Here is a 57671-nt window from a genome sequence, read left to right on the forward strand (position 1 = left end):
GGTACGCCAGCTCGTTCCGCAACGAAGGAAAGAGCCGTCAATCCGAGAGCCGCAAAGCCGAGCAGAAACGCAACCCAAGCACTGCCAAATGCACTTCGCTTCGCCTGCACCGATATCTCCAACTCGCTAAATTCGATTGGGTTGTCATAAAATCGACTGCGCATTACAAGCAAAAAAGCGCGCCGCGGTCGGTCAAGGGAGGGTCTTGTCAGCCGCGGGGGGAGGGTAAATGCAGTCCGACGACAATACACTGAATATTCTGATCGCGGACGACCATCCGCTTTTCCGCGGTGCGTTGCGCCAGGTTCTCTCCGGCCTTCCGAACGCGTGCGAGATCCATGAAGCGGGTGATTTCGCCGGCGCCAAACGGCTCGTCGAGGAGGGGGAGGATTATGATCTGATCCTACTCGATCTCAATATGCCGGGCTCGTCGGGCCATTCTGCGATTGTCGGTCTCTCCGCCGTGCAGTCAAACATCCCGATCATCGTGGTTTCGGCATCGGAATCACCAGAGACGATCCGGCGTGCCATTGAGCTTGGAGCTTCCGGCTATATCGCAAAATCAGCGTCCATGGAGACGATACGCGAAGCCATCGAGCGTGTGCTTGAAGGGCAGGTATGGGTTCCCCCACATATCGAGCTGGGCGTGGAAACCGATCCCGAGATTTCTGAGCTTATCGAAAGGCTTGGCACGCTGACGCCCCAGCAGACCCGCGTTCTGACGATGATCGGCGAAGGTCTTCTGAACAAGCAGATCGCCTATGAGCTCGGTGTCTCGGAGGCGACCATCAAGGCTCATGTTTCCGCTGTCCTGACAAAATTGAATGTCGACAGCCGCACGCAGGCCGTCATCCTCTTGTCGAAACTGAGCGCCAATAGTCCCGCATTGTCCCTGCGCGGTTAGAGCCTCTTACTCCGCTGCCGTTCTGATCGCTTTTTTCTGGCGGCTCATGACCAGCCTGAGGCGCGCCGGCTTGACCGGCTTGTTGAGCACGGGAATGTCCCGTTCCAACGCGTCGCCCATCACCGATTTCGATCTGTCGGCCGTCACGAGAACGGCAGGAATACTGTGCCCGAAACGACTGCGTGCCGTCTGGATGGCCGTGAAGCCGGTTTCACCATTGAGATGATAATCGGCAAGGATCATTTCCGGCGCATCGTCTCCGGGAAGTGCCTCGATCGCTGCGGAGCCGGTCGCGCGTAACACGCTGCAGCCCCAACCGGTCAACAGAAGCTCCATACCGTCCAGAATGTCGGGCTCATTGTCGATAATGAGGACGGTCAGGTTCTCCATGTCCGCGGCAATGGCAGGGGTGGGCATAGCAAGCCGGGTCTCGCTTGTTGTTTTTGCGGCGCTGACCGGCAGCCGGACGCTGAAACACGTGCCTTGGCCATGCCGGGAGCGAACGGAAACGTCCAGACCGAGAACGCGGGCGATCCGGTCGACGATGGACAGTCCAAGGCCGAGCCCTTCCGCTTCAAGGGCGCCCTCTTCGAGTCGCGCAAATTCATCGAAGATCTCTGTCAGCTGATCCGCCGCCATGCCGATCCCGGTGTCGAAAACCTGGATGTCGACGAATGCTCCTCTTCGTCTCACCCCGAGCAGGATCCGGCCTTGACGGGTATACTTCACCGCATTCGACAGAAGATTCTGCACAAGACGGCGCAGCAGGTTGATGTCGGTTTCGACGACCACCGACGATGGCAGCACCCGCAGTTCGACGCCTTTCGCCTCGGCCAAGGGTGCCAGAGCGGTGCCGACCTGTCGCAGAACGCCGCCGAGCTGGAAGGTGCTGAGGCTGGGCGTCATGGCACCGGTGTCGAGGCGGGAAATGTCGAGTACGGCGGAAAGAATGTTCTCCACGGCGTCGAGAGACGCATCGATGCGTCCGACGGTCTCCGTCAAATCGCCGCTCTTTTCCGTGCCTTCCTTGCCCATCCGTTCGCCCGCCGCCGAGCAATAGAGCCGAGCCGCGTTGAGGGGCTGCAGAATGTCATGTCCCACGGCAGCCAGAAAGCGGGTCTTTCCGAGATTGGCTTCCTCGGCCGCGCGGCGCGCGTCGACCAGTTCGCCATTGACGTTGAGAAGTTCGTGCGTGCGCGCTGCAACGGCCGCTTCAAGGCCTTCATTGGCCCGTTTGAGCGCACGGTCGGCTTCGACCTGAGAAGTGATATCGGTATAGGTTCCGACCACTCCGCCCTCTGGCATGGGCTGCGTGCGCATCTCGATGATCCGTCCGGACTGGCGAAGCTCCAACTCCCATGGCGGCAGGGAGCGCGCCAGCCGGTCGATAATGGATTCGACTTCGGCCTGTTCGATCTCTCCCTGTCGAGCCAGATGTTCGACAACGTCCGACAGGGGCGTTCCGACCTCGCCCAGCGCTTCCGGCAGGTTGAAGAGGGTGCGAAAGCGCCTATTCCAGCAGGTCAGGCGAAGATCCTGATCGAAGACGGTGATCCCTTGCTCCATCTGGTCGAGCGCGATCTGTAGGAGGCCGCGATTTTGCTGAAGCGCTTCGGTCGCATCGTCCAGAAGCGAATAGGCGAAGCTGGCATTGGTGTCGTACCGCTCCAGAAGAAGTGACAGGATCAACCGCGCCGAAGACGAGCCGACGGCGCTGCCGAGCAGACTTTCGGAAAAACGCAAGATCTGGCCATTGGCGATATCGCTTGGCTCAAAGGTAATATTCTCGCGGCGCTGCCAGGATTCGAAGCTCCGCGCCGTTCGTTCGTGTCCGAGATAGCGACCGATCGTGGTCTGCAGTTCTCCGACCGTCAGCTCCGTTTTGATCTTGCGGGGAAAGGGCGGACGACCGGCGCCGCGCGGCACGAACAAGGCCGCCTGGATCCTTTCACGCGGATAGGCCCGCCTGGATAGCGAGCATGCGATAAAAGCGAGCGTGTTGGCAGCCAACGAGACGAGTGTGCCATGTTCGAGTGGCGGCAGATTCAGGCCGAAAAGGGCTTGAGGCCGCAGAAATGTCAGGCCGAAAGGCCCCTCCGCCAGAAACGCGATATCCTGAGGCAGAATGCTGGGGAGGAGAAGAGTGTAAAACCAGGCGCTGATGCCGACCAGCATGCCGGCGATCGCACCGCGACCATTGGCGTTGCGCCAGAGAAGTCCGCCCAAAAAGGCGGGCAGGAACTGCGCAATCGCCGCGAAGGACAAAAGGCCGATCGATGCGAGAAGCGCCTCGTTCTCGATCGAACGGTAGTAGAAGTAGCCGGCCGCGAGCAAGGCCGCGATCGCAAGGCGCCTGATGAAGAGGATGGTTCGCGACCAGTCCTCATGATCGGCCCAGCGCATGCCGAGCGTCCTGTGAAGCACGACCGGCATGATGAGATCGTTCGAGATCATGATGGAAAGGGCAACCGAGGCCATGATCACCATGGCGGTCGCCGCCGACAGGCCGCCGACAAGGGCCACGATCGAGAGCCATTCATTGCCCGCGAGAAGGGGAATGGAAAGAACATAGAGATCGGGCGTCGTCTGGCCGCCAACGGTGGTCAGGCCGACCAGCGCAATCGGCAGCACGAAGATGTTGATTGCGACGAGATAGAGCGGGAAGAGCCAGCGGGCGCGCTCCACCTCCTTCTCCGACCGGTTCTCTACCACCATGACGTAGAACTGGCGGGGCAGGAGCAGGATGGCGGAGCCGGACAGAACCGTCATCGTGATCCAGCCGATCATCGGCGTATCATTGGAGAGGCTGTTCCATACCGCCGGATGGTTGCTGACCTGCTCCCACAGGCTTGTGGGTTCGAAAAGCAGGAACGAGACGCTGAAGCCGACGATGAGAAATGCGGCGAGTTTGACGACGGATTCGATGGCAATGGCGAAGACCAGCCCGTCCTGGTGCTCCGTCGCATCGGTCTGACGCGTGCCGAACAGCATGGCGAAGATGGCCAGCAGCACGGTCACCCAGAATGCGATACCGCCGACACCGATGGGCATGGGGAGGGCGGCTGCCCCGACACCGCGCGTTTCGGCCATCAAGGTGACTGCGGCCGCGATCGCTTTCAGTTGCAGGGCAATATAAGGGACCACCCCGACCGTCGCGATCAGTGTTGCGATTGAAGCGATGGAGAAGCTCTTGCCGTAGCGCGATGCCAGAAAGTCCGCCACCGACGTAATCCGCTCGGCCTTTGACAGGCGGGTGATGCGCTTCAGGAATGGCGTTGCGAGAATGAAGACCAGCGCCGGCCCGATATAGATCGCCAGAAATTGCAGTCCGTTATTGGCGGCCACGCCAACCGAGCCGAAAAAGGTCCACGAGGTGCAGTAGACCGCAAGCGACAGCGCGTAGCGGATGGGGCGGGCACGGCGATCACGGCTCTTCTGCGCTCTGTCACCGAGGGCTGCAACCACGAACAGCACCGTGAGGTAGCTGAGCGCGACGAGCGAAATGACCCATCCGTTCATCTGAACATTGTCCCTTCGACCCTCCCAAGCCGTTGCCGATTTTGATCCTAGACGAGCCCGGCACGCTCCGAAAGCCGGTCATGGTTAACCATTGGTGGCATTTGGTATGGATTTGCCGGGCGCGAGGCAGCAAAGCTGTCGAGACACGATCAGTAGGAGAGCCCGATGGCGGTTTATCAGGAATTCAAGGAGTTTATTGCCAAGGGTAACGTGATCGACCTGGCGGTGGGCGTCATTATCGGTGGTGCGTTCAGCGGAATCGTGAAATCGCTGACCGACGACATCATCATGCCGATTGCCGGTGCGATTTTCGGCGGGTTCGATTTCTCGAACTACTTCCTGCCCCTCGCCGGGGGTGTCGAGGCCGAGACGCTGGACGCAGCAAGAGACCAGGGCGCGGTTCTGGCCTATGGCAGCTTCGTAACGGTCATTCTCAACTTCTTGATCCTTGCCTTCATCGTCTTCCTGATGGTCAAGGCGGTGAACAATCTGCGCCGCAAGGAGAACAAGGAAAAAGAGGTCGCTCCGGCCGCGCCGCCGGCGGATATCCAGCTTTTGACGGAAATTCGCGACGCGCTGGTCCATAAGGATGCAACGGGGCCACGCTGAAGCCGGCAAGCAATGCTTGCCTTTGCGGCATTGCAGCACAATTGTCCGGCAGGGCCCGCAAGGGCAGTAGACAGGCAAAAGAGCGGAGGGCCAGATGGCCGACCAGAAATCTCTCGATGGCAATGTGGCAGTGATCACCGGCGCCGGCTCCGGCATTGGTCAGGCGATTGCAAGAGGCATGGCTGCCGAAGGTGCCAAGATCGCCATTTGCGACATCGATATGGATGGCGCGGAAGAAACCGCGCGGATGTTGAAGGATGAGTTCGGCACCGAAAGCATGACGGTCAACATGAACGTGATCGACGAGGAGGCCGTCAATTCCGGGATGGGCAAGATCGCCGACAAGTTCGGCCGCATCGACACGCTCGTTTCCAATGCCGGCATCCAGATCGTACATCTGATCGAGGATTTTCCGTACGATCAGTTCAGGAAGGTGGTCTCCATCCATCTCGACGGCTCGTTTCTGACCACCAAGGCCGCCGTCAAATACATGTATCCGCAAAAGAGGGGATCGCTGATCTATATGGGCTCGGTCCACAGCCATGAGGCTTCGACGCAGAAGGCGGCCTATGTCGCGGCTAAGCACGGCATTCTCGGTCTCTCGCGCGTGATGGCCAAGGAAGGCGCAAAGCACGGCGTTCGCTCCAATGTGATCTGCCCGGGCTTCGTGAAAACGCCTCTGGTGGAAAAGCAGATCCCCGAACAGGCGAAGAATCTCGACATTTCCGAGGAGAAAGTCGTCAACGAGATCATGCTCGGCAACACGGTCGATCAGGAATTCACCACCATGGAAGACGTCTCCGATGTGGCTGTTTTTCTGGCCTCATTCCGCTCCAACGCGTTGACCGGCCAGTCGATCGTGGTCAGCCATGGTTGGGCGATGCGTTAAGCGAAACAGACCCGGCCATAGGGTTCGAACCATGCTTCGATAGATAATTTCAATCGAAGCATGGGGTCGCCATGCTTGAAGATTCATGGTCATTTCGCCTAGGCCTGAAACGAAATTGCATCGACGGAGGGAATGCCTTGAAAACACGTGCTGCCGTAGCATTCGAAGCCAAGAAGCCGTTGGAGATCGTGGAAGTCGATCTTGAAGGGCCGAAGGCCGGTGAGGTTCTGGTGGAGATCAAGGCCACCGGCATTTGCCACACCGATGCCTACACACTTGACGGTCTGGATAGCGAAGGGCTTTTCCCCTCCATTCTCGGCCATGAAGGCTGCGGTATCGTCCGTGAAGTCGGTCCCGGCGTGACGGGTCTCAAGGAAGGCGATCACGTCATTCCGCTCTACACGCCGGAGTGCCGCCAGTGCAAAAGCTGCCTCTCCCAGAAAACAAATCTCTGCACCGCGATCCGCGCCACCCAGGGCAAGGGTGTCATGCCCGATGGCACGTCCCGCTTTTCCTACAAAGGGCAGACGATCTATCATTATATGGGCTGCTCGACCTTCTCCAACTACACGGTTCTGCCGGAGATCGCGCTTGCGAAGATTCGCGATGACGCGCCCTTCGACACCACGTGCTATATTGGCTGTGGCGTGACCACCGGCGTCGGCGCTGTGGTCAACACCGCCAAGATCGAGCCGGGCGCGAACGTCGTCGTTTTCGGCCTTGGCGGCATCGGCCTCAACGTTGTTCAGGGTGCCAAGATGGTCGGCGCGAACCGGATCGTCGGCGTCGATCTCAACAATGACAAGAAGGAATGGGGCGAGAAGTTCGGCATGACCGCCTTCGTCAATCCGAAAGAGATCGACGGCGATATCGTGTCCCATCTCGTCGAGATGCTCGATGGCGGTGCCGACTACACCTTCGATTGCACCGGCAACACGACGGTCATGCGCCAGGCATTGGAAGCCTGCCACCGCGGCTGGGGTGTTTCGGTGGTGATCGGTGTGGCCGAGGCCGGCAAGGAAATCTCCACCCGTCCGTTCCAGCTCGTGACGGGCCGCGAATGGAAAGGCACGGCCTTTGGCGGCGCACGTGGCAGGACCGACGTCCCGAAGATCGTCGACTGGTACATGGACGGCAAGATCCAGATCGACCCGATGATCACCCATCGTCTGGACCTTGAAGACATCAACACGGGGTTCGACCTGATGCATGAGGGCAAGTCGATCCGCGCCGTCGTCGTCTACTGATCGATGGCGGAGCGCGATACGCCTCTGCTGGCCGTCCTGATCGACGCCGACAATACGACGCCCAAAGCTGCCAAAGCGATCTTTGACGAGATCGCCAGCTTGGGCGAGGCGGCGGTGCGCCGGCTGTATGGGGACTTTTCCTCGCCGCGCATGAAAGGCTGGCTCGATATCATTGCTGGTCTGGCAATCATTCCGCATCAGCAGTCCGCCAATACGACCGGCAAGAACGCGTCCGATATCGCACTTGTGATCGACGCGATGGATCTGCTTCATTCCGATCGCTTCGACGGCTTCGTTCTGGTCTCGTCCGACAGCGACTTCACCCGTCTGGCCAGCCGCATCCGTGAGCAGGGCTACGACGTGTACGGTATCGGTGAGCGCAAGACACCGGAGGCATTTCGGCGGGCCTGCAAGCGGTTTCTGTTCATCGAGAACATTGTCGAGGCCTCTTCGGAAGAAGGCTCTGAAAAAGAGCCGGATCCATCAGCCAACCTGTCACCACCGACGGCCGCCATACCCAAGATTCGAGCAGCGCTTTCGGCGCTTGGCGAAGATCCGAAGAAGCACAATCTGAGTCTTCTCGGAAAGCAGTTGATCGCCAGTGATCCGGACTTCGATCCTCGAAATTTCGGCAGTCCCAAGCTGAGCCATCTTATAGAACGGACTGGCTATTACATCATTGATCGCGACGTCTCCCCGTGGCGTATCCTGGAAAAGAAAGGCGCGACCACGCAACGGAAGCGCGCACCCGTCAAGCAGTGAGATTGCAATGGAAATCCTGAGCCAGAATCGCAGCCATGGCGGCACGCAATATGTCTGCCGTCACGAAAGCACCGAAACTAAGACGGACATGACGTTTGCGGTCTTCGTGCCGGACCATGCGGAGGGTGCGCTACTGCCTGCGGTCTGGTACCTTTCCGGTCTCACCTGCACCCATGCCAATGTCATGGAAAAGGGCGAATACCGGAAAGCCTGCGCCGAACTCGGTCTCATCTTCATCGCACCGGATACATCGCCGCGTGGCGAGGGCGTTCCCGACGATCCGGACGGGGCCTATGATTTCGGCCTCGGAGCGGGGTTCTATGTCGATGCGACCGATGAGCCCTATGCCGAGAATTATCGCATGTGGTCCTATGTCACGAAGGAGCTGCCGGTTCTTGTCGCCGAGCATTTCCCGATGGACGCCTCCAGCCAGTCGATCATGGGCCATTCCATGGGCGGCCACGGCGCGTTGACCATCGGTCTTTCCCATCCGGACCGTTTCAAGGCGGTGTCGGCATTCGCGCCCATCGTCGCGCCGAGCCAGGTGCCTTGGGGTCACAAGGCCCTGCCGGCCTATCTTGGCGATGACAAAGGCGCTTGGCGCAAGCATGATGCCGTCGCGCTGATCGAGGATGGCGCGCATGTACCGGCGCTTCTGGTCGATCAGGGTACCGACGACAATTTCCTGAAGGAGCAACTGAAGCCGGAATTGCTGGCGGATGCCTGCGAGAGAGCGGGTATCGATCTGACGCTGCGCCTCCAGCATGGCTACGATCACAGCTATTACTTCATCTCGACCTTCATGGACGATCACCTCCGCTGGCATGCGCAGCGCTTCGCCGGCGTTTGAAAGCCCGAGCGGCTGCACAGCGGCAGACTTCTGCGCAGCTCTGCCGTGCGGGGCGGATAAAGCGTTGTGGAATGGGTACGCACAGCCGGCCCATGGCCGCAGCGAGAACGTGAAATGTCGAGGAGATGGTGCTGCCGGAGAGATTTGAACTCTCGACCTCTCCCTTACCAAGGGAGTGCTCTACCCCTGAGCTACGGCAGCGGAACGCGTAAAAGAAGGCCGCCTCGAATGGCGGCGCGCGAACGCGGCGGGTATTGCCATAACCTCCGGGGCTTGGCAAGCAGTGGAGAAAGCAAATTTTCGGCGGACGGGACCGTCTCCGAAAAAGGGAGTGCAGGGACCGGTGTCGGAAAAGGAAAGAAAAGACCGCCTGGCTGAGCAACTGCGCGCCAATATCAGACGACGTAAGGCGCAATCGCATGCCATGCGCGGCGGCAAGGCCGATAGACGGACAGGTCTGCCCGCCTTGGACGAGGAGACGCGCGAGCAGGCGGGAGATGGTCTCCCAGCAGGCCCGGAACGCGATTCTTGAACGTTCTGCCAACTTCGTCTAGAGGAACGCGCCAGTTTCAAGCTGATGCAAACCGGCTGCGCAGGCCCTTTTTTGAATGAGGCGCTGCAGACAGCCCCGAGGATAATTGATGGATCGTATTCGCATTGTGGGCGGCCAGCCTCTTATTGGCACCATTCCCATTTCGGGCGCCAAGAATGCGGCCCTGCCGCTGATGATCGCCTCGCTTCTGACAGATGATCAACTGACACTTGAGAATGTGCCCTACCTGAACGATGTGGAGCAGCTGATCCGCATTCTCGGCAATCACGGCGTCGACTATTCGGTCGCGGGCAAGCGCCGCGGGCAAAATGAGGGGCACGCCCGCACCATTCATTTCACGGCGCGCAACATTGTGGATACGACCGCGCCCTACGATCTCGTTTCCAAAATGCGTGCGAGCTTCTGGGTGATCGGCCCGCTGCTGGCCCGAATGAGAAAGGCACGTGTTTCGCTGCCCGGTGGCTGTGCCATCGGCACGCGCCCTGTCGATCTCTTCCTCGACGGGCTACGGCATCTCGGCGCGCAGATCGAGGTCGATAGCGGCTATGTCAACGCCAGCACGGATGGCCGCCTCAAAGGGGGGCGTTACGTTTTTCCGAAGGTCTCTGTTGGTGCGACCCACGTGCTCATGATGGCGGCCACACTGGCCCGGGGCACCACCGAACTGGAAAATGCGGCCCGCGAGCCTGAAGTGGTCAATCTGGCCGAGTGCCTCATCGCGATGGGCGCGAAGATTTCCGGTCATGGCACCTCGACAATCACTATCGAGGGTGTCGATCAGCTTTCCGGTGCGCGTCACGCGGTCGTCCCCGATCGTATCGAGACCGGAACATATGCCATGGCAGTGGCCATGACGGGCGGAGACGTGCTTCTGGCCGGCGCGAAGGCCGATCTTCTTCAGGCTGCGCTGGAGAAGATCCGTGAAACCGGCGCCGAGGTGACGGAGGAGGCCGGCGGAATCCGGGTGGTCAAGAATGGCGCGGAGATTGCGCCGGTCGATGTGACAACAGAGGTCTTTCCGGGCTTTCCGACGGATCTCCAGGCCCAGTTCATGGGGCTGATGACCCGCTCCAGCGGAACCTCGCGTATTGTCGAGACGATTTTCGAGAATCGTTTCATGCACGTGCAGGAACTGGCTCGACTGGGCGCCAATATTACCCTTTCCGGCCAGACGGCCGTTGTCGAGGGTGTGCAATCGCTGCGCGGTGCGCCGGTGATGGCAACCGATCTGAGAGCCTCTTCGGCTCTCGTGATCGCCGGTCTTGCCGCCGAGGGGACGACCGAGGTCAATCGTGTCTATCACCTTGATCGTGGCTTCGAGCGGCTTGAAGAGAAACTGGCAGCCTGCGGAGCGCAGATCGAGCGCGTCGCGGGCTGAAAGCCCGCGTCTGGCGGTGCGTTGTTGCGCTATCGCAGCACCGCCTTGGATCGTCCCGTGTTTGCGGGGCAGGGTGCCCCGACGAGAATGACAAGGGCGGCTGAAGGCGACCAATGCGCCAACCGAAAATCCTGACGACGATCCGAACCTATAGCTGGTCACAGTTTGTCGCCGATCTGCTGGCCGGTATCACGGTGGCGATGGTGGCGCTGCCGCTGAGCCTCGCCATTGCGATCGCTTCGGGCGCCGACCCCGGCCAGGGACTGGTCACAGCCATCGTTGCAGGATTCTTCATCTCGCTTCTCGGCGGAAGCCGCGTTCAGATCGGCGGGCCGACCGGGGCGTTTATCGTGGTGGTCTATGGCGTGATCGCCGACCACGGATATGACGGGCTGGTCCTGGCGACCTTCATGGCCGGCTTCATCCTGCTCATCGCCGGCTATTTTCGGGCGGGCAATCTGATCGCCTTCATTCCGGAAGCCGTCATCAACGGTTTTACCATCGGTATCGGGGTGATCATCGCGACCAGTCAGTTGAAGGACTTCTTCGGCCTGACCGTGGGCGAGGTGCCGGCGGATATGGTCGAAAAGCTGCCGGTCCTGTGGTCGGCGCGGGAGACGGTTGTCTGGCCAGCCTTCGCCATCGCTGTTGTCACGATGGTTCTGATCGTCGTGTTGCGGCGGGCGGCGCCGCGCTTTCCCGGTCTGCTTCTGGCCGTTGCCGCCACATCCTTTGCCGTTGCCTGGTTCGCCCTGCCGGTCGATACGCTGGGTTCCCGCTTCGGCGAACTTCCCAGTCGGCTTCCCGTGCCTGCCTTGCCGGAGTTATCCTGGTCTCGGGTGAGCGAACTCTTCCCTTCCGCTCTCGTCATCGCATTCCTGGCGGGGGTGGAATCTCTGTTGTCCGCGATGGTGGCCGACCGCATGATCGAGGGTCACCACCGGCCCAATGCGGAACTGACAGCGCAAGGGGTGGCCAACATTGCGTCGAGCCTGTTCGGTGGCCTTCCCGCTACCGGAGCGATCGCCAGAACCGCAACCAACATCAAGGCAGGAGGGCGGACGCCCGTTGCCGGGCTGGTTCACGCCGCGGTGATCCTGCTCGTCATGCTGCTGATCGCATCCTGGGCCAGCTATCTGGCTATGCCGGCTCTGGCTGCCCTTCTTCTCATTACCGCATGGAACATGAGCGAGCCGCACAGATGGGCCGATTACGCGCGCGGACCGCGCAGCGAGACCGTTCTGCTGGTGGTCACGCTCGTTTTGACGGTGCTGGTCGACCTCACCGTCGCCATCGGCGTCGGGGTCTCGATCGGCCTTGCCATGCGTCTTTCCCATCGCCGATCCGTCGAAAGCGACTGGACACCGCCCGATCGGTGACAATGTTCATCAGAACGCTCATCCACGCATGGAATGGTTTATGGACGCGCTGAAACTTGCCGCTCTCGACATAGACGATCTCGTCATCCTTTCTGCCCATACGCAGGATGCGCTCGTCAAACCGGTCGAGGCATCCTACGACCGTAGAACACGTACGTTTCTACTGCCTCTGCGGCGCTATGCCTGGGAAAAGAAACGCCGGTTCCTCGGTCGGGGCGAACGGCGCCTTTCGGCACTTTCGGTTTCGGGTGTCACGGCCGTCCGCTCAACCGGCATCGATCGATCCGCTGAAGAGGCCGTGCTCAATCTTCTGGCGCTCCGCTTTACCCCCTCAGACGCGCAGGACGATCCGGGCGGCGCGATCGAACTGACATTCTCCGGTGACGCAACGATCGCCCTAGAGGTGGAGTGTCTGGAACTGCGGCTTGCCGATCTCGGCGCGGCATGGCAGACGGAGAACCGTCCCGCTCACGAACTTTAGGTGTGGGAGGCGCGTCGCCGACGCTGCCGTCCCCATCAGGCCGAACCAGGAACGCAAACGCCAGCCATGGCCATCACACACTCGACCGCTTCCACCGACTTCGAGGACCGTTTTGCAGCGCTTCTGGCGATGAAGCGTGAAACATCGTCGGATGTGGATCAGGCTGTGGCCGAGATCATCAGCGCTGTCCGCAAGGACGGCGACCGGGCGCTGGCGGACTATACGCGCCGTTTCGATCACTTCGACGTTGGCAAGGCTGGCGGGCTGGCTTTTACCGCCCAACAGATCGAAGACGCTTTCCAGCGCGTTGATCAAAAGACGCTGGACGCTTTGACGCTCGCGCGTGATCGCATCCGTTCACATCACGAACGGCAATTGCCGAAGAACGATCGATACACGGATGCCCTCGGTGTCGAACTGGGGAGCCGGTGGACGGCGGTCGAGGCCGTCGGACTCTATGTGCCGGGCGGTACGGCGTCCTATCCTTCGTCCGTTCTGATGAATGCGCTGCCGGCTGCCGTGGCAGGGGTGGAGCGGATCGCGATGGTCGTTCCGACGCCGGACGGGAAGGTCAATCCACTCGTTCTGGTGGCTGCGAAGCTGGCGGGGGTTCGGGAAATATACCGCGTGGGCGGTGCGCAGGCCGTGGCCGCCCTCGCTTATGGGACGGAAACGATCTCGCCTGTCGCGAAGATTGTCGGCCCCGGCAATGCCTATGTGGCGGCAGCGAAGCGCCGGGTTTTCGGTACCGTTGGGATCGACATGATCGCCGGCCCGTCGGAAGTTCTCGTTCTTGCCGACGCGAACAACAATCCGGACTGGATCGCGGCCGACCTTCTTGCTCAGGCCGAACATGACGAAGCCGCGCAATCCATTCTGGTGACGAATGACGAGGCCTTTGGCGACGCGGTTCGCGCAGCGGTCGAACGCCAGCTTCAGACCCTGCCTCGCGGCGAGATCGCCCGCGCCTCGTGGAATGATTTCGGTGCGATCATCACTGTCTCGGATTTCGACGAAGCCCTGCCGCTCGTCGACCGGATCGCCGCAGAGCACCTGGAACTCGCCTTCGAAGGCGCCGAGAGTTATGTCGAGCGCGTCCGCAATGCCGGTGCCATCTTTATCGGATCCTACACGCCGGAAGTGATCGGCGATTACGTGGGTGGCTCGAACCACGTGCTGCCGACGGCGCGATCCGCGCGCTTCTCCTCGGGTCTCGGCGTCCTCGATTACATGAAGCGGACGAGCCTTCTCAAATGCGGGCCGGAGCAGCTTCGCGCTCTGGGGCCCTCGGCTGTAGCGCTGGCCGAAGCGGAGGGGCTCGGGGCTCATGCCCGTTCGGTCTCGATACGGTTGAATCCGGGAGACGCCGATGGCTGAACAGCCGAAAAACCGGCTGATCGATGTGGTGCTGGACGAATCGATCGGCCGCTCCACACCCGATGTGGAGCATGAGCGCGAAGTCGCAATCTTCGATCTGATCGAGGAGAACAGCTTTCACCCGGTCGGCGACGATGAGGGCGGCCCATATCGACTGCGCCTGGGCGTCCGCGACAACAAACTGGTCTTCGCCATCTCCAGGGAAGATGGCGAGCAGGTTGTGACCAATATACTCTCCCTGACGCCGTTCCGCCGGATCGTGAAGGAGTACTTCATGATCTGCGAAAGTTATTATGAAGCGATCCGCAGCGCTTCCTCTGCACAGATCGAGGCCATTGATATGGGGCGTCGGGGGCTCCATAATGAAGGCAGTCAAACCTTGCAGGATCGTCTCGCCGGAAAGATCGATGTCGATTTCGATACGGCGCGGCGTCTATTCACCCTTGTTTGCGTTCTGCACTGGCGTGGTTAAAAGCAAGCATCATCATGAAGAAGCGCGGGCGAAGGGCTGTTCCCTTACGCCTGCTCTTCCTATAGGTTCCGCGCGCGCCGCACCTTGGTGGCCGCGCACCGCAATGGAAAAAGGCGAATAATGGCCAAAGAAGAAGTCCTCGAATTTCCCGGTGTCGTGACGGAGTTGCTCCCAAACGCCATGTTCCGGGTGAAATTGGAAAACGATCACGAGATCATTGCTCACACGGCGGGCCGCATGCGCAAAAACCGCATCCGTGTGCTGACGGGCGACAAGGTTCTTGTCGAGATGACGCCCTATGATCTGACGAAGGGCCGGATCACCTATCGCTTCAAGTAAGCCGCCCGGCGAAGGCAGAAGGGCGGAGAGGCCATGAGTGTCTTGCAGAAACTGATCCTCGCCTCCGGCTCGCCGCGGCGTGTAGAACTCTTACAGCAGGCCGGTATTGAACCGGACGCCTTGCTGCCGACCGATATTGATGAAACGCCGAAACGCGCCGAACATCCGCGCTCGCTCGCCAAAAGGCTGGCGGTGCAGAAAGCTGAAGCCGCGTATAAGACGCAGCGTGATGTCGCCGCACAGCAGCGTTCCTTCCTCCTGGCCGCCGACACCGTGGTTTCGGTCGGGCAGCGCATCTTGCCGAAGGCCGAGATGGTGGATGAAGCGTCCGCGGCCCTGCGGCTTCTGTCGGGGCGGAGCCATCGCGTTCACACCGGCATCTGCCTCGTCACGCCCAAAGGGCATTTTCGTCAAAAGGTTGTCGAAAGCCGCGTCCGCTTCAAGCGCCTCGGCGGCGAAGAACTGGATGCGTATCTGGCCAGCGGCGAATGGCGCGGAAAGGCTGGCGGTTACGCCATCCAGGGCCTCGCCGGGACATTTGTCGTCAAACTCGTCGGTAGCTATTCCAATGTGGTCGGCTTGCCGCTCTACGAGACCGTTTCTCTTCTCGTGGGCGAGGGCTTTCACGTGCACCAGTCTTGGCTCGGACAGCCCGGTCGCGTTTGATCTCTTTCGGTCTTGAACCGCGCGGCCTGCCTCACAAGATGAGAAGGAGCCGATGCGATTGCCGCCCCGAACCGATGGAAGCTGAATAGTGCCACCCGACAACGTTACGCCGCTTCGTCCGGCCCGGCCGTGCCCGGAATGCGGCCGCCCGAGCGCCCGCGAACATTTCCCCTTCTGCTCCCCGCGATGCAAGGATGTCGACCTGTCCCGATGGCTTACCGGCGCCTATGCGATTCCGGTGACGGAAGAGGAAGAAAATGTGGAGGAAACCGCCGAACGCGGCGATTAATCAATGAACTGAAAAAAGCGCCCGCCGACCGCTTGCCACGTGCCGGGTGCGTCGCTATAACCCGCCCGTTTCCGGACGTTGGAACACCAAGCCGCGTCGGCCCGATAGGGCAAATTTCCGGAATGCCCAGGTAGCTCAGTTGGTAGAGCATGCGACTGAAAATCGCAGTGTCGGTGGTTCGATTCCGCCCCTGGGCACCATCGTTCTTGGATATTCAAGAACGTCGATATGATAAGCCAGATCGTCGACTGATGAGAACCCGAGTGATACAAGCGGGTGATCCAAATGGCGTTGAGAATGGCTCAACCTTGGCCTCATCTCACCGATAGCGGACGCGCATTGCAGCGTGAAGCCGAGCTGATGGTCAAGACTCTCGACGAAGCCATTTTTGAAACGGCATCCGATCTAGCGCGTTGAGTGCGAACCTCTAGGAAAGCGGACGTTTTGGAGGCTCTTCTTTCCTTGACGCGGCCGCGGCCTAACTCCGTGCGTTGCGACCGGCCGGTCCAGCGGTGCTTTGAGGGAGAGGCAAGACGTTCGCTGCGCCCAGTCCTATAGTCGGTGCATTTCCACGCAACAGCGGGAAAGCGATAGAGGTCCCAAAGAGTCTCACCGTTCAGGCAGCGCTGGAATTGCCGAGGTCCTTTTTCCGTTTGGAGGCGTAATATTCCTGTTTGCGGGCGTACATCAGGAGGTCAGCGCGACCGACCACGGCCTCCATGCTGTCGCCCTCCTCGCTAACGGCAGCGCCAATCGATATTGAGATCGGTGTGGAAGAATAGAACTTGTTGTTGATCTTCAGTAGCTTCTCGATGTTTTCCGTCATCGTGGCGACCTTCATCCAGTCGCCTCCCGGCATGAGAATGGCAAACTCGTCGCCACCGATCCTGGCAGCGCAGTTGGGCGCAACGACGGCTTCGTTGAGAACCTCCCCCAGCCGGCGCAGTACGCCGTCGCCGGCCTCGTGTCCGAGGCTGTCATTGGTTTCCTTCAGCCCGTTCAAATCGATGATGATGGCAGCGACCGGCCTCAACGGCTTCCTATCAAGCCGGTTCAGTTCTTCCGTATAGAAGGCGCGATTGTGCAGTCGCGTCAGCACGTCGTGCTTGCCGAGATATTCAAGATAGGCTTCCGCCTTCTTGCGCGCGGTAATGTCTGTCAGCGAGACCTGAACGAGATTCCAATCGTTCTCATGGCCGGGTAACACGGCAAGCTGCAGCAGGACGTGGCGCTCGGTGCCGTCAAGCGCATAGTTCAACACTTCCCGGCTGTGGACCAGATTGCCGTTCCAGAGTTCGACAAGCTGCTCACGGAAGTGCTTCTCCATGTCGCCGCGAAAGATCTCCTGCTGGTTCTGAAGCAGGCTCTGGCGATCAGGCGCACCGAACAGTTCGAGCGTCGCGTTGTTGACTGCCAGGACGCGGATCTCGCTCATGCACTGGCGCACGAATTCCGGATGAACGTCGGTAAAGACGCAAAAATCGGTGATTCCTCTTTCCCGGACGCCGTCCAGAAGCATCTTTATCCCGCTGAAATCTTCGACCCACAGCGATACCGGGGAATGCTCGAAGATCCCTTCCGCGTAACGGCGCTGCTCTTCCTCGCGCCGGCGCGCCGCCTCGCGCTCGGTCACGTCCTCCGTCGTCAAGAGAAGCCGGTCCATTGTCTCTTCGTGTCCGGGCATGATCGAGCCGCGCAACTGGATGTCGAGGCGACGGCCGGTCAGTGTGTAATTGACGGCATTGCTTGAAAATTCCCGCTTGCCTTCAAAGAGCTGCGCCAGTTCCTCAATATGGGTGGTCAGCATGTCATCACGGAAAACGCGATCAAGATTTGCGACCAGATCTTCATGGTTCTCCGCCTCGAATAGCTCCAGCGTTCTGCGGTTCACCCGCAATACGCGGATCGCGCTGGAACATTCGATCACCCGGGAAACGTCTTCCTTCAACCAGGCGCGGAGATCTTCAACTCCCTCGGAGCGCCAGTGATCGAACAACAGTTTCACACCGCTGAAATCCTCGATCCACATGGCCACAGGCGCAAGCTCAAAAACTTGCCCTTCATCGAAAGAGATGTTCACGTTTCATTCTCGCATTTGGTTATGCAGTTAATCTTGCGCGTAAATAGTATCCAAGCGTTTAAGCCGAACACAACGCTTAAGATGAGGATGGGCTAGCGATTGGAGAAACCCGCCGACGAGCATATTCAGCATGAAGCCGGGACCGTCGTCCAACAAACCTTCCGATCCGAGTGCTCGTGCCTTTATCTCCGTATTGTCGTCGCTGATCGCACCACGTTCCTTGCGACTGGAAAGCCGTGTGAGGCTACGCCGACGTGAGCGGGCCTGAGGCGTTCCGGTGAATCATGTTGCGCAGGCCTTCCCCCTGGAAGATCAGGTGAGCGCGCATTTCTTCGGCGGCGATGCGCTCGTCACGCATCTTGATCGCTTCCAATACGCCGTCATGCTCGGCCGAGGAGTTGGCAAGGCGGCCTGGTAGTCGCCCTTGGGCAATGCGAAGAAACGAGAGCGTATCGCGGAGCGCCATGGTCTGTTTTCGCAGAAATGCGTTCCCAGCCGCATTGTAGATCGCTTCATGGAAAACGCAGTTCGCCGCATAGTAGCGCTCGGTATCGGACTGCGCCGCGAAGCGACGGCATTCGGCCTGGGCGGCTTCCATCTTTTCGAGATCGTCAGACGTCCGTCGGCGGCAGGCCAGACGGGCACAGGACGCCTCCAGTTCGGCCATGCATTCGAATTGGTCGAGCATCTCGACGACTGTCAGTCCGCGCACAACGGCGCGTTGGCGTGGGCGAAGTGTAACAAGGCCCGCGGCGGCAAGGCTTCGGATCGCTTCACGTACCGGTGTTCGGGAGACGCCGAAGCGATCAGCAAGCCGGCTTTCGGACAAATAATCGCCCGGCTGGATCCGCCCGAGCAGGATGTCTTCCTCCAGACCATTCCTTACCTGTTCGCTTTGGAGACGACTCTGATCTGACACGCGGTTTTGCCTCGAACATTCAATTTTGTAAGGGCGCTTTGCCCTTGCTCCTCTCTACACAGCGAATCGCGCGGGTTGAAGCATGGAGCGAAAATTGCTGTCGCTTCCCCTCATCGCAGATGCCTTCCATCGGGCGGATATTTCGGGTCGAAGGCACCGGGCGCGGCGCTCTTGCCGGGGATGCAGAGGCTGCTCAGCATCTCTTCATCGGCGCTGTCATAGCGGGTTTTCAGCGCCTCGAGATAGCCCTCGATCTGGGAGACCGTTCTCGGTCCTGCGAGCACGGACGTTACCGCATCATTCGCCAGAACCCAGCGGATGGCGAGATGAGCCGGATTTCGGCCGCTCTCGCGTGCGTATTCGGCGGCTGCCGCAGCCTGTTGAAGCGTTTCTGGACGAAACTCGGTTTGCAGGATTCGTTTGTCGCCGCGCCCTGCACGCGAACCTGGAGGCGGCGCGCCGTCGGTGGCATATTTGCCGGTCAGCACGCCGCGCGCCAGTGGTGAATAGCTCACGACGGACATACCGAAATGGCGGCATGCCGGGATGAAGCCGGCTTCCGCCTCGCGGTTGAGCATATGGTAGAGCGGTTGCGCTGCGACCGGCCGGTCGACGCCGGCAGCATCGGCTAGACGCACCAGCTCGGCAATTTTCCAAGCCGGAAAATTGGAGAAGCCCCAGGCCCGGATGCGGTGGTCGGCGAGCAGTTCGCCGAGAGCATCGATCGTCGCTGCGAGATCCTGAGAGGGATCATCCAGATGAAGATAGTAGAGGTCGATCTGTTTGCGTTCGAGCCGGTCCAGAGAGCGCGCCGCGGCCTCGCGTATCCAGTCAGGGGACAAGCCGCCGCTTCGCTCATCGGAGCCGACACGGTTGCCGACCTTCGTCGCTATAATTGTGCCTTCGGGGAGGCGGCTACTGAGCCGTCCGAGCATCGCTTCCGAGGCTCCGGCCGAATACATGTCGGCGGTATCGACGAAATTGCCCCCGGCGGTGAAATAGCGATCGAGGATCTCGGACGCTTCGTCTTCATCGGTCTGATCGCCAAACATCATGGTGCCGAGGCAAAGTTCGGATACTGAAGGCCCTTCAGGCCAGAGAGGACGCTTTTTCACGGTTTCAGCTCCTGTCGGAGTGGCAGCGGGCGCCGTACCCTTGGTCGGCGCCCGCCTGAGGTCTGTTCAGGCGATCATTCGCCATGATCACTTTTCGCTGTTGGTCACCTTCTGCCAGATATCCATCAGCTTCTGTGCGTCTTCGCCATTATCGTCGGTGTAGCTCTTATAAATCGGCTGCATCTGCTCGCGCAGCGAAGCCTGCTCTTCAGCGCTTACCTCGACAACTGTCTCGGCCTGGGTTTTCACCTTCTCCAGAAGCGAGCTCTGCTCTTCTTCGAAATTTTCGCGCGACCATTCCACCGTGCGGCGGACGGCTTCGTCGACGCTCTGCTTCTGTTCGTCGCTGAGGGAGTCGTATTTCGCCGCATTCATCAGCAGCAGGTAAGGGGCGCGAACAACCGTCGCGGCGAGATAGGTCGGTGCCACATCGGCCAGGCCATAGTTGATGTAGGACGACCAGGTCGTGGAAATGCCATCGACCGTGCCGGTCTGGAGTGCGAGGAACTGCTCGGCGGCGCTGAGCAGAACCACCGACGCCCCAAGCTCCCGGAGCGCCTCGTCAGACAGACCGCCGGCACCGCGGAGCTTCAGACCGGAAATGCCGGAGACAGATTCGACGGGACTGCTCAAGAAGAGCTGAGCCGGACCGGAGGAATTGATGACACCGAGATATTTCACGCCGAACTGCGCGAACGTCTTGTCGAGGATGGAGACGACTTCGGGGTCCAACGCCATCTCGTACATGGCGGCGTCATCATAGGATTCCGGCGGAAATGGCAGCGAGAAGACGTTGATCAGCGGCACCTGGCCGGAAAGATATCCGGCATAGACCGAATAGATGTCCACGACGCCCTGCGATGTGGCCTGAAGAGCCTCGCGGCCTTTCACGAGCGACTCGTTCGGAAATACGTTGACCGTAATGTCCTCATCGATTTCCTGAAGCTGATCGGCGAAATACTGCGCCGTCTTGCCCCGGAAATCTTCCGTCGCGAAATAGTGTCCGAGTTTCAGGTCTTGCGCCGAGACGACGCTTGTCCCGCCGATAATCACGGCAAGCGCGGTTAGAACTTTCAGCATTCTTCTCTCTCCCATTAGTAGACAATCAGTTGCGGAAACACGCAAAGCGCCACGAGGACGACGATGTACATCGCCATCAGCGGCGCAGTCCCCCGGATGACATCGCCAAGCGAAATCTCCGGTGAGCAGGCGTTCACCACGTAGAGGCAGAGACCGACCGGCGGCGTGACGACGGCAAGGCTCATATTCACCATCAGGACGATGGCGAACCAGATCGGGTCGAACCCGAGTGCAAGAACGGTTGGAAAGATCACCGGCATGGTGATCAGAATGATCGACGTGACTTCCAGGAACATGCCGAGGACGAAGTAGGCGATCATGATCAGCGCGAAGACGACCCAGGGCGAAACGTCCATCCCAACGACGAAAGCTGTCAGTTCCTGAGGCATCTGCGTGACGCCGAGCAGGTAGCCGAACAGCATCGCCCCCATCAGAACGAAGAGCAGCATGGCGCTGGTCCGGGCGGTCGAAAGGAGGACGGCCTTGACGTTCTGAAGTGTCAGCCTGCGCTGTACGCCTGCGATGATGAAGGCGCCTATGGCTCCGACGCCGGCCGCCTCCGTCGGGGTTGCGATGCCGAGATAGATCGAACCGATCACGAGAGCGACGAGAATGAGAACCGGCAGACAAAGAACGAGTGATTCAAGCCGTCCGACGTGACTGGCCGAAATGGTGTCTTTGTCTGACTTTCGAACCATGAAGCTGACAAGGATGCAGCAGAGGAGTGTAATGAGGATGCCGGGCAGGATACCGGCCAGAAACAGCGAAGCAATGGGTGTCTCGGTCACGACGCCGTAGATGATAAGGGGAAGGCTCGGCGGAATGATCATGCCGAGCGGGCTGGCGCCTGCAACCGATCCTGCCGCCACTGTCTTGGGGTAATTGCGCTTCAGCATCTCCGGCACGGCAACCGCGCCGATCACCGCCGCCACGCCGACCGCCGTGCCGCTCACCGCGCCAAAGACCGCGCTCGCGACGATAGCTGCTATGGCTTGTCCGCCCCCGATGCGACCGAGCCAGCGCTCGACGGCCGCAAAGAGATCCTTGCCGATGCCGGTGGCGCCGATGATCTCGCTCATGAGGACAAAGAGAGGGATGGCCGTCAGCACGAATTCGGAGGTGGTCCCCCATGCAATGTTCGACATCGCGCTGATCGACGACAATCCGCCTGTCATGAGAAGGCCCAGAAGGGTGGTTCCGGCAAGCGCGAACGCGACGGGCACACCGATCACGATGGCGAAAAGCAGGATCGCCAGAAAAACGAAACCGAGGATCATGCCCGTTCCTCGCTTTCATAGCGCCGACCGCTGATCGTATCAGCCAGTCCGACCAGCGACTCCAAAAGGAGCGCTATGCAGCTCAAAGGGATCAGCGCCTGGGGTATCCAGAGCGGTGTTGCGAGAAGGGTGGATGCCCGCCAGCCGAAGCGGAAGGACGCCAGAGCCATCTGCCAGCCGGTCCATAGAAGGACGACCGCGACGATCGCGGCGACCACGAACATGCAGATATCCGAGAAACGGCGGCCAGCACGGCCTCCCGTCTCGCCGATAAGATCCATGCGGATGTGGCCGCCCACCCGCAAGGTCCAGGCTGCGCCGAGAAAGGCTGTCGCGACGAGCGTGTAACTCGACAGCTCGGAAACCCAGATTGTCGGACTGCCGAGCAGATAACGCGCCATCACCTCGTAGGTGACGGCCAGGGCCATGAACATGACGCCCGCTGCGCACACCACAAACAAGCCGAAACTAAAGGCTCCGCTAGCACGCCGTAGAGTGCTCATGAGCTACACCTCCCAGACGATCGGCAAACGAAATTCGGCTGCCAATCTTGTATCCTCCATAATTTACGGTACACACTAATTTTAAATCTGTATACTGTTTTCTCAAAAATGGGCGAAGGCGGCCGGAGAGCAGGCTTCGTTTTAACGGTGGAGGAGAGTGAGAGTGGAAGAGGAAATATCCGAGCAGAGCGCCGCGCAGCAAAGCCCGGCGGTCGAAATGACGTTGAAGGACGGCATTGCACGTATTGTCTTGTGCAACCCCGTTCGTCGTAATGCGATAACGCGGGAAATGTGGGCCGGGCTGACGGAGGCAGCCAAGTCTCTGCAGGATGATGAGGATTTGCGCGTCGTCCTGATCAGGGGGCAGGGGCAGAAAGCCTTCGCTTCCGGGGCCGATATCAGCGAATTCGGCGAAGCGCGCCGTAGCAGCGAACAGGCTGAAGCGTACACTCAGACCGTGCAGGCTGCCGTGGAGGCGATCGAATTGATCCCGGTGCCGGTCGTTGCGCTGGTGCATGGGTTCTGCATCGGGGCGGGCACCGCAATCGCGCTCGCATGCGACATGCGCTATCTGGACGACCAGGCCCGTTTTGCAGTCCCCGCTGCTCGCCTCGGCATCGGCTACAGTCCGAAATGGATCAAGCGGCTCGTCGACGTTGTCGGCAAGGGCTATGCGTCCGAGATCCTGATGACCGGAAGCCAGTTGGATGCCGACGCTGCGCTTCGTTGTCAGTTTGCAAATGCCGTCCGCCCGGCCGCCGAGCTGGACGAGTTCGTTGAGGATCGACTCCAGCGCATGAGCCGAAACGCACCCCTTTCGATGAGAGCGTCGAAGGCGGCGATCCGCGAGTGTATGGCCTTCGACCGCGATCGCGACTGGCAACTCCCTTTCGACCTTTCAGATCGCTGCGCATCGAGCCGCGACTATGAGGAGGCGCTGGATGCCTTTGCAAACAAGCGCTCACCGGACTTCCACGGGCGATAGGAGACCCATCATGATCGACACCTCCGGAACCCTTTATGATTCATTGGCCCGGCACGCGGAAAACCAGCCATCCGCGCCCGCCATCGTGCTCTTCGATGGCACGACCTACGATTTCGCCTATCTCAAGCGGCAGGCCGACCGTATCGCGGCGGCGCTCCGGTCGAAAGGCGTACAGCCGGGAGACCGCGTCGCCGTCAAGCTGGAAAAGTCGATCGAGGCGCTCGCAGCGCTGTTCGGCGTTTTTCGAGCGGGTGCGATCTTCCTGCCGATCAATACGCAGTATTCGCGCCGCGAAGTCACCGATATCGCCGAGGATGCGGAGCCTCGGCTGATGATCGGCTCTCAAGAAGGCGCGGCCGATGTCGATGGTTTGCCGTTTGTCTCTCTTGATCTGGGTTCCCCGGATGGCGAGGACCTTTTGGAAGCCACCCCTCTGGATGCAACGCCAGACGATCAGCCGCCGGGCCCGAGCGATCTTGCCGCCATGCTCTATACGTCCGGCACCACAGGGCGACCAAAGGGCGCTCCGCTCTCGCACGGCAATCTCACCGCAAACCTTTCCGCTTTGGCCCAGTTCTGGAAGATCGGCGCCAATGACCGGGTTCTGCACATCCTGCCGATGTTTCATGCGCATGGTCTGTTTCTCGCGGCAGCCATGCCGCTCGGTGTTGGAGGCAGCCTGATACTGGTTGAAAAGTTCACCACCGAGGCAACGCTTGCGAAAATTCCGGAGGCCACGGTCCTGATGGCGGTCCCGGCGATCTACTCCAGATTGCTGGCCGATCCGGCCTTCAATGCTGAGACATGTCGCAACCTGCGGCTGGCGACCTCTGGGTCCGCGCCTCTCTCGCCCGAACTATTCGATGCCATTGCGCAACGCAGCGGTCTGAATATCGTCGAGCGCTACGGATCGACCGAGACCTGCATCATCACCAGCAATCCGCTGGAGGGGCAGCGGAAGGTCGGCTCTGTCGGTGTGCCACTTCCCAATATCGACGTTCGGATCGTCGATAGGAACGGAAGGCCGGTCGAACAGGGGGAGGTCGGCCGCGTCCAGATCAATAGTCCGGCGACGATTTCCGGATACTGGCAGAGGCCTGACCTCACGGATGAATGGACCAGCGACGGCTACTTCGATGTCGGCGATCTCGGAAAGCTCGATGAGGATGGCTATCTCTATCTCGTCGGTCGCAGCAAGGAACTCATCATCTCTGGTGGCTACAACGTCTATCCCCGCGAGGTGGAAATCGTCGTCGCCAATTTGGACGGCGTCAGGGAGGCGGCTGTCTTCGGGGCGCCGCATCCCGATTTTGGAGAGGGCGTCGTTTGCGCCGTCACCTTGTCCAGCGGAGAGGCTGTAGACGAGAATGAGATAGCGGCGGCGATCAAACCCGATCTCGCAGCCTACAAGCGACCGAAAAAGATCGTGATACTCGATGAGTTTCCCCGCAATGCCATGGGCAAGATTCTGAAGAACGACCTGAAAGATCGTTACGCATCGATCTTCAATTCCTAGTCTGAGGTTGGGACTGGCGCATGCGCCCTGCCTCAGACATGTGCCGTCTGACTGCGCGGGAAGGATGTTTCGGACAGGGCCAGGGGAGGCGATACGATTGCAGTCTCTCGGCCTTAACGGCGAGGATGGCCTTATCGGGCTGTGCGCGCGTCGAATTCGATCGTCACGGCAAGGCCGTTCGAGCCATCCGTTTCGATACCGGCATTCAGCTTGCGGACGCAGCCCTGAATGATCTTCCAGCCGAGGGAACGGGACTGGCGGAGGACCTTTTCGGCGTCCTTCAGTCCAGGCCCGTTGTCCCGCACCGTCAGGCGAATCTTGTTGTCGGTCTGCGACGCATCGATCCAGACCTTCCGCTTCGTCTTGTCGTCACCGGACGCATGTTTGACAGCATTCGTCAGAAGTTCGTTGACGATCAGGCCGATCTCGGTCGCCGTATCAAAGGAAACCGACAGCGGCTCACTGTTGACTTCGATGGTCACTCCACTCTGATCGAATGCCAGTCGCAGCCGTTCGGCGAGCGTCTCGATATGTTGCTCCAGATCGACATGGGTAACGTCATCGGCCTGATGGAGCAGGTTGTGCGCATTGGCGAAGGCTTGGATTCGTCCGGTAAAATCGTTCAGCGCATTTCGCGTTTCTTCCTGGTTCGACTGCCGGGCCTGCATCAGCGCGAGTGATTGAATGATCGCCAGATTATTCTTGGTCCGGTGATGCATCTCGCGCAGAAGAAACTGTTGCTCAGCCAGGGCATCGCGAAGGGCGCGGTTCTGCTCGCCAAGCTCTTCTATCGGCGATCCGTGTGTCGCTTTCACAAGTGCCTCGGCGGCCACCTGCGCCAGGTCGGCGGAGGCAAGATCCGTCTTGAGGTTGAGCGCCAAATCGACCGTGGTCCCGGCCTCGCTGGTGTCCACCGAGAAGTTGTCGACCAGCTTCTGCGACCCTGAAAGGCCCAGACCGGGGCCCTTGTGCGACTGGTGGCGGTTGCGCAGCAGCCCACCGATTCCCTCGATGCCGCCGCCATGGTCCTGAACGCGCGCGACGAGGCAGATGTGATGCTTGCCTTCGGTGAAGGAAAATTCGGCAACGCCGTCCTTGCCATATTGCAGGGCGTTTCGGGCGATCTCCGATACGGCGGTGGCAAAGCGTATCTGGTCCCGGCTCGGTGCTCCGCCAACCTTGGCGATCAGGCGGGCCGTTCGGCGCGTGTGCGACACGTCACCGTCCTGCTCGAGCGCGATTGACGTCACAACGGATTTCACGGGCGCGCCCTCGCTATGAGAACTCCGCAATCGTCCGTTCCGCGCCGTCGAATTTTGTAAAGCGCGGCGGCAATGATCTCTGCGCCGCGAAAGAAGAGGGAAGGCGGCTCCGCAATCGCCGGGCTCGTCTTCAAACCATCCGTGGCCAGAATAAGGACGGCGCCTTCGGGCCAGTCATGCTCAGTCACCCGCGCGCGTCGGGAGGACGCTCCGACAATGCCGGGCTGCGAGGGTATTCCGTGACGGCGGCCATCCCGGTGGAGAATGTCGCCTTTGATATTTCCAATTCCCATGCATCTCACCATTCCGGCTTCATGGGGAATTTCGACCAAAAGAGCGGCAGCACCACGGCTGCCGGCCAGAGCGTCTGCCACCATCGCCTCTGTCTCTTCCAAAGAGGCGTTTCCGGCGCGGCGAAAGGCATCGGCGCCGGTGGCGGCGTCGCGCGCTGCCTTCGGCCCATGCCCGAGCACATCCATCAACATGACAATGGTCGAATGTTTGCCGACATTCACGCCAAAGGTGTCGCCGCCCTCTTCGAAGCCCGGTTTCGGGACAATCAGGCCGGCAATATCGTAAACCCTCCTGGCGGGGCGCTGCTTGCCGACTTTCGCAATAACGACGGTCCCGGATGGGCTGCTATAAATTTCGAAGTCGTCCGCCAGCCTCTCCATCGAGCCGAGACCGCCGCCAATGCCGTGAGGCTTTTCTTTCGAGGTGGTGAAGCCGTCGACCATGGCGGCTTCGACATTCGAGATGCCTGGCCCGCCATCGAGGGCTGCCAGAGTCACCTGTCGCGTGTCTCCACTGCCCTCGATGCCGATCAGCAATTCACCGTTATGGGCGTGCCGGGCGAGGTTCGTGCCGGCCTCCGTGACGATGATCGCCAGCCGGTCGACTTCTTCGGCAGAAAGGCCGGCGTTCTTGGCTTCCTGCGTGGCTGCGCGCCGCGCCGTGCCGATCTGGCTCTCGTCTTCGATCTGTATGGAAATCATCGGGCACCACATTCGAGAGTGACCCGTGTTCCGCTTCGCAAGGACGATACGATCTCGAACCGGTCCACCAGCCGTTTGGCGCCGCCAAGGCCGAGTCCAAGGCTCTTTCCTGTGGTGAAGCCGTCCTTCAGCGCGGCATCGACGTCATTGATGCCGGGTCCGCGATCTTCGCAGATCGCGACGACACGGCGTTGTCCTGCGGGGCCTACCTGCTCGAAAGTGATGATGCCACCTCGTCCATAAATCACGGCGTTTCTTGCAATCTCCGAGACCGCCGTGACGAATTTCGTCCGTTTGATGGGGGATGCGTTGATCGCCGCCATCGCTTTGGCGGCAGCCTGTCTGGCGAAAGCGACATCGTTGGAAGTGCGCAACGCCACGGAGGCAGCCCTCTCTTTCACGACTCTTTCGTGCGGTCGCCCGTAATGGTGTCGATCGCCCGGTCCGCGTTCAGTGCTGTCTCGACGCCATCAAGCGTCATGCCCAGTTCGACCAGCGTCATGGCGACGGCCGGGCGCATGCCAACGATGATTGTTCGCGCATTCATCACGCGCGCCATCTGCGCCATGGCTGCGAGCATTCGGCCCGCAAAGGTGTCGACGATCTCAAGGCTCGAGATGTCGATCACGACGCCATGGGCGCTCCGGCGGGCCACTTCCTCGACGAGCTGGTCCTGTAACGAAACGATCTCCTGATCATCGAGATCGTCTCGTATCGCCACGATAACGCAGCCATTGATCGTCATTATGGGGACAGGGCTGGCGTTGTCGTACAATGGCTTATCGCTTCCCAACTGAAACGCCGATGCGGTCGAAAGCGTAGGCGAGGCCGCTCTCCAGATCGACGCGCGTCACGATGTTCGGCAGTTCTACGCCTAGATTGACAACGGTCTGCGCAATCTTGGGGCTTATGCCACAAATGACGCATTCCGCGCCCATCAGGCGAACGGCCGAAGCTGTCTTCAGGAGGTGCTGGGCCACCATCGTATCGACGGTCGAGACACCGGTGATGTCGATAATGGCGACTTCGGCCTCCCATTGAACGATCGCATCGAGAAGGTTCTCCATGACCGTCTGCGATCGGAACGAATCCAGCGTGCCGATAAGGGGAACCGTCACGATGCGGTTCCAGATCTTCACCACGGGAGCGGAGACTTCCGTCATCTCGGCGCGCTGGCGCTCGATAATCGCTTCGCGCTTTTCGACCAGCGTCTCAATCGCATGCAGGCTGATCTGATCGACGAGACGCGTCGCATTCCACGTTTCGCGCATCAGAACGCGCGGCTTTTCGGACAGCTCGCTTTGCAGGATTTCGAAGAAGGGCTGCTTCAACGATGCGATGAACCACCCCATCTCGGTGGTGGAAACGCCTCTTTGCGTCCGGTTGTCCGCAATCTCTTCCAGCGCGTCGCGGACCGGCTCCCATTCGGGATTCGTCAGATCGAGACTGTCGTCGGTCGCCACTTCCGGAAGGACCTTCGTCATGGCTGTCAGAAGTTCACGACTTTGTTGTTCGGACTCCTTGCCGGAAACAAGATCGGTGCGCTTGACACCTTCCTTCGACTGAACCTTCAGCCATCCGTTCAGAACGCGGTCGTAATCATCGGTTAGGATCGATGCAATCGTCACGTCATTAGGCATGTTTTGCTTTCGCTTTCTACTCGTCCGGCCTGTCTATGTAGGAGGACGCGGCATTTGGCAAACGGAACCGATGAGCGAAATGCCGAACCCGTTATCATGTTCCCTCTCTTGATTTGCCATGCGTGCATGCGCCGCCTGACGAAGGCGGCAGGCGGGCCGGTCGTGAAACCCAGCCTCCCAATATCCGTTGCGCGCTCTGCCTCTGCGCGAGGCCCAATCCTGAACTGGCGGGCAGCGGAGCCGCGAGGCTGAAGGTCCAAAGAATAGTGCGACTACCCGAATGCACCGCCGTAAACTTCTTCTGAACGATTTTTACTCACTCTTCCGATGTGACAATCGGCTTGGTGGGCGATGACGACGTTGTTGCCCGGCATGACTTGTCACCGGGAGGGCGCGGCTCATGGATTCCATCATCGCGATGATCGAAGGCGGCTCAGTTATTGTTGTTGCCGTTCTTTGCTGCATCTTTTTCGGCGCCACTTTGAAGCGATCCTTTTGGCTGGGCGGTCTCGTCTACGGGGTTGTATTCGCGGTGACGGGCGCCATCGTGATGTCCAACTCCATCGAGATCATACCCGGCGTGAGAACAGATCCGCGCAATGCGGTGGCGGCTCTTTCCGGTGCCATTGGCGGTCCCTTGAGCGCGTTGATCAGCGCGGCGGTGATGATGCTGATCCGCCTTAGCTACGGCGGTATGGGCGCCGTTCCCGGAGCCGCCGCCATCGGTTCGGCGGCTGTCGCATCCGTTCTTCTGTGGGGCTGGTGGGCCATGTGGCGCGGCCGCGAGCCATCGAAAGAATATATTTTCTATCAGGCGCTGGCTGCTGCGACTGTGCCGACCCTGACGATCTTTTTCCTCAGTTCCGTGCCGATGGATGTGTTCATACGCTCCGCCAGCCTGTTTGCGCCGACCAACTTCCTGGCGGTCCTTCTTCTCGGCGGGCTCATCGTCTCCGAGCAGCAGCGCCGTTGGGCAATCGGCTCCAATGCGGAAAAGGAAGCACAACTTGTTGCTGTCGCAAACAATGCGCCGGGCATGCTTTTCCAGCTCACGCTCGATCCGCAAGGCCGGCTTCACTTTCTCTACGTTTCCGGCGGCAGTCGGCGCGTCTTCGGCATTCCCCGTGAGACGTTCCTCGCCTCGCCGAATTTCCTCTACACCCTTCTCGGGGAGGAGGATGGCCAGCGGCTTAGAACATTACTTGCCACCTCTGCGGAGACCGGCAATCGCTGGTCATTGGAGGTGACGTATATTCATCCGCTCAATCATCGCGTTTGGCTGCAACTTACCGCTGAGCCCCGTCTCGACAGCCAGGAGAGGCTGGTCTGGGACGGCAGTATCTTCGATATCACCAACCAGAAACGCAACGAAGCGATGAAGAACGAGTTCGTGGCAACGGTCAGCCATGAGCTTCGTACACCGCTGACCTCGATTCATGGTGCCCTGAGCCTTCTTTCGAGTGGCGCTCAGGGCGACCTACCCGCTCCGACCAGACGGCTTCTTTCGCTGGCCCTTCACAACAGCGAGAGATTGAAGAATCTGATCAACGATATTCTCGACATCGAGAAGATCGAGAGCGGCTCGATGCCTTTCATGATCAGTTCACACCCGCTGGATCCACTGATCGTGCAGGCTATCGAGGCCAATGCGAACTTCGGTACAGCGGAGGGGGTCGATGTCCGGTTCGAAAACGGCGCGCCGGGCGCGGCCGCCCTGATCGACCCGGAGCGCTTCAATCAGATCATCGATAACCTTCTGTCCAACGCGCTCAAATTCTCTCCGGCAGGGGGAAGGGTTGTTGTCGGGCTCAAACGCGATGGACACCGGGTCAGGATATCGGTTTCCGACGATGGCCCCGGTATTCCCGCCTCCTTCCAGCCACGGCTCTTCGAGAAATTCGAACAGCTGGAATCCGTCGACAATCGTTCGAAAGGCGGGACAGGTCTGGGCCTCAGCATCTGCAAGGCTCTGGTTGAACGTATGGACGGCTCAATCACGTTTGAAACGCAACCGGGAAAAGGAACAACCTTCATCGTCGAATTCCCTGCGGTCGAGGCGCTGCCGCAACGAGACGAAGCAGAGAGACGCTCAGCCGGTCTTGCAGGCACGTCCTTTCAGGTTCTCTGTATCGGCACCAGCGCCGACTTCAGTGTCGGGATCAACGAACCGGTTTCTGCCGGCACGGTGATTGAGCAGGTTTGCTCGCAGGAGGCTGCGCTGAACAAACTGAGCAGCACCGACTTCGACCTGGTGGTTCGCGGCGCCGGCTTCTCCGAGCAGGCGTGGGAGAGTGTTCAGCCAGCAATCCCGGACAGTACGGTCGTCGTGGAACTCTCGGCCCGAGGCCATTCGTGCGATCTTACGGATATCCTTGCGACAGTGCTGAAGCAGAAAATCACGGACGGGGCGGAAGATGACCGCCAGGAGCCTTTAGGGAAAATTCAAGCTACTCAGGTTTAAAAGCTCCTTTTGAACGATATGGAATCGGACAGATGGAGAAGATGCGCGTCCTTTACGTCGATGACGAGCCCGATATCCGTGAGATCGCCGTTATCTCCTTGGAGATCGGAGAACAGTTCGAGGTCAAATCCTGCTCGTCGGGCGAGGAAGCAGTGCCATTCGCGAAACAATGGCGCCCCGAGGTCATCCTTCTCGATGTGATGATGCCAGTGATCGACGGACCGGAAACGCTGCGTCGCTTGCGGAGCCAGCCGGAGACGGCGGCTATCCCCATCATTTTCGTGACCGCGCGGACCCAGAAGCAGGAAGTCGACCGCTATTTCGAGCTCGGGGCCCAAGGCGTCATTCCGAAGCCTTTCCGTCCGATGGAATTGGTCGATGATGTGAAGCGTATACTGGCCGGCACAGCGACGCCCTAAGGCGTTGAGCCAGCGTGTCGAAGCACCGTCTCAAACGAATTCGACCCCGCATTCGCGGCCTCGCTGCCAGCGCAGCACCACCGGCCTCTTCTCGCCTGTCTCCGCAAGATAGATGCTGAAGTTCGAAACGAGCGGGGCGTATTGTTCAAGCCTTAAACGCATGCCGAGATCGGATGTATCCCTGACGACACAATCAATGGTCGAGGGTCCGATCAGAATCTTCGCAGCCTTGAGAACGCGATTGCGGCGTTCGCGGCGGCGTTCCACCTGCTCTGGCTCGGCGTTGGCTTCTTCCTGAGGCACGCTCTTCGGCCCTTCGGCACCGGCTTGTGTGACAGGCTGGGCTGCAATCTCGCCGAATTGGTCAAGCTGCTCGGAAAGGGAGGCTGTCTCGTCTGAAGTGTCCAGAACGCTCGTCTCGGGATGCGCTTCCATCGTCGCGGAGCCGACCCGGAAGACGAATGTCAGAGCTTCGGTGAGGGCATTGAGGCGGTCACGCAGTTTCGCCCGGTCCGAGATGGCGGAGGGAAGGCATGCGAATGCCCCACCTGAGATCCGACCCCAGATATCCTCCGGGTCCGAGCAGTCTCGCATCCGCTTGACCGTCTCACGTAAGAAGGTGTCGGCCTGTTTCTGGCCAAAGCGTTGCAGGGCCTCGGCGTAAAAGCGGTTCATCGAGGCGACGATAACAAGCTGCGGCGAGGCCGCGGTGGCGCGTCCGGCGCGGAGCCGTTTTTCAAACTCCTTCCGGCTGAACGTGCCGGTTACGATATCGATCGCCCGCTCCTGGCGCAGGCGCTCCAGTTCATACTGCTCGGAAAGGCTTCGCCGCTTGTCTTCGATTGCTTTTCGGATCACGTTGCCAAGGTCTCGAAAACCAAGGCTGGTCTTGGGCAGAAAATCGGAGACCCCTGACCGGAAAGCCTTGATCGCTACACTCTGTTCCTGAGAGGCAGTCATCATGATGACCGGCGCATCCGCATTGGCTGAGCCCGACAGGACATCCATCACGTGAAAGGCTGTTTCTCCATCCAGCCTGTAGTCCAGAAGCACGCAATCGAATTCGCTAGAGTCGACGAAACCGCGCAACTCCTCCGTGTTGGTCGCCTCGATCGTCTGGAAGTTGTTGCGCCGAAGAACACCACTCAGGATTTCTCTGAAATCGGGGTCGTCATCGACGATAAGGATGATGGGCCCATCGGCGGAAGCCGTCACGATCGTTTCTCCTCACAGTACGAGTTCATATTATTCGCCGCTTTCGCTTCCAAAATACTAACAAAGCGGCCTGACACACGCTGAAAGGCAAAGTCATTAAGACTTTCTACAGCCGGTACACGAATTATGGGGGACTACGCCCCGGCTTTGTTCTTCTCTGCAAAGACCCAGAATTGGAGAAGCCATGCAGAACGCTATTACGGCCGAAGGAAGCCGTGGAACGATCCTCATCTTTGATGAAGGCTTGTCCCTCGCTCAGGTCTCGGCCGTCGTCAGCGAACTCCGTTTTACGCCGGTACCCGCACTTGTCGACGTGCCGCTGGATTTTGACCTCTTGCCGCCGGTCTACCTCGCCATTGTCAACGAGGCCGCTGCTGGAGCGCTGGAGCAGTGGAGCGCGACGCCGTGTGATGCGCCGACCATCAAGATCGCAGGAGGCGGGTCCTTCGAGGCGCGACTACAGGCGGCACGTGAAGGTATCGCCGGTATCGTGGATGCACCTTTGTCGAGCGAGGATCTGACAAGCTGGGTCCGCCATTTTTATACGCTTGAGGCGACCCGTCAGTCGCATGTCCTGATTGTCGATGATGATCAGATGACCCGCGAGATCGGCGCGCAAGCGCTGCGGAGCGAAGACATGAGCGTTGGCGAGGTCGAAAGCGCGCGTGAGGCGTTCAAATATCTACAGAACCATACTGTCGACGCGATACTGCTTGATCTGCAGATGCCCGATGTCGATGGCCTGGAACTGGCGCGCATCATCCGCCAGGACCAGCAGAATCTGTCTTTGCCGATCATCTTCCTTTCCGGTGAGCGGGATCCTCTGCGGCAGCTTCAGGCGCGTCGTCTGGGTGGTGACGACTTCATCATGAAGCCAATCATGCCGAGCCGGCTGCGCGAGATTGTCCAGATGCGCCTGGAAAGGGCGGGGGCCCTCAAGAGCCTGATCGAACGGGACAGTTTGACGGGCTTGCTCAATCATGCGCGGTTTCACGCCCATCTGGAAAGCGAGATCGGGCGAAGCTCCCGTACGGATGCGGAAATCAGTGTCGCCCTGATCGATCTCGATCACTTCAAGTCCGTCAACGATACCTACGGTCATCAGGTTGGCGATCGTGTGATCCGTTCGCTGGCCACGCTTCTGTCGACGGCTCTTCGAAAGACCGACCTTATCGGGCGACTGGGCGGCGAAGAGTTCGGCGTCGTCCTTCTCGACACCGATCTTGAGTCAGCCGCGCATGTTGTCGACAGGCTTCGTGAAACCTTTGAAGCCTCTGCTTTCGAAGTGGATAACGACACGTTCAAAGCGTCGTTCAGCGCAGGCGTCAGCACCTTCAGAAAGGGCAGGTCGCCGGCCGATATGGTCCGGTTTGCCGATGCGGCGCTCTACCAGGCAAAAGCACAGGGGCGAGGGAGGACCGTCACGGAAGCCGACGAGGTCTTCGACCCGCCCATAAAGGTCCGTGCCTGATTTTCGATAATTGGAGGACAGTTTGGGATGAATGCCGGTGGTTTCGATCAGGAAGCGTTCGATGAGCTGCTTGAGATTTTCCCTGCCGATCGAATAGAGATGTTCGTCTCCAACCTCAGGCAGCTCTCGTCGGAGTTGCAGCAGTGCGACGTCGCAGCCGTTGATGTGATCGAGGCGCGTGCGCACAAGCTCGTCTCCCGCGCCGGAATTCTTGGCTGTTCGCGTCTGTCGGAACTCGCAATGGCCCTCGAAACGGCCTGCCGGGAGGGGCAGGACGTCGCCGGGCCGCTGTCTGCCGTCAGCGATGAAGCCAAGGCTGTTGAAGGCCGCTTCGCCTCTCTCATGGCCTCAGCGGCCCAGCATTCACCGGGCTAGGTCGCTTACGCCATGAAGCCTCCCCAGATTCCCTATCTTCTGAAGCTCGCCATGGTTGCCGTCGCTTATCCGGCGATGGGGCTGATCGGTCTGGCCTTGACGCAGCCGGCGCACTTCGAAATCTCTATCTGGCCGCAGGCGGGCCTTGCCATTGCGCTTCTCATCCTGTGGGGCATGAAGCCGTGGCCCGGCATATTCATCGGCTCTATCTTTCTGTCGTTCGGCATCGGTGTTTCGTCGGGAATGACAGCCGATCTCTGGCGCCTCTTCACCAGTATCCCCTTCGCCGTCGGCCCGACGCTGCAGGCGGTCGCAGCCGCGTGGATCACCAGAAAGCTCTTCGGCAATCCGCTACGGTTTGGAAGTTTCATCGATATCGGCCTCTTGCTCCTCATCTGCGGGCCGCTGATATGCGCCATAGCGCCGACGCTCGGTTTCGCCTGGATCATGGCCAAAAACGGCGTGACGGCCGCCGAGGTCCCGCTTAGCTGGTCAGGGTGGTGGTTCGGTCAGGTTCTCGGCGTCATCGTCTTCCTGCCGATCGGGCTGATCGGCCCATGGCGTCCCTGGACGCTTACGTTGAAAGGCAGCCCGGCAACGGGCTTTACCCGTTTGACGGTCAGCATCCTCGCTTTGTCGCTTTGCCTGACCTTCGTCGCATCGGGGATCACCGAACGCACCGCCGTCGAGCGTAACGAGAAGGCGTTCGAATCCCTTGTGAACGATCACCAGTTCGCTCTTCGTCAGCGGCTGGAAAGCTATGAACAGATACTCGATGCTGCGGTCGGTCTCTTCAAGAGTTCGGATGAGGTCACGCCGGAGGAATGGGAAACCTTCATCCAGCAAGTAACGAAGAACACCGCGCTGGAGCAGTCATACGATATCGGGGTCATCAAGCGGGTGCCGGAAAATTCTCCCGCCCGGCAATTCTCCATCGGCAACTACCACCTTTCGCATGTCTGGGGCCGGGATAGCTGGAGCACCCCGCTCACCACAGAATATTTCTCCGTTTCGCGATCGGAGCCATCGGATTGGACACCCAATCCGGAGTGGCAGGCCGGCCGAAATGGCGCTGCGCTCCATGCCCGTGACACCGGCAGCAGCGCGATCAGCCGACAGCTTGGGCAAAATACCCCCGAACCGGGCTTTCTGATTTTTACACCGCTCTATGCCGGAGGGGCCGTGTCGCTCACGGTCGCCCAGCGGCAGGAGGCGTTCGAAGGCTGGGTCTATATCCAGGTGACCGGTCAGGCTTTGATGACCAGCCTGACAAAGAGCCAGGGCGTCAGCCTGGACTTCTCGGTCTATGAGGGTCCGGAGGCACAGCCTGCGCGCCTGATTTACACGACCATTTCGAACGTGCCGCGATCCGAAGAGTTTCGGATCGAGAAGACATTGCCGGTCATGGAGCGCTCATGGACGATCATCTGGCGGAGCACGCCTGATTTTCACTCGGTGATCAGTGCCCATGAGGGAATTTACGTCCTGACGGGCGGTCTTCTGCTGACGTTCCTGCTGAGCCTCTTCTTGCTTGCTCTGGATCGCCGGCAAGAAGCGATCAGACAAATGGTCGAGCGAAAAACCCGGGAAGTCCTGGCTGTCGAGCAGGAGAACCGCTCGATTATCGAGACGGCGGTTGTCGGCATCGTGGTCCTGGACCGTGCGGGGCAAATTCTCCGATATAACCAGGCGGTCAATCGCCTAGCAGGCGGTCCCTCAACCGACGCGGAACTGCAGTCGTTTCTTGAGCAACTCAACCTTCTCGACAGGCAAGACGGAGGGACCGACCACGAAGTGAGGTCGGTCCATTGGCGTGGCGAGACCATGCACTTGACCGTCCAGTTGAACAGCTGGACAGGCGAAAACGACGAGCCACGCTATACAGCGATCATTCGCGATATTACCGGAGAGATCCAGGCCAAGCGTACGCTGGAGGAAACCGAGGAACGATGGAAGATGGCGCTCGAAGGTGCCAATCTCGGCGTTTTCGACATCGATTTGCCCAACGGCACATCGACTGTTTCGGAAACTTGGAAAACGATGCTTGGCTTTGCTCCAGATGCACAAATCGATCCGCAAGCCGAATGGCTCGACAGAGTGCACCCCGACGATCTTCCGAAAGTGCAGGAAGAAGATCGCGCATGCATGGCACAGGAAAAAGCACGCTCGGTCATGGAGTATCGCATACGGCGTGCTGACGGTCGTTGGATCTGGCTCCGTTCCGATGCGGTTATCACAGCCTACGATAGGGACGGGCGCCCCCTGCGCATGGTGGGAACGCAGACCGATGTCACCGAACTGAAAAACGCAGTTACGGCGCTGCAGGCCAACGAACAGAAGTTCCGCAATGCAATCGAAGATGCGCCTGTCGGTATGGCGCTGGTTACGCCCGGGCGGGAGTGGATCAAGGTCAACGCGGCGCTCTGCACATTGCTCGGCTATAGCGAGCAAGAGCTGTTGGGCCTCGATGTCAGCGATTTCGTCAACGCGGCTGATCTGGCGAGCCTCAATGACGGAAAGCTGGAACAGGTTTTGCGAGGTGAGATCTCGACCTATCAGCGGGAGTTGAGGGTCTATCACAGGGATGGCCGCCTTCTGTGGGTTCTGATCAGTGTCTCACTGGGCCGAGATCACGAAGGGTCCGATCATTTGATCGTGATCTTTCAGGATATCACGGAGCAGAAGGAGATGGAGCGGTTGAAGTCCGAGTTCGTGGCCAGCGTCAGTCACGAATTGCGCACGCCCCTGACCTCTATTCGCGGGTCGCTTGGCCTCATCATCGGATCGCTAAGTCACGAACTGTCTGACGGGGTGGAACGCTTGTTGACGATCGCCCACGCCAATTCGGAAAGACTGGTCCATCTCGTCAACGACATTCTCGACCTGGAGAAGATGTCGTCCGGAAAGATGTCATTCGATATCGAGGAGGAATCCCTTGGCATCCTGATTCGCGACGCGGTCGAAGCCAATCAGGGGTTTGCGGATCAGCTTGGCATCGAACAGGATCTGGACGGAACGCCATTTGATGTCAGGGTCGAAGTCGATTCCAACCGATTCCATCAGGTGCTTGCCAACCTCTTGTCAAATGCCGTGAAATTCTCGCCGGAAGGCGGCACCGTGCGCGTTTTCGGCGAAATGCGGGGTGGCAATATACGGATCTACGTCAAAGATGACGGGCCGGGCATTGCACCACAATTTCGATCCCGCATCTTTTCGCGCTTCGCACAGGCAGACTCTTCCGCCACGCGCAAAGCCAATGGGACCGGCCTCGGACTGCATCTTGCAAAGATGATGGTCGAGGAAATGGGTGGCCGGATCGGTTTCGAAAGCGACTACGGGGACGGCTCGACCTTCTGGATCGAACTGCCTGTCACAAACGCCGCCGGTGAAAATGCGTCCGGTCCGGAGAAGTCTTTCGGCTGATAGGTGGGGTGCTAGGAGCCGGGAAACCGCGTCGGTCGGTCGACAGAGGCCGCATCGTCGCCGAGATAGCCGCGTGCTTCCGAAGCAAGGCTCATAGGATTGAAAGGTTTGGCGATCACGCCCCGTGCGCCGAGAGCAATGAATTGCTCCACTTCATGCCGCTGGGTTCTGGCGGTCATGAAGACCACGGGAATATGGGTGGTTTCTGTCTCTTCGCGTAGGTGTGAGAGGACAGTCGGCCCGTCCATATTCGGCATCATCACGTCAAGCAGAATGAGGTCGGGTTTCCATTCCCGCGCGATCTCGAGGGCATCCTTGCCGTTATCGCTGCATTTCACGTCCAGTTCGGGGTCGAGTTGCAGCGACATTTCCGCAATCTCGCGAATGTCGGCATCGTCATCGACGTAAAGAATGCGCATGTCGAGCGTCTCCTGCTTCGGGCATACTACCTGAGAATGGATTTGGATGAACCCGCCAGCCTGTTGATCGACAGCGATCGTGCTGAGGCCCCCGACTTCACCGGAAGCTGGCATTCTTTCCACGGAATGAAAGAGCGACACGATAAGTTGATCGCAGTCTGGAAGTTTTCCAGATTTCCGTCTTTGACTGCCCCTGCCGGGAGGAATATCAGCGCCTTGTCGAAGAACACGAAGAGCAGGGGCAACCATGAGGAGAGGGAATTGTGCGCGTAAGGGGTGGATAGCGATTGTAGGGGCCGTCTTCGCTGCAATCGCTACGACCGGGTTGACCGGCGCCGAAGAAGAGGCGCTTCAAACACCTGACGGCGGGCAATTGCCGCCCTATGCGAACGTGACCGGTAGCCTCTCGGAACGCGATGATCTCTCGGCGGAGGACAAACAGCGCGTGGAACAGGTGACACGCCCCGTCACCACCTTCGATGAGCCGGAAGCATTCGAAGCGATGAGCGGTGGGGCAGCCACGTCAACCAAGTTCGTCAACCGCAACTCCTTCTCGCATTCCTCCGCCAACCTCACCTTTGCGGAAGAGGAGCGTTTCAAGCTTGGCAACGCGCTTTTTAGAAAGCTCTGGGTCGCCGCGCCCTCATCCACACAGGCCTCGGATGGTCTGGGACCACTCTTCAACGCGCGCGCCTGCCAGAACTGTCACCTGAAGGACGGCCGCGGCCATCCTCCCGCGCCGGGCGAACCGGCCGTTTCAATGCTGATCCGTCTCGGCAAGCCTGCGGCGACCGACGAAGAACGTAAGATGCTGGAGAATTTTCTGGCGCCGGCTATTCCCGACGATACCTATGGCGGGCAGCTTCAGACGGCCGCAGTGCCGGCCTTGGCACCCGAAGGACAGGTCGAAATCCGCTATGAGGAAGTGCCCGTTACCCTGGCTGACGGGACCGAGGTCTCACTCCGCAAGCCGCATTATAGCCTGACCGAACTCGCCTACGGCTCCCTCGATGAGGGTCTCAGTCTTTCGCCCCGGATCGCCAATCCCATGATCGGCATGGGTCTTCTTCAAGCCATCCATCCCGCCGATCTGATGCGTCATGCCGATCCGGACGATGAAAATGGCGATGGTATTTCCGGTCGCATGGCCTGGGCTCGGGGGAGCCTGGAATCCAACGTGATCCCCGGCCGTTTCGGTTGGAAGGCTCAGAATGCGACGGTGCACGAACAGTCTTCTGAGGCCTTGGCTGGCGATATCGGAATCTCTTCGCCGCCCGTGCCCAAATCCTATGGCGATTGTACGGACGCTCAGACCGACTGTCTCGCCCAGCCGAATGGCGAACAGGAACGGCTTGGCCCGACCGAGGCGCCCGATCCGGTGATCGAGCTCATTGCATTCTATTCGGAGAACCTCGCCGTTCCCGAGCGCCGCGATGTGGATGATCCTGAGGTTCTGGCCGGGAAGGAAGCGTTCTACGCTGCCGGCTGCCCAAGCTGCCACAAGCCGAAATTCGTGACCCGGCGCGACGCCTCCAATAAAGCGCATGCGTTTCAGTTGATCTGGCCTTACTCGGACCTTCTCCTCCACGATATGGGGGAAGGCCTGGCGGACGGTCAGCAGGTCGGCCGCGCAAATGGCCGCGAATGGCGGACGCAGCCGCTTTGGGGTATCGGCCTGACGGAGGTGGTCTCGGGCCACACGCTCTTCCTTCACGACGGTCGCGCCCGCAATCTGGAAGAAGCCATCCTCTGGCATGGAGGCGAAGCTCAAGCCGCTCGCGATGCCTATGCCGCCATGGATAAATCACAGCGCGATGCGCTGATCACCTTTTTGGAATCGCTATGAGACGCCAGCCCATTCTTGCAGTTCTCGCCGTGTCCTGCGGGCTTTCTTTCCCTGGCGCAGCCTCTGCGCAGTCGGAAGAGCAAGACAAGGCCGGTGTGCGCGCGGTCCTATCCGCCGCAGTCGATGATTTCATCGTGCCGGAATATCGCGCACTGCAAGAACAGGCGAGGTCCCTTCAGGAAGCGGTCCAGAGCCTTTGCGAGGATCCGGGCACGGCGAAACTGGATCAGGCGCGACAATCATTCGCCGAGGCCGTCACTGTATGGTCGCGCGTGGAGACCGTTCGCTTCGGCCCGATCCTCCGGCAGAACGCGGCCGAGCGGATCTATTTCTTCCCCGATCGTCGTGGGATTGGCCTTCGTCAGGTGCAAGGGGTTCTGGCGGAAGAAGATGCGACGGCGACCGACGCCGAGAGCCTTGCAGGAAAGAGCGTCGCGCTTCAGGGGCTCGGTACGCTGGAATTCCTTCTGTTCGGCACCGGTGCCGAAGTCCTTGCGGAAGAGGAAGGTGATTTCCGTTGCCGGTTTGCGGAAGCCGTCGCCGAGCGGATCGAGGTAACCGCCGCCGAAGTGACCGACGAATGGACCGAGCCGGATGGCATCGCGGCCCGCTTTGTCGATCCGGCATCATCCTATGCCGATTTCCAGACGCAGGAAGATTCGCTTCGCGCCTTGCTCGGGGTTTTCACCAACGGGTTGGAAATGATTGCCGATACGCGCATCGCGCCATTTCTCGGCGAGGACGTGAACTCTGTTCGCCCGAAGGCGGCGGCGTGGTGGCGCGCCGGGCTGACCGGGCCGGCCATCCTCGCGAACCTCGAGGGACTCTCCGATCTGTTTCAACGGTCCGGCATGGCCAACCTCCTGCCGGAGGAAAACGGCAACCTGCCAGTCGAGATCGCCTTTGAGTTCGACAATGCCGAAAGGGCGCTGCAAAAGGTCGAGACACCCTTGTCCGAAGCTGTCGAGACAGCCGAAGGCCGCTCTCCCTTGGCCTATCTTCTCATCGTGACGCGCAGCCTGCGCAGTCTGTTTGCGGAGCGTTTTTCTGGCGCTATCGGGCTCGTCGCCGGCTTCTCATCTCTGGATGGAGACTGACCCGATGAGCGGATTTTCCCGCCGCACCATTCTTCAGGGTTTCGGTGCCCTGCTGGCTGGCTTTGGTTTGCCGGAGGCCGTCCATGCCGAAAAGGTCGGAAATCCGCTTTTCGCTACCGCCCTGATGGAGGGCGAACAATACGGAATGGCCATCCTGGACAGTGATGGTGAAGTGCTGCGGCGCGTCGTTCTGCCGGGCCGTGGTCACGACGTGACCTGCGACAAGGGCGGGCGACATATCGTTGCGTTCGCCCGGCGACCGGGTACCTTTGCGCTGGCGATCGATCAGCAGCGCGACCGCGAGCCGGTGGTCTTTCATTCTCCGCCGAACCGGCACTTCTACGGCCATGGTGTCTTCATCCAGAACGACAAGCTTCTGGTGGCCACCGAAAACGATTTCGATAACGGGCGCGGTGTTCTCGGCCTCTACGACGTGACCGATGGTTTCCGCCGTATCGGCGAATGGTCCAGTCACGGGATCGGACCGCATGATCTGGCGCTTTCGCCGGATGGAAAGAGCCTCATCATCGCCAATGGCGGCATGGACACGCACCCTGATTATGGCCGGGAGGTGCTGAATCTCGCCACCATGGAGCCTTCGCTGGTTTTCCTCGATCCGTCCGATGGCTCGCTGAGGGAAAAGCATGCGCTTCCGAATGAATGGTCACGCCTTTCGACGCGGCACATGGATGTCGCAGCGGACGGCACCGTCTTTGTCGGCTGCCAATGGCAGGGCGTCGCTTCGGAATGCCCGCCGCTGCTCCTGTCGTTCCGGGCTGGCGAGGGGCGTCGCGATTATGAGCTTGGCGAACTGGCCACCCGCCTTCAAGGCTATGTCGGATCAGTGAGCGTCAATCGCGATGCGGAGCGCGTGGCCATCACATCGCCTCACGGCGATCTGGCGATCATGCTCGATACGCGCACCGGCACGGTAACAGGCGTCGAAGAAGGGGTGGATCTGTGCGGCGCCGCCCCGCTCGCACAAGGCTTCATCACCTCGACGGGAACGGGTCGCTTCGGCCGAAACAACCTCCCGGGCCTCTCCTTCGACAACCACATATTGGCGCTCTAATCCTTTCCACACTGGAAGAATTGTAAACTAGAGTCTTTGACTCCACTGAAGGTGGAAAGTAGGAAATAAAAGTCATCATTGCTGTTGAGGTGTTCCATGCCGCGTTTCGATGATACGCGACACGATCGCGCTTGTGCCGCGGTAGACTACCTGTCCCGCCCTGCGGAACGTCTCGTGGTAGAAGGCTATCGCTCGAGCCTCAGCGGGTGCGCGGAACGCGACCCGAAGGCCTGGGCGGCCGCTTGGATGCTCTACCAGAACGAACTTGGCGAGATCGATGGCCGCATCGCATTCGACGGTCTGGTGGGACTGATCGGTACGCTGGGACGCTGCGCCACATGCCCGTTGCGGTTTTTCAGGCGGGATATTTCTCATCTTTGCCGGGATGAGGGCCTACTTCTCGCCCTCGTCGCCGCCGCACAGCATGGTGACGAACAGACCGGACAAATCGCGGCCGAAGCGCTGTCATGTCCGGCAAAATGCGGAGAATTGGCCATGGCCGCTGCCGAATATGGATTTCGGCTGCGAATGGTCGGCCGGACTCTCTTGCCCATCTCCGCATCCTTTACGGCGTCGATCGCCGACAAGAAAGCACAGCCTGCGCGGGACGACCGGCCGGTTGCTGCGACATTACACTGAACATTGAAAGGAACGTCATGAGAAACAGCCACCCGATCCGTACTGGTCTTCTGGCCGCACTATTTGCCGGGGCCGCCATGCCCGCCCTCGCTGCGGACGAACTCGATCGCTCGGCGATCGTCGACAATTATGCCGACATTGCTCTTGCCGAATATACGGACTCGCTGGAATTGGCTCGCGACCTCGACGCCAAGATCGATGCTCTGGTTGAAGATCCCTCCGAGGACACGCTTCAGGCCGCCAAGGATGCCTGGCTGGCCGCGCGTGTTCCCTATCAGCAGACCGAAGCCTACCGTTTTGGCAACGCCATCGTGGATGACTGGGAAGGCCGCGTGAATGCATGGCCGCTCGATGAAGGTCTGATCGATTATGTTGACGCCTCTTATGGCACCGAAAGCGACGCCAACACGGCCTACACCGCCAATGTGATTGCCAATCCGAGTTTCGAACTGAATGGCGAAACTGTCGATGCAAGCTCGATCACACCGGCGCTCCTTCAGGATACGCTGCAGGAAGCCGGTGGCGTGGAAGCCAACGTGGCGACCGGCTATCATGCGATCGAATTCCTTCTTTGGGGACAGGATCTGAACGGCACCGATGCCGGTGCAGGCGATCGTCCGGCCACCGATTTCGCAACCGGTGATGACTGCACAGGCGACAATTGCGAGCGCCGCGCTGAATATCTTCAGGCCGCGTCCGACCTCCTCATCTCCGACCTGGAAGAGATGGTGGCGAACTGGGAAGAAGGCGGCGAAGCCCGCACGACCCTCACCGATGGCGCGCCGGAAGATGCATTCCGCACGATCCTGACCGGGTTGGGCTCCCTTTCCTATGGCGAACTGGCCGGTGAGCGAATGAAGCTCGGCCTTCTGCTGCATGACCCGGAAGAGGAGCATGACTGCTTTTCCGACAACACCCACTATTCACATTTCTATGATGTGAAGGGCATTCAGAACGTCTATCTCGGTAGCTACGAAGGCCCGGACGGGGAAACCACATCCGGTCCTTCGCTCTCCGATCTGGTCAAGGCAAATGAGCCCGCTCTCGACGAAGAGATGCGGACCAAGCTGGACGAGACCGTTGCAGCCATGCAGGCGATCGTTGATGCGGCCGAAGACGGAGAGTCCTACGATCAGCAGATCGGCGAGGGCAATGAAGAGGGCAATGCCCGAGTTCAGGCCGCCATTGATGCGCTGATCGCCCAGACGCGCACGATCGAGCGTGTCATCGCTTCGCTCGACCTCGGAAGTATCGAACTCGAAGGCTCCGACAGCCTCGACAACCCGAACGCCGTCTTCCAGTAAGAGAAGCAGGCCGACCGCCTCGAAAGAGGCGGATCACAAGACGGTCGGCTCCAGTCCCGGAGCCGGCCGTTTTTATGCAGCCAGACGAGAAATCCGGCTAGCTGGATAGTTCGATCGATCGGCGTCGCGCAGCGTCCGCGACCTCGGCCATCATCGTCTTCAACCGGTCATCCGTCATCATCATGGCAAGGCCGGCGGCGGTCGTGCCGTTTGGGCTCGTCACCTGTCGGCGCAATTCCGCAGGGTCGGTCTCGCCATCCGCGGCCAGTTTGGCCGCGCCCAATGCGGTCTGCCGAGCCAGAAGTGCGGCCAGATCGGCGCTCAGGCCGAGTTTCTCGCCAGCCTCTGCGAGCGCTTCGATGAAGTGGAAGACGTAAGCCGGGCCGCTGCCGGATATCGCCGTCACGGCATCCATCTGAGACTCCTCTTCGAGTTCAGCCACCGCGCCATTGGTTTCCAGCAGTTTCCGGACATTGGCGATGAGCGCGCCACCGGCGGCATCATTGGCGATATAGGCCATCATGCCCTCACCAATGGCAGCAGGCGTGTTTGGCATGACGCGGATGATCGGGGTTTGGTCGCCGTAAATCTCTTCATAGCGCCGGATCGGAAGCCCGGCTGCGATGCTGAGAACCGCCGCCCCACGCGCGGTGGCACTGCGATAGGCTGGGGCGATGTCGGCCATTACCTGCGGCTTTACGGCGAGTACGATCAACTCGGCGCCGAAATCGTCCGGAGAGGGAGGATCGGCAAAGGTTGAAGCGCCGAGTGCCGCGACCCGCGCGCGGCCCTCTTCGCTTGGCTCGACGACGCCGGTCTCGTCGGGAGAGAGGCATCCAGATTCGATCCAGGCCTTGAGCATGGCAAAGCCCATATTGCCGCAGCCCACCATTAAAACCCGCATGTTTCGCTCCCGCTTCCATCGCTTTCGGCGGTTGTGACAAACTCCTTTCATGCGTGCAAGGAGGCTGGAAACCCAAGGGGCGAGACGAGGCTTTCACAAGCCAGTGGAGAACCCAGCCGCGATTCACACATTCTTTGTCATGCCCGCTTAGCCTTCGAGAAAAATTGACGCTGGCGCGCTTCGCGCCGGGATAGGTCATGGGAGCGAAAAGCAGGAATGGCAGCATCGTTTCTATCGCGAAAGCCGACGCAGGATGGCACAGCCGGGACAAGGCTCATGCCTGATGATTTGCGAGCGACTTTTCAGGAAGCGAAGGCCCGCCGCCGTGCCGAACGCGGCCTTCATAGGCCATTGGAAGAGACGTCCGAGAAGACGCTGCCAGACGACGGCGCCATTTCCTTATCCGGCGAGACGGAGACAAGTGCTGATAACCGAGAGGCCGGACGGTCAACCCGTCGCCCCGAACGCAGAGAAGACCAGAGGGCCGCCATAGCTGAGACGGTCTACGCTGATCGTTCCCAACGCGGCCCGCCTGCCTCCGCGGTTGAAGCGGCAGCAACCGAGGCGGAACATCCTGAGACGGAAACAGCATCTCCCGGCGCGGTGGCAAATGGCATCTGGAAGACCGGAACCATACTGGCTCTTTGCGCTCTCCTGGGGATCGCGCTCGGTGTCGCTCTCGCGATGACAGTCCTCGAGACGTGATTTTCCCGATTGCGGAGAACATTGCAGTCCCTGCGTGTTGTCGCACCGCTCACTGAACGGGCGACGAACGCAAACAAAAGGGCCGGCAAGAACTGCCGGCCCTATCGAGATTGAACGGGATGGATCGCCGTCAGGCGTGGAAGACCGTCGCGCCTTCATCGGCCCGTCCGACAACCTGCCGGAAGGCGGCAAACAATTCACGTCCCATGCCGTGCTGGTTCTTTGCCATATCGGCCGATACGGCTTCGCGGCCGGCGAATTCGTCTCCGTCGACGAGGACTTCCAGCGTGCCCTGCTCACCGTCCAAGCGGATCATGTCCCCGGTACGGACCTTGGCGATCGGGCCGCCACTCAGCGCTTCGGGCGTGACGTGGATGGCCGCAGGCACTTTGCCCGATGCGCCGCTCATGCGGCCATCGGTCACGAGAGCCACCTTGAAGCCGCGATCCTGGAGCACCCCGAGCGGCGGTGTCAGTTTATGCAGTTCCGGCATGCCGTTGGCCTTCGGTCCCTGAAAGCGGACGACCGCGATGAAGTCCTTGTCCAGTTCGCCGGCCTTGAACGCGTCCTGCAGTTCGGACTGGTCCTCGAAGACGATGGCGGGCGCCTCCACGAAACGGTTTTCCGGCTTGACCGCCGAGATCTTGATGATGGCCTCGCCCATATTGCCCTTCATGACCTCGATACCGCCGGTTGGCTGGAACGGCTTATCGGCGGTCGTCAGGATTTTCGGCTCATGGCTCACATCCGGCGCTTTTTCGCGCACCACTGTGCCGTCCTCGCCGAGCTTCACCTCGATGCCGTATGATTCCATTCCCTCGCCGTAGACGGTGCGGATATCGTCATGGATCAGACCGGCTTTCGACAGCTCCTTGATCAGGAAACCCATGCCGCCCGCTGCGTGGAAGTGGTTCACGTCGGAAAGACCGTTGGGGTATACCCTCGCCAGAAGCGGTACATTGTCAGAGATTTGGGAAATATCGTCCCATGTGAGCTTGATGCCTGCCGCCGCCGCCATGGCGATCAGGTGGATCGTGTGGTTGGTCGAGCCGCCCGTCGCGTTGAGCCCGACAACCGCGTTGACGATGGAGCGCTCGTCGATCATGCGGCCGACTGGGGTGAATTCGTTCCCCGCCTGCGTGATCTGGAAGGCGCGGGCGACGGCCTCCTTCGTCAGGGCGTCGCGGAGCGGCGTATTCGGGTTGACGAAAGACGCGCCCGGCATGTGCAGGCCCATGATCTCCATCATCATCTGATTGGAGTTGGCGGTGCCATAGAATGTACAGGTTCCCGGACCGTGATAGCTCTTGCTTTCCGCTTCGAGCAATTCGGCCCGCCCGATCTTGCCTTCCGCATAAAGCTGGCGGATGCGGGATTTTTCGTCGTTGGGCAGCCCCGAGGTCATAGGACCGGCCGGCACGAAGATGCTGGGCAGGTGGCCGAAAGTGAGCGCCGCGATAAAAAGACCCGGAACGATCTTGTCGCAGACGCCAAGATAGACGGCGGCGTCGAACATGTTGTGAGACAGACCCACGCCGGCCGCCATGGCGATGACATCGCGAGAGAACAGGGAAAGTTCCATGCCCGGCTGGCCCTGCGTCACGCCGTCGCACATGGCTGGAACGCTCGATGCGACCTGGGCGACGCCGCCCACCTCGCGTGCGGCATCACGGATGATATCCGGAAACCGCTCGAAGGGCTGATGCGCCGAGAGCATGTCGTTATAGGCGGTGATGATGCCGAGATTGGGCACGGTATCGCCCGAGAGGTCGCTCTTTTCCGCAGCCGAGCAGGCGGCGAACCCATGGGCCAGATTGGAGCAGGACAGCGTCGTGCGATTGACGCCGGCGCTGACCGCATCGTCTAGGCGCTGAAGATAGGATTCGCGGCTTGGCTTGCTGCGTTCGATAATGCGTTCTGTGATCTGCGTGATCTCTTGGGTCGGCATAGTGGTTTATCCTTCGGCTGGCGCGTACCAGATATTGATACCCGTCGGGGCGTGATCGAAGATGGCGCGAATGGGATAGGGAGATTCCTTGTCCGACAATGCGTCGAACAACACGCTTTTCTTCTCGACCCCTTCAATATGAAGATGGATGGAACGGCCTTTGACGAGCGCAGGCAGGTTCCAGGTGAGCCGGGGTTCTTCTGCGCCCGGCGCATTCATTGCGAGGACACGCGGCTCTCCCTTCGGGTCGAGCGCCTCGTCCAGCGTATCGCCCTTGGGAAAGAATGAAGCCGTATGGCCGTCTGTCCCCATACCCAGCAGCACCACGTCGAAGGGCTGCGGAAGGCCTTTCAGACGCTGATTGAGTATGGTGGCTGCTTCTTCGGCTGTCGGAACAGGCTCGTACAATTTTTCAAAAGCGGCGCCGGCGGCGTGCCGCTGCAGAAGGCGCTTGATGACGAGCGCCGCATTGGAGCGTGGTGAGGACGTGTCGACGAACCGCTCGTCCACAAGGGTCACGATGACCTTGCTCCAGTCGATGTCTCGCTCCGAAAGCGCGACGAAGAACTGTTCGGGGGTTCGTCCGCCGGACAGCGCCAGCGTGGCGATGCCTCGCTCTTCGATCGCGGCGGCGAGCTCGTCGGCAACCCGTCCGGAAAGTCGCTCCGCCAGACGCCCCCGGCTGGAAAATTCAAGCCATTGCGGTTCGCCCGGCGCCCTGGCGAGCAGATCTTCGGGATTTCGGTTTTCGCTCTGTTCAGAAGGATTCATGCCAGCTCCGCCCATCTCGTTCGATCAGGCCGATCGCAGCGGCAGGACCCCACGAACCGGCGGTGTAGCCGGCGATATCGCCCGGTCTCTCGTGCCATGCGCGCATGATGGGGTCGATCCACTTCCATGCCGCCTCGACTTCGTCGCCCCGCATGAACAATGTCTGGTTTCCCCGAACCACATCGGTCAGCAGCCGCTCATAGGCGTCAGGGTTCCGCACGTTGAATGCATCGGCGAAATACATGTCGAGCGGCACGTGCCGTAGCCGCATTCCGCCCGGCCCGGGGTCCTTGACCATCATCCACTGCTTGACCCCTTCATCCGGCTGAAGACGGATGACGAGCTGATTGGCGACGACTTCACCGGCGCTTTCCTCGAAGATGGAATGCGGGATCGGTTTGAACTGCACGACAATCTCGGAGGCCCGCGTCGCGAGACGCTTGCCGGTGCGCAGATAGAAGGGAACCCCGGCCCACCGCCAATTGCCGATCTCCGTTTTCAGCGCGACAAAGGTTTCCGTTTCGCTTTTACCGCTCTCCAGTTCGTCCAGATAACCCTTTACGGCGCCGCCCAGAGAAGCGCCAGCTCGATACTGGCCGCGTACCGTATGACGGTGGACGGTATCGTTGGTCATCGGCGTCAGGGCGCGCAGAACCTTCAGCTTTTCGTCGCGGACCGCGTCGGCATCCAGCGAGGCGGGCGGCTCCATTGCCACCAGGCACAGAAGCTGAAGCATATGGTTCTGAACCATGTCGCGCATCGCGCCGGACTTATCGTAGTAATCGGCGCGGCTTTCCAGCCCGACTCTCTCCGCCACCGTAATCTGCACATGGTCGATGTGGGCGCTGTTCCAGAGCGGTTCGTAAAGGGCATTGCCGAAGCGCAACACCATCAGGTTCTGGACGGTCTCCTTGCCGAGGTAATGGTCGATCCGGAAAATCTGATCCTCACGAAACACCGAAGAGAGAGTTCGGTTAAGTTCGACGGCGGATTCCAAATCGCGTCCGAGTGGCTTTTCAACGACGATCCGAGTCTCGTCGGTGAGAAGGTCGTGATCGCGGATTCGCTCCGCGATTGGCCCGAAAAGCGATGGGCCGACCGCGAGATAGAAGGCTCGGACAGCCCGGCTGTCGCCGATTTTCTCGTGAAGGGCCTGCCACCCCTCGTCGCTCGTCGCATCCACCGCCACATAGAATAGGCGGTTGAGAAAGGCATCGACCTGACCGTGATCCTTTTCCTCCTCGCTGACATATTCGGTCAGCGCGTTACGCGCATAGTCGCGGAACTCCTGATCGGAAAGCTCTGAGCGGGAGGCGCCGATGATACGGGTCGGCTCTGTGAACTGCCCGGCACACTGGCGATGGTAGAGTGCGGGAAGAAGTTTTCGCTCTGCGAGATCTCCGGTTGCGCCGAAGATGACGAAATCGCAGGAATCGACGGGAATGATGGTGCTGCTCATGAAGCGGCCTGTTCTCCGGTGATGGCACCCGTACCTATATAAATCGATTTAGAAGAGCAATAAGCTGTCGTGCTCGGCTGCCATGCGAATGGGTTCCGGCACGATATAGAGGGCGGAAGGAGCGACGGGTCCAGCCTTGCCCGTATCAAAGCCTGTCGAGCATGGCGAACCACGTCATCGCAAGGAACAGCAGCGGCTTTCTCAGCGCGACTCCGCCGGGGAAAGGAGGAATATCCAGATCCTGCAGAAGTTTAAGATCGTCGCGATGGCCCATCACGGCATCGGCCCAGAGGCGACCGGTATGGGTCGCCATCATCACCCCGTGGCCGGAAAAGCCGCCGATCGAGGTAACGCCCGGCATGATGGTGCGCACGAAGGGCAGGCGGGGAAGGGTAATACCCACCGAACCGCCCCATACATGGTCGATATCGACATCGAAAAGGTCGGGAAATATCTCTGCGATCTGCTTGCGGATATGGCCTGAAATGTCGCCCGGTGTTTTGGCGCTATAGGCCTCACGCCCGCCGAACATCAGCCGGTCGCCCGAGATCTTCCGGAAATAGCGCACCATGAAACGGCTGTCGTCCACGGCTTCGCCACCGGGCAGGATGGCGTCGGCGTTGTCGAGCGGGCCGGTTGCTCCGATGAAGGACCGTATCGGCATGATGTGGCGCGGCGATACGGGTTCGGCCTGAAACGCATCGCCATGAGCATTGGTCGCAACAAGGCAGCGCGATGCATGCAGCGTGCCGTGCTCCATCGTTATCCGAACACCCGCACCCTCTGCGTCGATTGCATGGGCGGGGGTGTTCTCAAAAAGCCTTGTGCCCGATTTCTCGGCGGCTTCGGCCATTCCCACCACCAGTTTGAGTGGGTGAATATGACCGGTGCCGATATCCCGGATCGAGGCATGATAACGTTTCGATCCGATGGCCGCCGCCGTCTCCTCACGATCGAGAAAGGAGATATGTGGGTAATCGTAGCGCTCCGCCATGGCTTCGGCATGGTTTCGATAGCCTTGCACCCAGCGCTTCTTGTGAACGGCGCTGATCTGCCCGGGCCGGTAGTCGATATCGAATCCGTGATCGTCCGCCATGGAGAGCAGTTCCGCTTTCGCCTCTTCAGCAATCCGAAAGAGGGCGCGGGAGCGCTCCAGACCGATTTCGCTTTCCAACTCGGTCGGCCATGCGCGTTGTCCGGTTCCGATCTGCCCGCCATTGCGGCCCGAGGCGCCGTCTCCGAAGCGATGGGCATCGATCAGGACGACGTCTGCGCCCCCACCCGCAAGGCGCAGCGCCGCCGAAAGACCGGTATAGCCTCCACCAATAATGGCGATATCGGCCCGCTGGTCTCCATCGAGCGAGGGATAGGCCGGCCGGTTGGCGACACTGGCCTCGTACCAGGAGAGACCAGGAGAAATGGGGCTGCGGTAGATCATGACGCGCAATTAGCTGCGGGCGAAGCGGTTCACAAGAGCGGTCGTAAAGGTTCGCGGAGAAGCGCGTTCAGGCGACCTCAATGGTTGACGACGAGGGCGATCGCCGGTTCGCCATCTTCCGCGACAATCAGAGTATAATCGCAGGTGAACTGCCAGGCGGCTTCGCCGTCGGCCCGCTTCTGCGTCCAGTCCATGGTCACAAAGGCCGTCGATCCGGAAATTTCCATTGTTCGGACGGCGAAGTCCGAACTGACGATCTCTTCCCGCTCCAGAACGGTCAGAAGCGCGTCGATATTCTCCAGAAGATCTTCTTCCTCGGAAAAGACCGTACCGCCTCCGAGCTGCCAAATCGTCACAGGATAGGTGAAACAGTCGGCGATGGCTTCGGAGTCGAAATCGTCGAAGCCGTTGCGGTACGTCTCGAACAAGGCTTCGATATCGTCGCGCGTAAGTGTGTGCGGTTCCTGGTTCATGGCCGGGTCCGGATGAATGAGGACGAAAGGACGGGATTTAGACGTTCAGCAGCAGAAACTCGCGTTCCCACGGGCTGATCACCTGCATGAAGGTCTCGAATTCGCCTCGCTTTACACCGCAATAATTGGTGATGAATTCGCGTCCGAGAATTTCACGGAAATCCTGCTCTTCCTCGAAAAGGGAGACTGCATCGAGAAGACTGCGCGGCAGTTCGATCGCGCCTTCATTGACACTTTCCTGGGTCGGTTCCTCCGGCTCCACTGCGTTGCGAATGCCAAGAAGTCCCGCGGCGAGCGAGGCGGCAAGCGCAAGGTAGGGGTTGGCGTCAGAGGAGGGCAGTCGGTTTTCCACGCGCCTTGCCTGTGGCTCCGAGGCCGGCACCCGAAAAGCGGTGGTGCGGTTGTCGTAGCCCCATTTGTTGTTGAGGGGGCAGGCCATGTCTGGCGCGAGGCGGCGATAGGAGTTGACGTACGGTGCCATGGTGACGAGTGCGCGCGGAACGTAGCGCTGCATACCGCCAATATAGTGGAAGAAAAGTTGCGAGGCTCGACCGTCTGCATCGGTGAAGATGTTCTCGCCCGTATCGCTTCTCACCACGCTCTGGTGAATATGCATGGCGCTGCCCGGAAGGCCTTCCATCGGCTTGGCCATGAAGGTGGCGTAGATGCCATGCTTCATCGCGGCTTCGCGTATCGTTCTCTTGAAGAGGAAGACCTGATCGGCGAGTTCCAGCGGATCGCCGTGGCGCAGATTGATCTCGAGCTGGGCCGGCCCGCTCTCGTGAATCAGCGTGTCGATTTCCAGGCCCTGCGCTTCGGAGAAGTGGTAGATATCGTCCACCAGATCGTCGAACTCGTTGATGCCGGAAATGGAATAGCCCTGGCCGCCGAGGATCGAACGTCCGGAGCGGCCCTTCGGTGGCTCCAGCGGATAGTCGGGATCGACGTTCTGCGCGACGAGATAGAACTCGATCTCGGGCGCGACGACAGGCTTGAATCCGTCCTTCGCATATTCACCCACCACACGCTTGAGGACGTTCCTTGGCGTATAGCGGACATTCTCCCGCGCTGTATCGACGATATCGCATATGATCTGGGCGGTGGGGTCGCTCTCCCACGGCACGACGCACAAGGTGGAAAGGTCCGGCAGGAGCTTGAGATCGCCGTCATTGGGGTCATAGCGAAAATCGCCGACCTCCTCCGGATAGTCTCCCGAAATGGTCTGCCGGAAGATCGAAGAAGGCAGCGAGAGCGCCGTGTTCGACGTGAACTTGTTGGTGGGCATCATCTTGCCGCGTGCGACACCGGCCAGATCCGGCGTGATGCATTCGATATCCTCGATGCCGCGCGCCTGTAGCCATGCTGCGGCCTCCCGCCAGCTGGAAACGCCCCTCAGGCATTCGATGACCTTTTGGATGTCATTGTCCCCAGCTTCGGTCGCGCCACCTGTTACGTCGGGCCCTTGATGCGTGCTCATCTATCTCCGCCACTATACGAGTTTGGCTTCCGATATAGATTTGAATGCCCGCGGAGAGAAGTGGGTCGGCAGATAGTGAAGGACGGCAATGAATAGTCAGCTCAAGGATATGGCACTGAAACTGGTGCGGGAAGTGCGGAAAAGCCCGGCTTCGTTGGCTCCGTTTGTCGTGGCTGCGATTGCCTCTGCGGGCCTCTTCGCCTTTCTCAGCATTGCCGATGAGGTCGACGAAGGTGAAACCGAGCGCCTCGATCGCGCCGTTCTCATGTTTTTTCGTGTGCCGGGAAATCCCGACGAGACCATCGGTCCCGCCTGGGTTCGGGAGGCAGCTATCGAATACACCGCTCTTGGTGGGATTCCCGTCGTTTGCCTGCTGGTGCTGACCGTCCTCGGTTTTCTGGCGGTCGAGCGGCGCTGGGGCGCTGCGCTGTTCGTCTCGATCGGCATTCTGGGCGGCATGGCATTGTCTTCGACGCTGAAGATCTTCTACAGCCGCCCACGCCCCGACCTCGTCGCGCAGCTTGATGTCATCCACACCAAGAGCTTTCCGTCCGGACACGCAACGATCACGACGTGTGTTGTTCTCACTCTGGCGGTGATGCTGATTCGCCTCACGGAGAGCCGGCCGGGGCGGGCCTACATCTTTGCCATGGCGGTGCTCTACGCGCTGCTGATCGGCGCGACGCGCGTTTATCTTGGCGTTCACTGGCCTTCGGATGTGTTGGCCGGCTGGGCGATCGGCACTTTCTGGGCGTGTCTGTGCTGGGTGCTGATGACAATGCTTCAGCGCTGGCAGGAAAAGGGAAGTTTGTTCGCATCGCCCCGGGATTGAATTCCGTTTATCTCGTCATCGGCCCGGCCTTTTCCGAAAGCTCTGACATGAAAGCGGAACTTTCGACGCTTTCGCAGCTTCACAGATGAAGAGGCGGACAGCAGGAGGGACTTTATGGACCGCAAGGATATGGAACGGGTGTTCCGGCCTTTCGCACGAACCGGCTACGCGGCGCGTGGCGTCGTTTTCTTGGTGATCGGCATATTCGCAGCCTATTTCGCCGTCGGCGGCGGCGAAATTCTCAGTTCCACCGGCGCACTGCAAAAGCTGCTGGGCGGAAGCGGGTTCGGGTCTTTCGTTGCGATTTTGCTGATGATCGGTCTCGTAGCCTATGCGGTCTGGCGTTTCGTCCAGGCCATCTTCGACACGGACGATCACGGCCTCGATCCGAAAGGGCTTGCCATACGCGGCGGCCTCCTTGCCTCCTGTTTCACCTACGCGACGCTCACGATCTATACCTGGTCGCTCTGGCAGAGTGGTCGCAGCAGCGATAGTGGTAGTGGCGGCGGCATGGCCGGCACGATCTCGAACTTTGTTGGATCGACAGCCGCTTCGGCCATATTGGCCGCAGTATTCACCGGGGTCGCCGTTGCGCACTTCGTCAAGGCGTATAAGCGCGGCTATCTGAAATATATGTCACCCAGCCCCGATGCGAAAAAGATCATCAATCCGGTTTCCCGGACGGGTTTGTGTGCACGCGGTCTGATCTTTCTGGTGATTGCCTATCTTTTTGGATGGCGGACGCTCAGTGGCGGCACCAACGAAGATGTCGGCCTCGCGGGCGCACTCCGCTTCATCGCCGATTTGCCCGCTGGCCAGTGGCTGATGGGAGCGATCGGCGTCGGCCTCATCTGTTTCGCAGCCTATTCATTTGCCGAGGCCATCTGGCGGCGGATCAATGTGGAGGACGCTGACGCGCCAGGCTGACGACCAGTCATCGAAGCGCGGTAACAATGAAAAAGGCGTGGGTTCTTGCGAGCCCACGCCTTTCGTTCGTCTTGGCTGAAAAAGTGTCAGCCGGCCTTCTGCGCGATGATAACCGGCACGAGCAAATCGCCCCAGTTGCCTTCGCCGCCGTGATGACGGGCTGAGCGGACGAGCTCCACGGAGACGCCCGCGTCGACAGCCTTCATCACGCTCTGGTTCAACCGGTGAAGGTCGTTGGCAACCATGCGGATTGCGGCCTGCTGGTCGCCGTCCATGGCAGAGGATTGCTCCTCGGCGCGTTCCTTGACGGGTGGTTTCATCGTCGCGTCTCCATGCGATCTGTTACGTCTCGGCTCGATTAACGCTTGCATAGCGTGGTTGGCAAGCGATCGTCTCTTCCAATCGATCTTCTGTCATCGATTGTAAAGAGCATATCTTGCTACGAACTAGTCATTTAGACGTAATCCACCATTCGGGAAGAAAGGCTTCTTACCAAAGGGGTCATGCTGTCTTGCCTGAGAGACAGCTTCTTCGTAAATCTGTAAAGACTTTTACTGATTGAACGATCCCACTTCAGGACCCTGGCTATGGCCGACCGTAAGATTTTTGCCGGACCTCGCATTCGGCGTATCCGCCATGCGGAGAAGCTGACGCAGACGGCGATGGCCGAAAAGCTCGGTATTTCGCCTTCCTATCTCAACCTGATCGAACGCAATCAGAGACCGCTGACCGTCCAGATCATTCTCAAGCTGACCTCCGCCTTCAAGCTCGATCCGGAGCAGTTGCAGGGAGAATCGGATGCGACGGTGGGCGAGATACGACAGGTCTTTTCCGATCCCCTGCTTGCCGAGGATGTTCCGAGCGAAACGGAACTGCTCGAGGTCGCGGAGGCGGCGCCCAACGTCGCGGCGTCGATTATCAAGCTCCATCGCGCCTATGTGGAGCAGGGCGAACGTCTCTCCGATCTGTCTTCCATCCTTGCAAAAGAGGGACGGGTCACCGCGGTCTCCGGCAAGCGAATGCCGATCGACGAGGTTCGCGAGCTTCTGGAGTCGCGCCCGAACCATTTCCCCGCCATTGAGGAGGCGGCCGAAGCATTTCATGAAAAGCTCTCGCCGGGCGACGGTCTGCTGGCTTCGCTGAAAGACTGGTTTCGCGCCGAGCAAGGACTTTCCGTGCGTGTGCTGCCGGTCTCGACCATGCCGCTATGGCGGCGCCGTTTCGACCGGCACAGCCAGCGCCTGTTCATCTCCGAGCGCCTTTCCCCTTTCGACCAGTTGCGGGAAGTGGCGATGGAAGCGTCCATGATCGCGCTCTCCAAGCCGATTGCCGAGCAGATCGAGGCTTTGCCCCTGACAAGCGAGGAAGCCCGCCGCATCGCACGGTTCGAACTGGCGCGCTATGCCGCCCACGCCCTGATGATGCCCTATGAGAAATTCCTCGCGGCCGCACGGCGTGTTCGCTACGATGTCGATGTTCTGCGAAGCCGCTTCTCGGTGAGTTTCGAACAAGCCGCCAACCGTCTGACGACATTGCGCCGTGAGGGCAGGGAAGGCGTCCCGTTTTTCATGCTGGAAATCGACAATGCGGGGAACCGTTTTCGGCGCGCTGGCGCGATGGGCTTTCCGCAGCAACGATTTGGAGGGCACTGCCCGAAACTGGCGATCCATGCCGCGTTCACCCAGCCCGGTCAGCTTTTTGTCGAGGCGGTGGAGATGCCCGATGGCGCGGCTTTCCTAACAGTAAGTCGCACACTGGAAGGTCCGCAGGGAGCCTTCTCGGAGAGGCCCCGCCGGACGGCCCTTCTGCTTGGTTGTGAACTCAGCCAGAAGGATGAAATTGTCTATGGCGATGGTCTGCCGGGTGTCGAGGCAGGCGGCACGAAAGAGGCGTTCGTGCCAGCGACGCCC

53 protein-coding genes and 2 tRNA genes (2 of these 55 running past the window's edge) are annotated in these 57671 nt (G+C 60.0%); 31 read left to right on the plus strand and 24 right to left on the minus strand.

Annotated features, from left to right (window positions below):
- Window positions 1–110, minus strand: partial view of a hypothetical protein gene (locus D8780_RS02160; protein WP_121644158.1) — the beginning only. It extends 1447 nt beyond the left edge of the window; only the first 110 of its 1557 coding nucleotides appear in the window; its start codon is at window positions 108–110; its stop codon lies off the left edge, out of view.
- 119 nt (window positions 111–229) lie between these two features.
- Between D8780_RS02160 and D8780_RS02165 the strand changes: the two genes are divergently transcribed.
- Entirely contained in the window at window positions 230–904 is a 675-nt protein-coding gene (locus D8780_RS02165; protein ID WP_121644159.1) for a response regulator, read from the plus strand.
- A 6-nt stretch (window positions 905–910) separates the two neighbouring features.
- On the opposite strand, the gene D8780_RS02170 is transcribed toward D8780_RS02165, so the two are convergent.
- Window positions 911–4423: a hybrid sensor histidine kinase/response regulator gene (locus D8780_RS02170; protein WP_121644160.1), complete on the minus strand. Its 3513-nt coding sequence runs from the start codon at window positions 4421–4423 to the stop codon at window positions 911–913.
- Between the two features lie 165 nt (window positions 4424–4588).
- Here D8780_RS02170 and mscL point away from each other — a divergent pair, with 165 nt between their 5' ends.
- From mscL to fghA, 5 genes are all read left to right on the plus strand, one after another.
- Window positions 4589–5032 (plus strand): large conductance mechanosensitive channel protein MscL, encoded by a 444-nt coding sequence (mscL, locus tag D8780_RS02175; RefSeq protein WP_121644161.1) that lies wholly within the window; start codon window positions 4589–4591, stop codon window positions 5030–5032.
- A gap of 94 nt (window positions 5033–5126) precedes the next feature.
- A complete protein-coding gene (locus D8780_RS02180; protein WP_121644162.1) occupies window positions 5127–5921 on the plus strand; it encodes a 3-hydroxybutyrate dehydrogenase in 795 nt (264 codons plus the stop codon).
- A 137-nt stretch (window positions 5922–6058) separates the two neighbouring features.
- A complete protein-coding gene (locus D8780_RS02185) occupies window positions 6059–7168 on the plus strand; it encodes an S-(hydroxymethyl)glutathione dehydrogenase/class III alcohol dehydrogenase (protein WP_121646306.1) in 1110 nt (369 codons plus the stop codon).
- 3 nt (window positions 7169–7171) lie between these two features.
- Window positions 7172–7930 (plus strand): NYN domain-containing protein, encoded by a 759-nt coding sequence (locus D8780_RS02190; RefSeq protein ID WP_121644163.1) that lies wholly within the window; start codon window positions 7172–7174, stop codon window positions 7928–7930.
- A 7-nt stretch (window positions 7931–7937) separates the two neighbouring features.
- A complete protein-coding gene (fghA, locus tag D8780_RS02195; protein WP_121644164.1) occupies window positions 7938–8780 on the plus strand; it encodes an S-formylglutathione hydrolase in 843 nt (280 codons plus the stop codon).
- Between the two features lie 126 nt (window positions 8781–8906).
- Here the strand turns inward: fghA and D8780_RS02200 are convergent.
- A tRNA-Thr gene (locus D8780_RS02200) sits at window positions 8907–8981 on the minus strand.
- 440 nt (window positions 8982–9421) lie between these two features.
- Between D8780_RS02200 and murA the strand changes: the two genes are divergently transcribed.
- The 9 genes from murA to D8780_RS02250 all read left to right on the plus strand — a co-directional run bounded on the left by murA (window position 9422) and on the right by D8780_RS02250 (window position 15914).
- Window positions 9422–10711: a UDP-N-acetylglucosamine 1-carboxyvinyltransferase gene (gene murA, locus D8780_RS02210; protein WP_121644166.1), complete on the plus strand. Its 1290-nt coding sequence runs from the start codon at window positions 9422–9424 to the stop codon at window positions 10709–10711.
- A 113-nt stretch (window positions 10712–10824) separates the two neighbouring features.
- Window positions 10825–12090 (plus strand): SulP family inorganic anion transporter, encoded by a 1266-nt coding sequence (locus tag D8780_RS02215; protein ID WP_121644167.1) that lies wholly within the window; start codon window positions 10825–10827, stop codon window positions 12088–12090.
- Between the two features lie 40 nt (window positions 12091–12130).
- Window positions 12131–12571: a DUF2948 family protein gene (locus D8780_RS02220; protein WP_121646307.1), complete on the plus strand. Its 441-nt coding sequence runs from the start codon at window positions 12131–12133 to the stop codon at window positions 12569–12571.
- Between the two features lie 66 nt (window positions 12572–12637).
- A complete protein-coding gene (gene hisD / locus D8780_RS02225) occupies window positions 12638–13948 on the plus strand; it encodes a histidinol dehydrogenase (protein ID WP_121644168.1) in 1311 nt (436 codons plus the stop codon).
- A complete protein-coding gene (locus D8780_RS02230) occupies window positions 13941–14420 on the plus strand; it encodes a UPF0262 family protein (protein ID WP_121644169.1) in 480 nt (159 codons plus the stop codon). The genes hisD and D8780_RS02230 overlap by 8 nt, the downstream gene beginning before the upstream one ends.
- Window positions 14421–14540: 120 nt before the next feature.
- Complete coding sequence (infA, locus tag D8780_RS02235; protein WP_094075588.1) at window positions 14541–14759, plus strand: translation initiation factor IF-1; 219 nt, start codon at window positions 14541–14543, stop codon at window positions 14757–14759.
- Window positions 14760–14792: 33 nt separating this feature from the next.
- Window positions 14793–15425 carry a Maf-like protein gene (locus tag D8780_RS02240; protein WP_121644170.1) on the plus strand — a complete coding sequence of 211 codons (633 nt, stop codon included), beginning with the start codon at window positions 14793–14795 and terminating at the stop codon, window positions 15423–15425.
- A gap of 88 nt (window positions 15426–15513) precedes the next feature.
- On the plus strand, window positions 15514–15714 hold the full coding sequence (yacG, locus tag D8780_RS02245; RefSeq protein WP_425373618.1) for a DNA gyrase inhibitor YacG: 201 nt from the start codon (window positions 15514–15516) through the stop codon (window positions 15712–15714).
- A 124-nt stretch (window positions 15715–15838) separates the two neighbouring features.
- Window positions 15839–15914: transfer RNA gene (locus tag D8780_RS02250), tRNA-Phe, on the plus strand.
- A 416-nt stretch (window positions 15915–16330) separates the two neighbouring features.
- On the opposite strand, the gene D8780_RS02255 is transcribed toward D8780_RS02250, so the two are convergent.
- The 6 genes from D8780_RS02255 to D8780_RS02280 form a co-directional block, all read right to left on the minus strand.
- A complete protein-coding gene (locus tag D8780_RS02255; protein WP_121646308.1) occupies window positions 16331–17743 on the minus strand; it encodes a sensor domain-containing diguanylate cyclase in 1413 nt (470 codons plus the stop codon).
- A gap of 295 nt (window positions 17744–18038) precedes the next feature.
- On the minus strand, window positions 18039–18713 hold the full coding sequence (locus D8780_RS02260; RefSeq protein WP_121644172.1) for a GntR family transcriptional regulator: 675 nt from the start codon (window positions 18711–18713) through the stop codon (window positions 18039–18041).
- Between the two features lie 110 nt (window positions 18714–18823).
- Window positions 18824–19828 (minus strand): aldo/keto reductase, encoded by a 1005-nt coding sequence (locus tag D8780_RS02265; RefSeq protein ID WP_245412225.1) that lies wholly within the window; start codon window positions 19826–19828, stop codon window positions 18824–18826.
- Between the two features lie 87 nt (window positions 19829–19915).
- Entirely contained in the window at window positions 19916–20908 is a 993-nt protein-coding gene (locus tag D8780_RS02270) for a TRAP transporter substrate-binding protein (protein WP_158598415.1), read from the minus strand.
- Between the two features lie 14 nt (window positions 20909–20922).
- On the minus strand, window positions 20923–22185 hold the full coding sequence (locus D8780_RS02275; RefSeq protein ID WP_121644175.1) for a TRAP transporter large permease: 1263 nt from the start codon (window positions 22183–22185) through the stop codon (window positions 20923–20925).
- Window positions 22182–22688 carry a TRAP transporter small permease subunit gene (locus tag D8780_RS02280; RefSeq protein WP_121644176.1) on the minus strand — a complete coding sequence of 169 codons (507 nt, stop codon included), beginning with the start codon at window positions 22686–22688 and terminating at the stop codon, window positions 22182–22184. Before D8780_RS02280 ends, D8780_RS02275 begins: the two co-directional genes overlap by 4 nt.
- Before the next feature lie 163 nt (window positions 22689–22851).
- On the opposite strand from D8780_RS02280, the gene D8780_RS02285 reads away from it, so the two are divergent.
- Together D8780_RS02285 and D8780_RS02290 are read left to right on the plus strand one after the other, a co-directional pair.
- Window positions 22852–23673: an enoyl-CoA hydratase-related protein gene (locus tag D8780_RS02285; protein ID WP_121644177.1), complete on the plus strand. Its 822-nt coding sequence runs from the start codon at window positions 22852–22854 to the stop codon at window positions 23671–23673.
- A 10-nt stretch (window positions 23674–23683) separates the two neighbouring features.
- Window positions 23684–25189 carry an AMP-binding protein gene (locus D8780_RS02290; protein WP_158598416.1) on the plus strand — a complete coding sequence of 502 codons (1506 nt, stop codon included), beginning with the start codon at window positions 23684–23686 and terminating at the stop codon, window positions 25187–25189.
- Between the two features lie 131 nt (window positions 25190–25320).
- Here D8780_RS02290 and D8780_RS02295 read toward each other — a convergent pair whose 3' ends face one another.
- The 5 genes from D8780_RS02295 to D8780_RS02315 are packed head-to-tail and all read right to left on the minus strand — an operon-like array spanning window position 25321 to window position 29086.
- Window positions 25321–26451, minus strand: a complete 1131-nt coding sequence (locus D8780_RS02295) for an ATP-binding protein (protein ID WP_147440265.1) — start codon at window positions 26449–26451, stop codon at window positions 25321–25323.
- Window positions 26448–27446 carry an ATP-binding protein gene (locus D8780_RS02300; protein WP_158598417.1) on the minus strand — a complete coding sequence of 333 codons (999 nt, stop codon included), beginning with the start codon at window positions 27444–27446 and terminating at the stop codon, window positions 26448–26450. The genes D8780_RS02295 and D8780_RS02300 overlap by 4 nt, the downstream gene beginning before the upstream one ends.
- Window positions 27443–27847, minus strand: a complete 405-nt coding sequence (locus tag D8780_RS02305; RefSeq protein ID WP_121644181.1) for an ATP-binding protein — start codon at window positions 27845–27847, stop codon at window positions 27443–27445. Before D8780_RS02305 ends, D8780_RS02300 begins: the two co-directional genes overlap by 4 nt.
- Entirely contained in the window at window positions 27844–28221 is a 378-nt protein-coding gene (locus D8780_RS02310) for an STAS domain-containing protein (protein WP_245412226.1), read from the minus strand. The genes D8780_RS02305 and D8780_RS02310 overlap by 4 nt, the downstream gene beginning before the upstream one ends.
- Window positions 28222–28225: 4 nt before the next feature.
- Window positions 28226–29086: an STAS domain-containing protein gene (locus D8780_RS02315; protein ID WP_121644183.1), complete on the minus strand. Its 861-nt coding sequence runs from the start codon at window positions 29084–29086 to the stop codon at window positions 28226–28228.
- A gap of 400 nt (window positions 29087–29486) precedes the next feature.
- Here D8780_RS02315 and D8780_RS02320 point away from each other — a divergent pair, with 400 nt between their 5' ends.
- Both D8780_RS02320 and D8780_RS02325 read left to right on the plus strand, forming a co-directional pair.
- Window positions 29487–31547, plus strand: coding sequence for an ATP-binding protein (locus D8780_RS02320; protein ID WP_121644184.1), 2061 nt, complete (start codon window positions 29487–29489; stop codon window positions 31545–31547).
- 32 nt (window positions 31548–31579) lie between these two features.
- Window positions 31580–31966, plus strand: coding sequence for a response regulator (locus D8780_RS02325; protein WP_121644185.1), 387 nt, complete (start codon window positions 31580–31582; stop codon window positions 31964–31966).
- A 30-nt stretch (window positions 31967–31996) separates the two neighbouring features.
- On the opposite strand, the gene D8780_RS02330 is transcribed toward D8780_RS02325, so the two are convergent.
- On the minus strand, window positions 31997–33181 hold the full coding sequence (locus tag D8780_RS02330; protein ID WP_121644186.1) for a response regulator: 1185 nt from the start codon (window positions 33179–33181) through the stop codon (window positions 31997–31999).
- A 184-nt stretch (window positions 33182–33365) separates the two neighbouring features.
- Between D8780_RS02330 and D8780_RS02335 the strand changes: the two genes are divergently transcribed.
- From D8780_RS02335 to D8780_RS02345, 3 genes are read left to right on the plus strand one after another with little or no spacing between them, the layout of a single operon-like run.
- Window positions 33366–34652 (plus strand): GGDEF domain-containing protein, encoded by a 1287-nt coding sequence (locus D8780_RS02335; RefSeq protein ID WP_121644187.1) that lies wholly within the window; start codon window positions 33366–33368, stop codon window positions 34650–34652.
- Between the two features lie 27 nt (window positions 34653–34679).
- Window positions 34680–35027 (plus strand): Hpt domain-containing protein, encoded by a 348-nt coding sequence (locus D8780_RS02340; RefSeq protein WP_121644188.1) that lies wholly within the window; start codon window positions 34680–34682, stop codon window positions 35025–35027.
- A 12-nt stretch (window positions 35028–35039) separates the two neighbouring features.
- A complete protein-coding gene (locus tag D8780_RS02345) occupies window positions 35040–38450 on the plus strand; it encodes a PAS domain S-box protein (protein WP_121644189.1) in 3411 nt (1136 codons plus the stop codon).
- An 11-nt stretch (window positions 38451–38461) separates the two neighbouring features.
- Here D8780_RS02345 and D8780_RS02350 read toward each other — a convergent pair whose 3' ends face one another.
- On the minus strand, window positions 38462–38983 hold the full coding sequence (locus tag D8780_RS02350; protein ID WP_342633419.1) for a response regulator: 522 nt from the start codon (window positions 38981–38983) through the stop codon (window positions 38462–38464).
- A gap of 133 nt (window positions 38984–39116) precedes the next feature.
- Between D8780_RS02350 and D8780_RS02355 the strand changes: the two genes are divergently transcribed.
- The 5 genes from D8780_RS02355 to D8780_RS02375 all read left to right on the plus strand — a co-directional run bounded on the left by D8780_RS02355 (window position 39117) and on the right by D8780_RS02375 (window position 44827).
- Window positions 39117–40715 carry a di-heme oxidoreductase family protein gene (locus tag D8780_RS02355; RefSeq protein WP_121644190.1) on the plus strand — a complete coding sequence of 533 codons (1599 nt, stop codon included), beginning with the start codon at window positions 39117–39119 and terminating at the stop codon, window positions 40713–40715.
- Window positions 40712–41812 carry an imelysin family protein gene (locus D8780_RS02360; RefSeq protein ID WP_121644191.1) on the plus strand — a complete coding sequence of 367 codons (1101 nt, stop codon included), beginning with the start codon at window positions 40712–40714 and terminating at the stop codon, window positions 41810–41812. Before D8780_RS02355 ends, D8780_RS02360 begins: the two co-directional genes overlap by 4 nt.
- Window positions 41813–41816: 4 nt before the next feature.
- A complete protein-coding gene (locus D8780_RS02365; RefSeq protein ID WP_158598419.1) occupies window positions 41817–42884 on the plus strand; it encodes a DUF1513 domain-containing protein in 1068 nt (355 codons plus the stop codon).
- Between the two features lie 96 nt (window positions 42885–42980).
- A complete protein-coding gene (locus tag D8780_RS02370) occupies window positions 42981–43523 on the plus strand; it encodes a hypothetical protein (RefSeq protein ID WP_121644193.1) in 543 nt (180 codons plus the stop codon).
- 17 nt (window positions 43524–43540) lie between these two features.
- Window positions 43541–44827, plus strand: coding sequence for an imelysin family protein (locus D8780_RS02375; RefSeq protein ID WP_121644194.1), 1287 nt, complete (start codon window positions 43541–43543; stop codon window positions 44825–44827).
- 97 nt (window positions 44828–44924) lie between these two features.
- On the opposite strand, the gene proC is transcribed toward D8780_RS02375, so the two are convergent.
- Window positions 44925–45731, minus strand: coding sequence for a pyrroline-5-carboxylate reductase (gene proC / locus D8780_RS02380; protein ID WP_121644195.1), 807 nt, complete (start codon window positions 45729–45731; stop codon window positions 44925–44927).
- Between the two features lie 276 nt (window positions 45732–46007).
- Between proC and D8780_RS02385 the strand changes: the two genes are divergently transcribed.
- Window positions 46008–46436 (plus strand): hypothetical protein, encoded by a 429-nt coding sequence (locus D8780_RS02385; RefSeq protein ID WP_147440266.1) that lies wholly within the window; start codon window positions 46008–46010, stop codon window positions 46434–46436.
- 130 nt (window positions 46437–46566) lie between these two features.
- Here D8780_RS02385 and edd read toward each other — a convergent pair whose 3' ends face one another.
- The 6 genes from edd to D8780_RS02415 all read right to left on the minus strand — a co-directional run bounded on the left by edd (window position 46567) and on the right by D8780_RS02415 (window position 54002).
- Window positions 46567–48384: a phosphogluconate dehydratase gene (gene edd, locus D8780_RS02390; protein ID WP_121644197.1), complete on the minus strand. Its 1818-nt coding sequence runs from the start codon at window positions 48382–48384 to the stop codon at window positions 46567–46569.
- A gap of 6 nt (window positions 48385–48390) precedes the next feature.
- Window positions 48391–49155, minus strand: coding sequence for a 6-phosphogluconolactonase (gene pgl, locus D8780_RS02395; protein WP_121644198.1), 765 nt, complete (start codon window positions 49153–49155; stop codon window positions 48391–48393).
- Complete coding sequence (gene zwf, locus D8780_RS02400; protein WP_121644199.1) at window positions 49142–50614, minus strand: glucose-6-phosphate dehydrogenase; 1473 nt, start codon at window positions 50612–50614, stop codon at window positions 49142–49144. The genes pgl and zwf overlap by 14 nt, the downstream gene beginning before the upstream one ends.
- Before the next feature lie 145 nt (window positions 50615–50759).
- On the minus strand, window positions 50760–52052 hold the full coding sequence (locus D8780_RS02405; protein ID WP_121644200.1) for an NAD(P)/FAD-dependent oxidoreductase: 1293 nt from the start codon (window positions 52050–52052) through the stop codon (window positions 50760–50762).
- Between the two features lie 77 nt (window positions 52053–52129).
- A complete protein-coding gene (locus tag D8780_RS02410) occupies window positions 52130–52525 on the minus strand; it encodes a hypothetical protein (RefSeq protein WP_121644201.1) in 396 nt (131 codons plus the stop codon).
- Between the two features lie 37 nt (window positions 52526–52562).
- Entirely contained in the window at window positions 52563–54002 is a 1440-nt protein-coding gene (locus D8780_RS02415) for a glutamine synthetase family protein (protein WP_121644202.1), read from the minus strand.
- 88 nt (window positions 54003–54090) lie between these two features.
- On the opposite strand from D8780_RS02415, the gene D8780_RS02420 reads away from it, so the two are divergent.
- Together D8780_RS02420 and D8780_RS02425 are read left to right on the plus strand one after the other, a co-directional pair.
- Window positions 54091–54834 (plus strand): phosphatase PAP2 family protein, encoded by a 744-nt coding sequence (locus D8780_RS02420; RefSeq protein WP_121644203.1) that lies wholly within the window; start codon window positions 54091–54093, stop codon window positions 54832–54834.
- A 114-nt stretch (window positions 54835–54948) separates the two neighbouring features.
- Window positions 54949–55761, plus strand: coding sequence for a DUF1206 domain-containing protein (locus D8780_RS02425; protein ID WP_121644204.1), 813 nt, complete (start codon window positions 54949–54951; stop codon window positions 55759–55761).
- An 86-nt stretch (window positions 55762–55847) separates the two neighbouring features.
- Here the strand turns inward: D8780_RS02425 and D8780_RS02430 are convergent, their stop codons facing one another.
- Window positions 55848–56081 carry an SMc00767 family acetate metabolism repressor gene (locus tag D8780_RS02430; protein WP_094075545.1) on the minus strand — a complete coding sequence of 78 codons (234 nt, stop codon included), beginning with the start codon at window positions 56079–56081 and terminating at the stop codon, window positions 55848–55850.
- Window positions 56082–56348: 267 nt separating this feature from the next.
- Between D8780_RS02430 and D8780_RS02435 the strand changes: the two genes are divergently transcribed.
- Window positions 56349–57671, plus strand: partial view of a helix-turn-helix domain-containing protein gene (locus D8780_RS02435; RefSeq protein WP_121644205.1) — the 5' portion only. Its footprint extends 123 nt past the window's final position; only the first 1323 of its 1446 coding nucleotides appear in the window; the start codon lies at window positions 56349–56351; its stop codon lies beyond the right edge, outside the window.

Source organism: Notoacmeibacter ruber (assembly GCF_003668555.1).
In the GTDB taxonomy this organism is placed as follows: Bacteria; Pseudomonadota; Alphaproteobacteria; order Rhizobiales; family Rhizobiaceae; genus Notoacmeibacter; species Notoacmeibacter ruber.

Bases quoted from the DNA above. Each gene is read 5' to 3' on its own strand.
- D8780_RS02165 (WP_121644159.1), top strand. From the start codon at position 230: ATGCAGTCCGACGACAATACACTGAATATTCTGATCGCGGACGACCAT.
- D8780_RS02170 (WP_121644160.1), bottom strand. From the start codon at position 4,423: ATGAACGGATGGGTCATTTCGCTCGTCGCGCTCAGCTACCTCACGGTG.
- mscL (WP_121644161.1), top strand. From the start codon at position 4,589: ATGGCGGTTTATCAGGAATTCAAGGAGTTTATTGCCAAGGGTAACGTG.
- D8780_RS02180 (WP_121644162.1), top strand. From the start codon at position 5,127: ATGGCCGACCAGAAATCTCTCGATGGCAATGTGGCAGTGATCACCGGC.
- D8780_RS02190 (WP_121644163.1), top strand. From the start codon at position 7,172: ATGGCGGAGCGCGATACGCCTCTGCTGGCCGTCCTGATCGACGCCGAC.
- fghA (WP_121644164.1), top strand. From the start codon at position 7,938: ATGGAAATCCTGAGCCAGAATCGCAGCCATGGCGGCACGCAATATGTC.
- murA (WP_121644166.1), top strand. From the start codon at position 9,422: ATGGATCGTATTCGCATTGTGGGCGGCCAGCCTCTTATTGGCACCATT.
- D8780_RS02215 (WP_121644167.1), top strand. From the start codon at position 10,825: ATGCGCCAACCGAAAATCCTGACGACGATCCGAACCTATAGCTGGTCA.
- D8780_RS02220 (WP_121646307.1), top strand. From the start codon at position 12,131: ATGGACGCGCTGAAACTTGCCGCTCTCGACATAGACGATCTCGTCATC.
- hisD (WP_121644168.1), top strand. From the start codon at position 12,638: ATGGCCATCACACACTCGACCGCTTCCACCGACTTCGAGGACCGTTTT.
- D8780_RS02230 (WP_121644169.1), top strand. From the start codon at position 13,941: ATGGCTGAACAGCCGAAAAACCGGCTGATCGATGTGGTGCTGGACGAA.
- infA (WP_094075588.1), top strand. From the start codon at position 14,541: ATGGCCAAAGAAGAAGTCCTCGAATTTCCCGGTGTCGTGACGGAGTTG.
- D8780_RS02240 (WP_121644170.1), top strand. From the start codon at position 14,793: ATGAGTGTCTTGCAGAAACTGATCCTCGCCTCCGGCTCGCCGCGGCGT.
- D8780_RS02255 (WP_121646308.1), bottom strand. From the start codon at position 17,743: ATGTGGATCGAGGATTTCAGCGGTGTGAAACTGTTGTTCGATCACTGG.
- D8780_RS02270 (WP_158598415.1), bottom strand. From the start codon at position 20,908: ATGCTGAAAGTTCTAACCGCGCTTGCCGTGATTATCGGCGGGACAAGC.
- D8780_RS02275 (WP_121644175.1), bottom strand. From the start codon at position 22,185: ATGATCCTCGGTTTCGTTTTTCTGGCGATCCTGCTTTTCGCCATCGTG.
- D8780_RS02280 (WP_121644176.1), bottom strand. From the start codon at position 22,688: ATGAGCACTCTACGGCGTGCTAGCGGAGCCTTTAGTTTCGGCTTGTTT.
- D8780_RS02290 (WP_158598416.1), top strand. From the start codon at position 23,684: ATGATCGACACCTCCGGAACCCTTTATGATTCATTGGCCCGGCACGCG.
- D8780_RS02300 (WP_158598417.1), bottom strand. From the start codon at position 27,446: ATGATTTCCATACAGATCGAAGACGAGAGCCAGATCGGCACGGCGCGG.
- D8780_RS02315 (WP_121644183.1), bottom strand. From the start codon at position 29,086: ATGCCTAATGACGTGACGATTGCATCGATCCTAACCGATGATTACGAC.
- D8780_RS02320 (WP_121644184.1), top strand. From the start codon at position 29,487: ATGGATTCCATCATCGCGATGATCGAAGGCGGCTCAGTTATTGTTGTT.
- D8780_RS02325 (WP_121644185.1), top strand. From the start codon at position 31,580: ATGGAGAAGATGCGCGTCCTTTACGTCGATGACGAGCCCGATATCCGT.
- D8780_RS02335 (WP_121644187.1), top strand. From the start codon at position 33,366: ATGCAGAACGCTATTACGGCCGAAGGAAGCCGTGGAACGATCCTCATC.
- D8780_RS02340 (WP_121644188.1), top strand. From the start codon at position 34,680: ATGAATGCCGGTGGTTTCGATCAGGAAGCGTTCGATGAGCTGCTTGAG.
- D8780_RS02345 (WP_121644189.1), top strand. From the start codon at position 35,040: ATGAAGCCTCCCCAGATTCCCTATCTTCTGAAGCTCGCCATGGTTGCC.
- D8780_RS02350 (WP_342633419.1), bottom strand. From the start codon at position 38,983: ATGCCAGCTTCCGGTGAAGTCGGGGGCCTCAGCACGATCGCTGTCGAT.
- D8780_RS02355 (WP_121644190.1), top strand. From the start codon at position 39,117: ATGAGGAGAGGGAATTGTGCGCGTAAGGGGTGGATAGCGATTGTAGGG.
- D8780_RS02360 (WP_121644191.1), top strand. From the start codon at position 40,712: ATGAGACGCCAGCCCATTCTTGCAGTTCTCGCCGTGTCCTGCGGGCTT.
- D8780_RS02365 (WP_158598419.1), top strand. From the start codon at position 41,817: ATGAGCGGATTTTCCCGCCGCACCATTCTTCAGGGTTTCGGTGCCCTG.
- D8780_RS02370 (WP_121644193.1), top strand. From the start codon at position 42,981: ATGCCGCGTTTCGATGATACGCGACACGATCGCGCTTGTGCCGCGGTA.
- D8780_RS02375 (WP_121644194.1), top strand. From the start codon at position 43,541: ATGAGAAACAGCCACCCGATCCGTACTGGTCTTCTGGCCGCACTATTT.
- proC (WP_121644195.1), bottom strand. From the start codon at position 45,731: ATGCGGGTTTTAATGGTGGGCTGCGGCAATATGGGCTTTGCCATGCTC.
- D8780_RS02385 (WP_147440266.1), top strand. From the start codon at position 46,008: ATGCCTGATGATTTGCGAGCGACTTTTCAGGAAGCGAAGGCCCGCCGC.
- edd (WP_121644197.1), bottom strand. From the start codon at position 48,384: ATGCCGACCCAAGAGATCACGCAGATCACAGAACGCATTATCGAACGC.
- pgl (WP_121644198.1), bottom strand. From the start codon at position 49,155: ATGAATCCTTCTGAACAGAGCGAAAACCGAAATCCCGAAGATCTGCTC.
- zwf (WP_121644199.1), bottom strand. From the start codon at position 50,614: ATGAGCAGCACCATCATTCCCGTCGATTCCTGCGATTTCGTCATCTTC.
- D8780_RS02405 (WP_121644200.1), bottom strand. From the start codon at position 52,052: ATGATCTACCGCAGCCCCATTTCTCCTGGTCTCTCCTGGTACGAGGCC.
- D8780_RS02410 (WP_121644201.1), bottom strand. From the start codon at position 52,525: ATGAACCAGGAACCGCACACACTTACGCGCGACGATATCGAAGCCTTG.
- D8780_RS02415 (WP_121644202.1), bottom strand. From the start codon at position 54,002: ATGAGCACGCATCAAGGGCCCGACGTAACAGGTGGCGCGACCGAAGCT.
- D8780_RS02420 (WP_121644203.1), top strand. From the start codon at position 54,091: ATGAATAGTCAGCTCAAGGATATGGCACTGAAACTGGTGCGGGAAGTG.
- D8780_RS02425 (WP_121644204.1), top strand. From the start codon at position 54,949: ATGGACCGCAAGGATATGGAACGGGTGTTCCGGCCTTTCGCACGAACC.
- D8780_RS02430 (WP_094075545.1), bottom strand. From the start codon at position 56,081: ATGAAACCACCCGTCAAGGAACGCGCCGAGGAGCAATCCTCTGCCATG.